The following is a 42794-nucleotide window of genomic DNA, read 5'->3' as shown; positions in this document are numbered from 1 at the left end:
CCCTGGCGCGCGGCGCGGCTTGGCGCATACTCCGCCGACCGAAGAAGGGACCGCTCCGCGCGTGGCACGTCGCATCCAGGCCTGTCTCAACGGCGCGCGGGCGGTGGGCTTCCACCCCGCCCTGCCCGCGCCCGCGGTGCAACTGCCGAGCAGCGATCCCGCCGATCTCGCGGCCGGCCTGGCGCGCGGCGAGATCACGGTGCGCTTCCAGCCCATGGTGCGCCTTGCCGACCGGCGTCCCGTTGCGGTGGAGGCATTGGCGCGGTGGGAGCGGCCGGAACTGGCGCTCGGTGCGGGCGCCTTCGTGCCGATGGCCGAACGGGCGGGGCTCGCCGGCGCGCTGACGCTCGAGGTCGCGCGGCGGGCCATCGCCGCCTTCGCGGCCGCGCGCGGCCCGCATCCGCTGCACCTGTCCTTCAACGTGCCGCTCGACGTGCTGCTCAGCCCGGACCTCGGGCCCCGGCTGCGCGCGATCCTGGACGAGGCGAAGCTGGCGCCCTCGCGCCTCCTGCTCGAACTGACCGAGAGCACCCATGTGCGCGACGCCGGTGCGCTGCGGCGCGCCCTGCTGCGCCTCGGACAGGACGGGTTCGGCGTGCTGCTCGACGATTTCAGCCTCGATGATGCGCGCCAGCCCCTCCTCGACCTGCCTTTCGTCGGGATCAAGCTCGACCGCAGCGTGATCGCGGCGCTGCCGCGCGAGCGCCGCGCGCGGGCGCTGGTCGAGCGGCTGGCGCGGCACGCGGAGCGCAACGGCCTCGCCATCGTGGCCGAGGGCATCAGCAGCCCATCGCTCTGGCGCTGCGTCGCGGCGCTGGGCTGCGACCTGGCGCAAGGCTTCGGCGTCGGGCGGCCGATGCAGCCCGAGGCGCTGCCGGCCTGGGTCGCGGCCTGGTCGAGCCTTCCGGCCGCGGATCAGGCCGCAGGGACCGCGGCGTCCGGCGATCAGCCGGCATAGACCTCCGCATACAGCGCCACGATCTCCTCGGCGCTCGGAACGCGCGGGTTGTTGCCCGGACTGCCGGAGGCAAGCGCCTGGCTTGCCATCGTCGCGACGAGCCCGTCCCAGGCGTCGCGCGCGATGCCGTATCGTGCCGGAGTGGGCACCTCGAGGTCGCGGTTCAGCGCGCGCAACTCCTCGACGAGCTTCGCGCAGGCGGACTGGTCGCCCTCCTCCTCGCGCGCGATGCCCATGACGCGCGCGGCCTCCGCATAGCGCGCGCGCCCGGCCTCGAGCCCGAAGGCGGTGACGGCGGGCAGCAGCATCGCGTTGGACATGCCGTGGGGGACGTGGAAATGCGCGCCGATCGGGCGCGACATGCCGTGCACCAGCGCGACGGAGCTGTTGGAGAAGGCGAGGCCCGCGAGCGTCGCGCCGCGCATCATCGCCTCGCGCGCTGCGGCGTCCTGCGGATCGGCCCAGACGCGCCGCAGGTTGGGCGCGATCAGGCGCATCGCACTGCGCGCATAGTCGTCGGAGACCGGGTTGGCGCGCTTCGAGACGAAAGCCTCCAGCGCATGGGTCAGGCTGTCGATGCCGGTATCCGCCGTGATGCGCTTCGGCAGGCCGAAGGTGAGTTCGTGATCCACCACGGCCGCGAGCGGCAGCGCGCCGAGGCCCGCGATTAGCATCTTCTCGTCGCGCTCCGTGTCGGTGATCACGGTGAATCGCGTCGCCTCGCTGCCGGTGCCGGCGGTGGTCGGCACGCAGATCACGGGCAGCGCGGCGGTATTGGCGGCGGCGGGGACCTTGAAGGCGCGGATATGTGTGCCGGCCGGTGCGGCGGCGAGGATCGTCATGGCCTTGGCGGTGTCCATCGGGCTGCCGCCGCCGAAGCCGATCAGGCAGTCGTAGCTGCCCTGGCGCATCGCGGCGACGCCGGCCTCGATCACCGTGTCGGTCGGGTCCGGCACGGTGTCACTGAACACCGCGGGTGCGAGGCCGGCCGCGCGCAGCGGCGCGAGCGCGCGCTCGACGAGGCCGGAGGAGACCATGAAGGGATCGGTGACGACGAGCGGCCGCGACAGGCCGAGCTGCGCCAGCACCTCGGCGAGCTTCCCGACCGAGCCGCCACCCATCAGCATCAGCCGCGGCGCCACGAGCTGCGCGATCATGCCGTGTCCTCCCTTGCCTCGCGCCGGAGGTTAGGCGAGGCCCGCGACCACGGCCAGACGGCGCCTTAGCGTTGCGCGGCCGCGCGGATCACGGTCGCGCCGGACGCGTCGGTGAGATGGAGCAGCCCGTTCTCCACGCGCCAGCCGCGCACCGCCTCCAGCGCGGCGAAGAAGCGCCTCTCCTGGTCAGAGAGGGCGGGCGCGCAGGCCATCATCGTCGCGGCGACCTGGCCGATGCGCAGCGTCGCCCCCTCGCGCGTGTAGCTGCCGGCGAAGCGGTTGCAGCCGCCGCTGCCCTGGACGCGGCCGTCGGGCGTGAAGGTGATCTCGCTACGCGCGCGATCCACCGCGCCGCGGCCGCCGATGTCCTCCGCCACCCAGGCCGGGCCGACGAGGTCCTGCGGCGCTGGCGCAGATTGGGCCGCGGCCTCGCGCGCGCGGACCAGTCGCAACTCGACACGGTCGCCGGCGCCACGGGTCAGCACGGGATGGATCGTGTCGGTGCGGAACAGGACCTGCCCATCGCGGCGGATCTCGCCGCGCACCGCATAGGTGAAGCGGTCCTGGATGCGCGCCGGATCGTAGGCGAGGGCGAAGGCGATCGGCACCTGCTTGGTGATCGGGACCGAGGCCGCGGCGATGCGCTCGGCCGGCGCCCCCTGGCGGGAGATGTCGAGCAGCTCGACCTCCAGCACCGCGCCGGGTGGCAGCGCGATGCGCTCGCGATAGGTGGCGGTGCCCTGGATCATGCCCGACTGCGCCGCGGCGAGGCCGGGCGCGAGCAGCAGCGGCAGCAGGGCGGCATGGCGGCGCGGGATGTGGTCGAGGGACATGCGGGCACTCCCGTCAGGCGCTGCGGCGCGCCTTGGCGGCCGCGTAGAGCGCGAGGCGCTGTGCGGCCAAGGGCGCGATGCCCTCCGCGGCGGCGGCGTCGAAAGCCGGCAGGTCCTCCGCGAAATGGCAGGCGCTGGCGTGGGCGGTGGCGATCTCGCGCAGCGGCGGCGCCTGCTCGCGGCATATCGGCTGCGCATGCGGGCAGCGCGTGTGGAAGCGGCAGCCCGGCGGCGGGTTGACCGGGCTCGGCACGTCGCCGCCGAGATGGGCGACGCGGCCGCGGCGGCGCGGATCGGGATGCGGGATCGCGGCGAGCAGCGCGCGCGTGTACGGGTGGCGGGGTGCGGCGAAGAGCGTGCGCTTCGGTGCCGTCTCGACAATCTGGCCGAGATACATCACCGCCACGCGGTCGGCCATGTGGCGCACGACCGCCAGGTCATGGGCGATGAACAGGTAGGACAGGCCAAAGCGCTGCTGCAGGTCCTTCAGCAGGTTCACCACCTGCGCCTGGATCGAGACGTCGAGCGCGCTGACCGGCTCGTCGCAGACGACGAGCTCGGGCTGCACGGCGAGCGCGCGGGCGATGCCGATGCGCTGGCGCTGGCCGCCGCTGAACTCATGCGGGTAGCGCTGCGCGTGGTAGGGCGCGAGGCCGACGAGCCCGAGCAGCTCCTGCACGCGCGCGGCGCGGGACGACGCATCGCCGACGCCGTGCACCTCCATCGGCTCGGCGATCGCCTCGCCGACGCGCAGCCGCGGGTTGAGCGAGGCGTAGGGATCCTGGAAGACCACCTGCACGCGACGGCGCAGCGCGCGCAGTTCTGCCTTGCCGGAGACCTCGATGCCGTCGAAGCGGACCGTGCCGGCGGTGGGCTCGATCAGGCGCAGCACCAGCCGCGCAGTGGTGGACTTGCCGCAGCCGGATTCACCGACGAGGGCCAGCGTCTCGCCGCGCGCGATCGAGAAGGATACGCCGTCCACCGCACGCACCACGCCGCCCGAGCGGCCAAGCAGTCCGGACTTGGTGGGGTAGTGCTTCTCCAGCCCCTCGACCTGCAGCAGCGGGGTCATGCGACGAGCTCGACCGCCTGCTCGACCGGCGCGCGGATGCAGGCGGCGAGGTGGTCTGGCGCGATCTGCTCGAGCGCGGGCTGGGCCGCTTTGCAGGCCTCGATCGCGAAGGGGCAGCGCGGGTGGAAGCGGCAGCCCTTGGGCAGGGCGAAGGGCGGCGGCACCGCGCCCTCGATGGCCAGCAGCCGCTCGCGATCCTCGTCGAGGCGCGGGATCGAGCCCAGCAGGCCGAGCGTGTAGGGATGCTGGGGGCTCGCGAAGATATCCGTCGCGGCGGCGCGCTCGATCACGCGGCCGGCGTACATCACCGCCACCTCGTCGGCCATCTCGGCCACCACGCCGAGGTCGTGGGTGATGAGGATGATGGACATCCCCGTCTCGGCCTGCAGCTCGCGCAGCAGGTCGAGGATCTGCGCCTGGACGGTCACGTCGAGCGCGGTGGTCGGCTCGTCGGCGATCAGCAGCGCGGGACGGCAGGCGAGCGCCATGGCGATCATCACGCGCTGGCGCATGCCGCCCGAGAGCTGGTGTGGGTAGTCGTCGAAGCGGCGCTCCGGCGCGGGGATGCGGACGCGCTTCAGCGCCTCGATCGCACGGTCGCGCAGCTCGGCCGCGGAGGCGGTCTTGTCATGCGCGCGCATGGCCTCGGTGATCTGGCGCCCGATGCTGTGCACCGGGTTCAGCGAGGTCATCGGCTCCTGGAAGATCATCGCGACGCGGCTGCCGCGCACCTCCCGCATCCCGGCCGGCGACAGCTCGAGCAGGTTGCGCCCCTCCAGCATCACGCGGCCCGCGGCGATGCGCCCGGGCGGCGGCACGAGGCGCATCACCGACAGGCTGAGCATCGACTTGCCGCAGCCACTTTCTCCCACGATCCCGAGGGTGCGGCCACGCGGGACGGCGAGGTCCACGCCGTCCACCGCGGCGATCTCGCCGACCGAGCTGCGGAAGACGGTCCGCAGCCCCTCGATCTGCAGGAGAGGCTGGCTCACTGCCACCGGAAGGTCGGGGGCGAGGAGACCTCGACCGGGCGGTGCGCCCAGTCCTGCGCCGGCGCCTTGGCGATGACGCGTTTCTGCGCCTCGTGCAGCGCCGTGGCGGCGGCGCGGTAGTCCATCGTCACGACCTCGCCGTCGGACACGACTTTGCGGCCATCCACGAAGACGTCCTTCACCGCGCGGTCGCCGGCCGCGTAGACAAGGCTGCGCACGGGATCGCGCGCGGGGCGCATCATGGGATGCGTCACGTCCACCAGCAGGAAATCGGCGCGGCAGCCGGCGGCGAGGCGGCCGATATCCTCGCGCCCCAGCGCCTTGGCGCCGCCGATCGTCGCCGCATCGAACAGTTCCGTCGTCGTCATGCTGCGCGGGTCGTTGGCCTGGGTGCGCGCCAAGTAGGCGACCAGGCGCATCTCGTCGAGCATGTTGTGCGGGTAGGTGTCGGTACCGAGGCCCATGTTCACGCCCGAGCGCTTGTAGCGGCCGAAATGCTTCAGCGTGATGCCACGGCGCGCGAAGACCGTCGGGCAATGCGCGACCGTCGTGCCGGTCTCCGCCAGGCGCTTGAGGTCGGTGTCCGTCCACCACTTCGTCGAAGGATGGTCGTCGAGGAAGATGCCGTGCCCGATGATCGAGCGGTCGGACAGCAGGCCCATGCTATCGAGCCAGCCGATCGGAGTCTGGCCGTGGCGGCGGGTGATCTCGTGGAACTCGACGACCGACTGGGCCGCATGGATCTGCCAGGACAGGCCGCGCTTGCCGGCTTCCTGGAAACTCTCCTTCAGCAGCGTGTCGGTGCAGGTGTCGATCTGCGCCGGCACGACCATGCCGAAGAGGCGGCCGCATTCGTGCTGCTCGGCGCGCTCGATCAGCGACAGCGCCTCGGCCATCGCCTTCTCGCCGGCCGCCTCGTCCCACTCGTACTGCACGACATGGCCGTTCTTCGTGTACCAGCGGGCGGAGCGGAACATCGGGGCCACGCAGACGCGCAGGCCCGATTCCGCGAGAAGGTCGAGCCAGCCGGGATGCGCCATCGACAGGTCGGCGACCGTGGTGACGCCCGACAGCAGGAGCTCCGAAAGCGCGACGCGGACGCAGTGGGGAACCGCCTCAGCGTCCGCGCGGAAGATCGGCATGAACTCGTAGAGCGAGGAGTTGTAGAGGCCGGGGCTGCCGATCTCGTCGATCAGCCCCTTGTTCATCGGCTCGCTCGACGGGTGCGAGTGGATATTGACCAGGCCGGGCATGACCATCAGCCCCCGCCCGGTGATCTCCTCCTCGGCCGGGCCCTTGTAGCCGCGGCCGACGAAGGTGAGCGCGCCGCCCTCGAACGCGACATCGGCGTCCGGCAGGTAGACATGCTGCTGCGAGCCGGAATCCCAGGCGACGACGAGCTCGGCGTTGCGGATGACGGTGGTCATGCCCCTGCCCTTCCTATCGGACCACGCGGATGTCGAGGCCCTTGTAGACCCCGATGCCGTAGAGGCCGTGCGCGCGCACGCCGCTCACGCGGTTGGAGCTCGCGACGAAAAGCTGCTCCCGCGCGATGGTCAGCCACGGCGCTTCCTCGGCCAGCTGGCGCTGCACGTTGGCGAGCGCACGGGCGCGCACCTGCGGATCGGTCGCACTGCGTGCTTCCTCCAGCCAGGCGTCCGTCTGCGGGTTGTTCCAGTTCATGCGGTTCGGCGTCGGGCGCGCCCGGGAATGCCAATAGAGGTTCAGCGCGTCGCCCGCCGAGAAGTAGGGATAGCTGAGGAAGAAGGCGTCGAATTCCTGCGTCGCGAGCCGCCCCCAGCCGACCGTCGCGTCGAAGAGCTGGACCCGCATCTCGATGCCGACGCGGCGCAGCATCTGCTGGATGATCTCCGCCTGGCGCTGGTTCTCGAGCGTCGTCAGGCCGTAGACGAGGAAGCTGGCGCGCTGGCCGTCCTTCACGCGGACGCCGTCGGGGCCCATGCGCCAGCCGGCCTCATCCAGCGTGCGTTGCGCGGCGGCCGGGTCGAAGGCCGGGACCAGCCGCTCGCTCTCCGCGTCGTAGTCGAGCGTGTTCGAATTGACGATGTTCCGCGCAGGCACGGCGGAGCCGAACCAGACGGCACGCACCAGCGCCTCCCGATCCACGGCCTGGTGGATGGCGCGGCGGACGGCACGGTCGCTGACGACCGGCTTGTCCACCTTGAAGCCCATGAAGAAGTCCCAGAAGTAGTTGGGCTGGGTCGAGAGCGTCACGGTGGGGATGCGGCGCAGGCTCTCAAGTGCCACGGGCGGGATGTACTGCGTGACGTCGCCCTGGCCGGTCTGCATCGCGGCGAGCCGCGCCGTCGGCTCCGGGATCACGCGCCAGACGATGCGCTCGACATGGGCCGGGCCGCGATTCTCGAAGATGGGCGGCCCCCAGCGGTAGTTGGGGTGGCGCTGCAGGACGAGCTCGCTGCGCGGCGTCCAGCTGACCCAGCAGAAGGGGCCGGTGCCGTTGAAGCCCTGCGCACCGAAATTCTCGCCGAGGCGCTCCACCGTGTTGCGGTCGATGACGCTGGCGAAGAACAGCGTGAGCTGGGACAGCAGTTCGGAGAAGGGGGCGTTCAGCTCGTATTCGACGGTGTGGGAGTCGCGGGCGCGGATCTCCTTCACACTGCCGGCACGCCAGGCGACGGGGCTGCGCGTCGCGGGGTCGATCCAGCGGCGGATCGAGAAGACGACGTCCTCCGCCGTCATCGGGCGGCCGTCGCAGAAGGTCACGTCGCGGCGGAGGTGGAAGGTGTAGAGGCGGCCATCGGGCGAGACCTCCCACCGCTCGGCGAGGCCCGGGCGGATGGTGCGGCCGTCGAAATCCATGGTGACCAGCGTGTCGGACATCATGGTGATGACCTCGCCCGTCGCGCGCGCGGTGGAGCGGTGCGGGTCGTAGCGGTCGGCATCGATCTCGCGCAGGAAGACGACGGTGTTGCGCGGCGTCTGCGCCTCGGCTGCGGTGACGGCGAGGCCGGCCAGCGCGGCGGCGCCGAGCAGCGAACGGCGGAGGAAGGTCCAGTTCATGAGGTTTCTCCCGGTTCTGTTCAGATGCGGAGCCGCGGGTCGAGCGCGTCGCGCAGCGCGTCCCCGAGCACGTTGAAGGCCAGCACGACCACGAAGATGACGAGGCAGGGCAGCACGGAGATGTGCGGCGCGAAGAAGAGGAAGGTGCGCCCCTGGGAGGCCATGGCGCCGAGTTCCGCGACCGGCGGCTGCGCGCCGAGGCCGAGGAAGGAGAGCGCGGATCCGAGCAGGATCACCTGGCCGAAGCGCAGCGTGGCGAAGACCAGGATCGGAGAGAGGCAGTTCGGTGCGAGGTGCTTCCAGATCAGCCGCGCATCGCCCATGCCCTGGGCCCGCGCCGCCTCGATGTAGTCGAGGCCGAGGACGGTGATCGCCGCACTGCGCGCAATGCGGGCCATTAGCGGGACGGTCGCGACGGCAAGCGCCAGGACGACGGAGGGGATGCCGGGGCCGAAGATCGCCGCGATGGCCAAGCCGAAGAGGATCGCAGGGAAGGACAGCAGAATGTCCATCAGGCGCATCAGCAGGTTGTCGACCCGGCGGTAGTAGGCGGCCGCGAAGCCGATCAGCACGCCGAGCACGCCGCCGAAGGCGAGCGACAGCGCCCCCATGCCGAGCGTCACGCGCAGCCCGTAGAGCATGCGCGAAAGCATGTCGCGGCCCTGCCCGTCCGTGCCCAGCAGATAGTCCCCACCGGGCGGCTGCATGATGGCGACGAGGTTGGTCTCGTAGGGGTCGTGCGGCGCGAGCCAAGGCGCAAAGACGGCGCAGAGGACCGCGAGGGCAACTATGGCGAGGGACGCCGCCGCGGCAGGCTCGCGCAGCAGGAGGCGCAGCGCCGAGGGGCGCGTGGGGACAGCGGTCTCGGCCGTCGTCGCGCTCATGCCGCCCGCACCCGCGGATCGAGCACGCCGTAGAGCAGGTCCACGACGAGGTTCACGATGATGAAGCCCAGCGAGAGGACGATGATCGTCCCCTGCGCCATCGGCAGGTCGCTCGACGTGATGGCGCCGACGGCCAGCCGGCCGATGCCGGGCCAGGAGAACACCGTCTCCGTCACCACGGCGCCGCCGAGCAGGAAGCCGATCTGCAGGCCGATCAGCGTCACCACCGGGATCAGCGCGTTGCGCAGCGCGTGGTGCAGCACGACCGCGCGCTCCGTCAGGCCCTTGGCGCGCGCGGTGCGGACATGCTCGGCGCCGAGCACGTCGAGGACGGCGGTGCGCGTCATGCGCGCGACCGGCCCGACGAAGACGCCGCCGAGCGTGATCGCCGGCAGCGCGATGGCCCGCAGTCCCTCGAGCGTCCAGAGCGGGCCGCCGCGTCCGGTGAAGGGCAGCAGCTGCCACTTGAAGCCGACGAACCAGATCAGCACGAGGCCGAGGAAGAAGACCGGCACCGAGACGCCGGCGACGCTGATCGCCATCACGACGCGATCCAGCAGCGAGCCGCGCCAATAGGCCGCAACGGTGCCCATCAGGATACCGAGCGGGATGGACCAGATCAGGCTGGCCGCCATCAACTCGAGCGTCGGCCCGATGGTGTTCGCCAGCTCCTGGCTAACGGGCACGTTGTTGATGATGGAGACGCCGAGATCGCCCTGCGCCAGGCGCCAGATGTAGAGACCGAATTGAACGTAGAGAGGCTGGTCGAGCCCGAGATCGCGGCGGATCGCCTCGATCACCTCGGCGCTCGCGGTCGGGCCGGCGCGGACGATGGCGGGGTCGGTCGGCACCACCTGCATCAGCAGGAAGCCGACCAGCAGCACGCCGAACATGACCGGCACCGCCATCAGCAGGCGTTCGGCGGCGTGGCGCAGCATCAGGCGAGCGTCCCGTGGCGGTCGAAGATCGGCTCGCCGCCGCGCAGCGTCAGATCGCAGCGCGTCTCGTGCAGGATCTGCTCCGGCTCGGCGGCGAAGATGTCGCGCGACAGCACGGCGATGTCGGCGAGCATGCCGGGCTCCAGCGTGCCGCGCCGATCCTCGGCGAACTGGGTGTAGGCGCCGCACCAGGTCTGGCAGTGCACGGCCTGCTCGGCCGTCAGCGTCTCCTCCGGACCCATGACCGTGCCGCGGTTGGTCTTGCGAGTGAGCATGGTGAAGAGGTTGACGAAGGGATCGACCGTCGAGACCGGGCAGTCGGAGCTGGCTGCGGGATGGTGCCCCTCCTCGAGCCAAGTGCGCATCGGATAGGCGTTCTCGGTGCGCGCGCGGCCGAGATTGCGGATGTAGAGGTCGCCGAACTCGTACATGAAGACCGGCTGCGGCACCGGCAGGATGCCGCGGGCCTTCATGCGGCGGCGCTGGCCGGGGGTCACGAAGCCGCAATGCTCGATCCGGTGGCGCCGCCCCGTGAAAGGATGCGCGCTGCTGTCGGCGGCTTCCATGCCGGACAGCACCTGCTCGATCGCCGCGTCGCCGATGGCGTGGATGTCGAGCTGCCAGCCCTGCTCGTGGTAGAGCTTCAGCAGCGCGTGGATCTTCTCATCGGGGAAGGTGAAGACGCCGGTGCCGCCGCCGGCGCTGGCCAGGTAGGGATCGAAGAAGGCGGCGGTGAGCCCGCCGGCGGAGCCGTCGGCGAAGACCTTCACCGCCCCCCAGCGCAGCATGTCGTCGCCATCCATGGGGCGCATACCGGCTTCCCAGGCCTGCTGCGCGATGCCTTCGGGGTTGCCGGCCAGCACCTGCCACATGCGCAGCGGCAGGCGGCCGCTGCGATGCGCGGCCTGATAGGCCTCGACCTCCGCCATGTCGGCGATCATGCCAACATTCATGTCGGTGGCACTGGCGAAGCCGTAGGTGGCAAGGTGCTTCCCTGCGCGCTCGATGGCGTCCACCAGTGTCGCCAGATCGGGCGCCGGGATGGCGTCCTTCACCAGCCGCATGGCGCGTTCCTGGAACAGGCCGGTCAGCACGCCGCCACGGCGCTCGATCACGCCGCCTTCGGGATCGGGCGTGTTGTGGCCGACGCCCGCGACCTTCAGCGCGGCGGTATTGGCGACGCCCATGTGGCCGCAGGTGCGCACGATGAAGACCGGGTTGTCGGGTGCCGCGGCATCCAGCTCCGCCGCGGTCGGATGGCGGCCGATGTCGAGCTCGGCATGGTCGTAGCCGCGGCCGAGCACCCAGGCGCCCTTCGGCGCGGAGCGCGCGGCCGTGCGGATGCGCGCGAGAAGCTCGTCGAGGCTCCGCACCTCCTCGGCGCGGAGGTTCACCTGCGCCAGGGCGAGGCCATAGGGCAGCAGGTGCATATGCGCTTCGTTGAAAGCCGGGATCGCGACCCGCCCATCCAGCGCAATCCGGCGCGCATCGGGTGCGGCGGCTGCGACTTCCTCCAGGCTGCCCACGGCCAGCACGCGGTCACCGCGGATCGCCACGGCCTCCGCGAAGCCGGCGTGCAGGCCGCGGAACACACGGCCGCCCTGGAGGATGAGGTCCTGCTGCATCGGATGGTCCCGGACAGCGCGACTGTCGGCGGCGTGCCGGATCGCGTCAACCCGGCGCGAACGGCGCGGCATCCCGTGCGCCCCGGGGCTGCCTCGCGCTTGGGCAGACCCTCAGATCGGGTCGCGCACCAGCGGGCAGGTCGAGCAATGGATGCCACCGCCACCCAGCCCGACCTTGTCATAGGGCACGATCCGCACCGAGACGCCGGCGCGGTCGAGCGCGTCGGCCGTGCGGGGGCTCACCTGGTCGCTCATCAGCACGCGGCCGGGCGCGACGGCGAGGCAGTTGATGGCCCAGGACGGGTCCTCGTGGTTCACCGGGATCAGCTTCACCCCTTCCCGCTTCAGCTCCTCCATGAAGACGAAGGGCAGCGTGGAGGGATTCACGATGGCGGTGTCGTGGTGGACCATGACGAAGGCGCCGTCGATGTGCAGGCGATACCCCGGTATCTGCACGCGGATCAGGCGTGCGCCCTGCACCTTCAGCACCTCCTCCACCTGCCTCGCCCCTTCCTCGTTCACCCGGGAGGAGACGCCGACGACGGCGAGATCAGGGCGGATCCAGGCGAAGCTGCCGCCTTCCATCAGCCCGGTGCCGTGGATGGTGCGGAGGATCGGCATGCCGAGCGCGGCGAGCGTCTCGGTCACCGGCGCTTCCTCGCCGCGGCGGATCTTCGGGCCCATCCGCGTCACGATGGCGCCGCCCTGCACGGCGAAGGAACTGTCGCGAGTGTAGATCGACTTGTGCCGGCCCGGCGCGCAGCGGTTGAGGTAGACCACCTCCACCCCCTCCTCGCGCAGCGCGGCGGCCAGCGCATCGTGCTGCGCCTGCTGCTCGGCGAGCGTCGGGCGCACGTCGCCGCGCCAATAGGCGCCGCTCTCGGGGTCGCCATAGGCGCCGAGCTCCGGGATCAATGGCAGCTTCCCGACGACGTCCATCTCCTCGCCCGGCCGGTGCATCAGCACGACGCGCAGCCGGCCGATGTCGGAGTTGCAGCCCCAGTTCCGGCCCCAGACCTGCGCCTGCTCGCTCGGCACCTCGAAGGCGGGCTCGGGGACGGAGGCGAAGCGCTCGATCAGCATGTTGTAACGGTGGTCGAATTCGCTCATCGCGCGGGACATGCGGAACCTCCCGATCCTGGTGAAACGGACGACACGGAACAGCGCCGGGCGGCGACATCGGGGTGAAACGAGCCGGGTCTACACAGATCGTCGTGGAACACCCGATGAAGCCCATGATCCGGCGCGCGAGCTGCGAGGACCTCGAGGAGCTCCTCGCCATGCAGCGCCGCAGCCTTCGCAGCTTCGGCGAGGCGCATTACTCGGCTGCCCTGCTGGAGGCGGCGGTCGCCGAGATGGGCACCATGGATGCCCGGCTGATCCTGCACGGGACCTACCTGGTGGCGGAGCTCGACGGGCGCATTGTCGGCAGCGCCGGCTGGACGATGCGCGCGCCGAGCTACACCAGGCTGCTCCGGGACCGGCTCGAGCCGCTCGACGGGACATGCGGCATGGTGCGCGGCATCTATGTCGATCCGGCGGCAGCACGGCAGGGCGTGGCGCGCCGCCTGCTCGGTGCCGTCGAGGCCGAGTTGCGCGATGTCGGCGCCGAGGTGGCCGACCTGCTTGCCGCACTCTCCTGCGCGCCTTTCTATGCCGCGGCGGGCTATGCGCGGCTGTCGGATCACGTCCTGCTGTTCGGCGGCTGCCTGGAGTTCCCGGTCCAGCGCATGTGCCGGCGCCTGCGCGCGGCGGCGCCGGGCTGAGGCGCTCCGCACGCTCGTCACGCCGCGTCGCGCCGCCGCCGCAGCGCCATGTCGAGCAGCAGCAGCAGCACGGTGAAGACGACGAGCAGGACCGCGACGGCCGCCATGGCGGGGTCCAGGTTCTCGTTGATGCCGTCCCAGATCCGGCGCGGCAGGGTGAAGACGTCGCGGCTCGCGATGAACAGCACGATCACCAGCTCGTCCCAGGAATGGATGAAGGCGAAGATCGCGCCGGAGGCGATGCCCGGCGCGATGCGCGGCAGGATCACCCAGCGCAGGGTCTGGCCGAGCGAGGCCCCCATTCCGCGCGCCGCCTGCTCGAGCCGTGGGTCGAAGGCGGCGAGCGCGGTGGCAACCGTGATCACGACATAGGGTATGCCGGTCACGCCGTGCGCGATCACGACGCCCAGGAAGCTGTCGAGCAGCCCGAGGCGCGCGAAGTAGCGATAGAGGCCGACGGCGTAGACGATCGAGGGGATGATGATCGGCAGCAGCATCAGCCCTCGGATGAGGTCGGTGGAGCGACGCGAGATGCGCCAGCAGCCGATGGCGCAGAGCGTGCCCGCGACGACGGCGAGCAGGGTGGAGGCAAGCGCGATCCAGAAGCTCTGCACGATGGAGCCGAGCCATTCGGCGGAGCCCAGCACCGTGGCGTAGTGGCGCAGCGACAGCGCCTCCTTCGGCAGCGAGAGGAAGCGCTGGTCGGTCATCGAGACCGGCAGGATGATGGTGATGGGCAGCACCAGGTAGATCGCGACGGTCCAGGCGGAGACCGTGGCGAAGCGGCCGGGCCGGTGCGCGCCGTCCATCTCAGGCGCCGCTGCCGAAGACGCGGCGGAGGTTCACCACCCGCGAGAAGATGGCGAGGGTGACGAGGATGGTGACCACCAGCATGGTCGCCATCATGGTGCCGAGCCCCCAGCGGATCAGGTCGAGGATCTGCAGCCCGATCCACTCCGCCACCATCAGCGTCTTGCCGCCGCCGAGGATCGCCGGGGTGATGTAGAAGCCGAGCGAGAAGATGAAGACCAGCACGCCGGCCGCGATCAGGCCGGGCAGCGAGAGCGGCAGGAAGACGCGGAAGAAGACCGTCCCGCGCGGGGCGCCGAGGCCGCGCGCGGCGGCCAGCAGCCGCGGGTCGATCTCGCGCATCGAGGCCAGCATCGGCAGCACGGCATAGGGCACCATGTAGTGGACCATGCCGACGATGATGCCGAACTCGTTCCAGACCAGCGCCAGCGGTTCCTGGATCAGGCCGGCGCCCATCAGCGTCTCGTTCACCAGGCCCTGCCGGCGCAGCAGCGTCACCCAGGCGAAGGCGCGCACCAGCACGCTGATCCAGAGCGGGACGAGCACGGCGAGGATCCACCAGCGCCGCGCCCGCTCATCCGCCAGCGCGATCTTGTAGGACAGGACATAGCCCAGCAGCAGCGCGAGCACCGTCGTGATGGTGCAGATGCGCAGCGTCGTGACGATGACGCGCTGGACGGATTCGCTGGTGAAGAGCCGTTCGTAGTTCTGCAGGCCGGGCTGCGGCTCGGTGAAGGAGATCGCCAGGACCTGCAGGATCGGCGTGACGTAGAAGGCGGTCATCAGCAGGAAGGCCGGGAGGATCAGCAGCCACCACCCGCCCTGCCGCTGCGCCGCCATCGCCATCAGGCGGCGTCCTCCTCGACCGGGACGCTGGCCGCGGCGCTCCAGCCGAGGCGGACGGGAAGCCTCTCCACCGGAGCGATCGGCGCGCCCCAGGCCGGCAGCGTGACGCGCAGCACGCCGAGGTCCGGCGTCGCGACCGACAGGGCGAAGCCGGCGCCGAGATAGGCCCAGGAGAGGATCCGCCCCTCCACCACATTGTCCGCCGCCTCGCCCTCGGCCAGCAGCGCGATCTTCTCGGGGCGCAGCGAGAGAAGCGCGGGCGTCCCGAGCGCCGGGCGGGGCGCGGCGGGGTCGAGCGCCTGCACCACGCGCGTCGCACCGACCGCGATGGCGAAGCCGCCCGGATGCGCTTCGCGGACCGTGCCGGTCAGGAAGTTCGACTTGCCGAGGAAGTCGGCGACGAAGCGGGTACGCGGGCGCTCGTACAACGCGGCGGGCGCGCCTTCCTGCACCAGCTTCCCGTGGTTCAGGATGGCGACGCGGTCCGACATGGACAGCGCCTCCTCCTGGTCATGCGTGACGTTGATGAAGGTACGGCCGACGCGGCGGTGCAGCGCGCGCAACTCCTCCTGCAGCTCGGCGCGCAGCTTCTTGTCGAGGGCGGAGAGCGGCTCGTCGAGCAGCAGCAGCGCCGGGTCGAAGACCAGCGCGCGGGCCAGCGCCACGCGTTGCTGCTGGCCGCCCGACAGCTGGGAGGGACGGCGGTCCGCGAAGCGCTCCAGCTGGACGAGGTCGAGCGCGGCGCGGACCTTCGCGTCGCGCTCGGCCGTCGGGAGCTTGCGGACGCGCAGCGGGAAGGCGACGTTCTCCGCCACCGTCATGTGCGGGAACAGCGCGTAGCCCTGGAAGACCATGCCGAAGTCGCGCCGTTCGGGCGGCAAGGCGGTGATGTCGCGGCCGTCGAGCAGGATGGCGCCGGAGGTGGGCGCGACGAATCCCGCGACGCACATTAGGATCGTCGTCTTGCCGCTGCCCGAGGGGCCGAGCAGCGTCAGGAACTGGCCGCGCTCCACCGAGAGCGAGACGTCGTCCACAGCGCGGAAGCTGCCGTAGTGCTTGGAGAGGCCCTGCAGCGACGGGGCGTGGCCGGCCGAGGACATCAGTCGCGATATCCCGGCTGCTCGCGGTCGAGCTTGCGACGCAAGGCCTGCCAGGGCAGCCAGCCCTTGGTCGGGCCCGTGCTGAACTGCGCCCGGGTCCGCAGCACGACCTCGTGCGAGGGGATCGCCAGTTTCGCGCCGGAGGATTGCGCCGCGAGCTGGATCCGGCAGGCCTGCTCCAGATACCACATCCAATAGAAGGCCTCGGCGACGGTCGCGCCCACCGTCAGCAGCCCGTGATGGCGCAGGATCAGGCAGGGCTTGTCGCCGAGGTCGCGGACGATCCGCTCGCGCTCCGAGAGGTTGTCGTCGGCCGCGACGCCTTCGTAGTCATGGATCGCGACGCGGCCTTCGAACTCCATCATCATCTGGTTGAGCGGCAGCAGCCCGCCTTCCTGCGCCGCGACCGCCATGCCGGCGAGGGTGTGCGTGTGCATCACGCACTGCGCATCCGCCCGGCCCATATGGACCGCGGAATGGATGACGAAGCCCGCCGGGTTCACGGGCCAGGAGGTCGCCTGCTTAGGCTCGCCTTCGGCATCCACCACGACCAGGCTGCTCGCGGTGATCTCCTCGAAGAGCAGGCCGTAGGGGTTGACCAGGAACCGATGCCCCTCGCCGGGGACGCGCACCGAGAGATGCGTGAAGACCAGGTCGGTCATGCCGTGCAGCGCGAGCAGGCGGTAGGCGGCGGCGAGATCCTCGCGCAGCTCGCGCTCGGTCGGAACGTGGGTCGGATCGGGCCGGACAGGCGGCGGCGGGAGCGGCATCAATAGCCCCGGCTATGGTCGTAGGTGTTGGGCAGCGCCTCGCCCCGCTCATGCGCGGCGATGAGACGCGCGACATGGGCGGCCCGCTCGCTGCGCGGCGGCAGGCTCGCGAGATGCGGGGTGACGAGCAGCTTCGGATGAGCCCAGGCCGGGTGGTCGGCCGGCAGGGGCTCCTGCTCGAACACGTCGAGCACCGCACCGGAGAGCCGGCCGCTGTCGAGCGCCGCCAGGATGTCCTCGACCCTCTGCTGGCTGCCGCGCCCGACATTGATCAGCCCCGCGCCCATCGGCAGGCGGCCGAGCAGCGGGGCGGCGAGGATGTGCCGCGTCTCCGGCGTCGCCGGCAGCAGGCAGACCAGGATGCGCGTCGCGGCCAGGAAGGCGTCGCGCTCCGCCTCGCCCACGAAGCTCCGCACGCCCGGAAGGTCCTTCCGCGTGCGCGACCAGCCGATGACGGGGAAGCCGATGCCCTGGAGCATGCGCGCGGCCGCCTCGCCCATGTGGCCAAGGCCCATGATGCCGATGGTGGTCTCGGGCGCGGTCAGTTCCGGCTCGAAATAGTCCCAGCGCCGCTCGGACTGCGCGATGCCGATGCGCCGCGCGCCCTTCAGCAGCGACAGAACCGCCCAGGTCACGAACTCGCCCATGCGTTGCGCCGCCCCGGGCGTCGCCATGCGCACCAGCGGCACGTGGCGCGGCAGGTCTGGGTCGGAGGCAATAAAATCGACACCTGCGCCGCTGCCGAAGATCACACGGAGATTGGGCAGCTTCGCGAGCCGCCCCGGCTCCGGATCCCACACCAGCACGTAGCGCACCGCGGCGGGATCCACCGCGGGGTCGTCCCACCAGCGCACCTCGACACCTGGGGCCATTTCGGCGAACAACCCCTGCCATTCCGGCATCGCGGCCTCGCCGCCGGATTTCACCAACAGGATGGGTCGGGCCACGTCGTCTCCGGCTCGGGTCTCTCGCGGGGGCTAATGCCCTCAGCCGGTGACGACGTCCAGGAAGTCCTGGTTGACCTGCTGGTAGTTCTCGCCCCACCAGACGCCGTTCAGCACGACCTGCTGGCGTTCGTTCTCCGGATCGGTCGGGTTCACCGCGCGGAACTCCGCCGGGACCTGGGCCGCGGCGCGCGGGTTGGTCGGGCCGTTGCCGAGGAACTGCAGCAGGCCGACCTGCGGCTCCGGCCGCGACAGCATGGAGGCCAGCAGCCGCTGCGCCAGCTCGCCACCCTGGTTGCCGCGCGGGATGACGAAGATGCCGGCCTGCAGCAGGCCCTGGTTCCAGATGAACTTGATGCGGCCGTTGGTCTCGCGCTGGAGGACGTTGGCACGGGTGTGCCAGATCTGGCCCATCACGGCCTCGCCGGTGCGCAGGAACTGCTCGGACTCGCTGCCGGAGTTCCAGAACACCGCGTTGCGGCGCACCTCGCGGATGCGGGCGAGGCAGGCGCGGACATCGAGCGGGTAGAGGTTCCGCGGGTCCTTGCCGAGCGCCATCTGCACGGCGTCGAGCGTCGCCAGCGCGTCGCGGCGCAGCAGGCGGGTGCCCGGGAAGCGGCGCAGGTCGAAGAAATCCGCCCAGTTCTGCGGCGCGCCGTTCGGGAAGCGCGCGCTGTCATAGGCGAGCACGGAGCTGAAGGAATAGGGCGCCGCACCGAATTCCAGCGCGAAGCCCGGGCCGATCACGTCGTTGCGGTTGACGATGTTGTAGTCGATCCGCGTCGCCAGGTTCTGCCGCCCGAGCAACTGGGAGGAGGAGGCGGAGCTGTCGCAGAGGTCCCAGGTGACGCGCCCGCTCTCGACCATCGAACGGATGCGCCCGGCGGACGGCCCGGTGCTGTCCTGCACGACGCGAACGCCCTGGTTCGCCGCCATGAAGGGCTCGCCGTAGAAGCGGCCGAAGCCTTCGTTGGCGATGCCGCCCCAGTTGACCATGACGAGCTGGCGCCCCTGTGCGGCAGCCTCTCCTGGCGACAGCCCGGCGCCGACGCCGAGCGCGGCGAGACCGGCCATGAGCCCGCGGCGGCTGACCTCGCCCCGGCGGAACTTCTCGAAGGCCAGCGCAACGCAGTCCTGCTGGAAGCTCTGCATCTCCGTCTCCCTCTGGTGAACCCCTTGGGGCGGCGTGTCTCCCGGGCGGGTCCCCTTGATCGCGGCAGCCGCCGGCGGGAACCTCTCCCGACAGTGAAACGCGGGACGCGCGCGGCGGCAATGACCTCTCTTCCGTTTCCCTTCGCCCCTGGCTTCCAGGAGCGTCCCTGGTGGTGGGAGGCAGCCGAGCCGCCGGACCGCGACACCCCCCTGCCCGACCGCGCCGCGGTCGCCATCGTCGGCGGCGGCTATGCCGGGTTGTCGGCCGCCCTGACGCTGCGGCGCCTCGGCCACCAGGCGGTCGTGCTGGATGCGGAGCGGATCGGCTGGGGCGCCTCCTCGCGCAACGGCGGCATGGTGTCGGGCGGGCTGAAGGTCGCGAACACCACGCTCGCCAAGTCGCATGGGCAGGAGGAGGCGAAGCGCATCGCGCTGGCCTGCGCGGCGAGCTTCCCCTTCATCGAGGAGACGATCGCGCGCGAGGGGATCGAGTGCGACTACCTCCGCTGCGGCCGCTATGTCGGCGCCTGGACGCCGGCGCATCACGACGCGATGGCGAAGAAAGCCGACTGGATCGCCGAGGTCACCGGCCTGCCGACCGAGATGATCCCCAAGACGCGGCAGCGGGAATTCCTCGGCAGCGACCACTACCATGGCGGCATGGCCGCCGCGGCGACGGGCAGCCTGCATCCGGGCAAGTATGCGCGCGGCCTGGCGGCGGCGGCGGAGCGCGCCGGCGCCGTGCTGGTCGATGGCGTGCGGGTGCGCGGCATTGCGCAGGTCGGGTCCGGCTTCCGCCTCCTCACCGACAAGGGCGAGATGGCGGCGGATGCCGTGCTGGTCGCGACCAACGGCTATTCGCTCGATCCGCGCGGCACGGCGAGTCCCTGGCTCGCGCGCCGGTTGGTACCGCTCAATTCGTACATCATCGCGACGGAGGAACTGCCGCAGGATCTGATGGACCGGCTGTTCCCGGGCCGGCGCATGATCAGCGACAGCAAGCGCGTGCTGAACTATTTCCGCCCCTCGCCGGACGGGAAGCGCGTGCTGTGGGGCGGGCGCGCCAGCTTCCGCAAGGCGACGGCAGAGCAATCCGCGCCGACGCTGCACGCGACGATGGTCGAGACCTTCCCGGAGTTGAAGGACGTGCGGATCACCCATGCCTGGACCGGCGCGGTGGCCTTCACCTTCGACGGGCTGCCGCATATCGGCGTGCAGGACGGCGTGCACTACGCCGCCGGCTGCCAGGGCAGCGGCGTCGCAATGGCAACCTGGCTCGGCCACAACGCCGCGCTGAAGATCGCCGGCGCGGCGAACGAACGCTTCGCGCTGGACGGCCTGCCCTTCCCCACGCGCCCGACCTACAGCGGAAACCCGTGGTTTCTGCCGATCGTCGGGACCTGGTACAGGCTGCGCGACCGGCTCGACAGGATGGCCGCATGAACGCCGATTTCGTCCTGCTCGGCGGCCGCATCGCGACGATGGACGCGGCCGGCACGGAGTGCAGCGCGCTCGCCGCGCTGAACGGGCGCATCGTGGCGCTCGGCACGGATGACGACGTCCGCCATCTGATCGGTCGCGGCACTATGGTGCTGCAGGCCGAAGGACGCCGCGTGCTGCCGGGCATCGTGGACAGCCACGCGCACCCGGATGCCTACGCAATCCGCTTGCGCGCCTGGACGCTCGTCTCGCCCGACCGGGTGCGGACTCGCGACGAGTTGCTGTCCATCATCTGGCGGCGCTGCGCGGAGCTGGCGCCCGGACGCTGGGGTGCCTTCTACCGGCTGAACGAACGCCAGTCGGGCGGCTATCCGACGCTCGACGAGCTGGACGCCGCGAGCGGCGGGCGGCCGATCTTCATCCTGCGCACCGACGGGCATTTGGGCCTCGCCAATCGCGCGGCCTTCGCGGCCTGCAGCATCGATGCGACGACACCCGACCCTGCCTTCGGCCGTTTCGACAAGCTCGACGGGTCGCTGACCGGCCTCGTGCGCGAAACGGCGGCGCATATCTTCCTCAATGCCATCCACGGGCAGGATTCCGAAGCGGACATCGCCGACGGCATGGAACTCGTGCAGGACCAGTGCCTGGCAGCCGGCATCACCTCCGTCGCCAATTCGCTGACGCCCACCAAGGCGATCCGCGCCTATCAGCGCATGAAGGACGACGGGCGCTGGCGGATGCGCATGGGCATCATCGCCTCGGGCCGCGACGAGCCTCTCATCCCGCATCTGATCGGCGCCGGCATCCGCTCCGGCTTCGGCGATGAATTTCTCCGGGTCATCGGCGTGGAATGGTGCCCGGACTGCTCCACCTCGGGCCGCACCGCCGCCTATTGGGATCCCTATGTCGGCACGCCGGTCCCGGGCGAGCCGGTGCCGAACACCGGCATGCTGCTCTACGACAAGGACGACCTGACGCAGCGGGCGACGGCGGCGCATGCGGCGGGGCTGCAGGTGATGATCGAGGGTGTCGGCGACCGCGGTATCGACTTCGCGCTCGACGTGATGGAGGCCGCACTCGCCGCGCATCCCGTCGCCGACCACCGGATGCGCGTCGAGCATTGCTGCTACGTGACGCCGCCGATCCTGGAGCGCCTGAAGCGCGGCGGCTTCGTGGACAGCTCCGCCACCGGCTTCATGGACGAGCTGGGTGAGGCCTATGTCGCCAACCGCGGGCAGGAGGCGATGCGCTGGATGTGGCCGCATCGCAGCCTGATCGATGCCGGCGTGCCCGCACCGGGCCATTCCGACTTCGCGGTCTGCCGCGTCTCGCCCTGGACGGCGATCGCCGCGATGGTGACGCGCCGGACCACGACCCGCGCCGACCTCGATGCGCGGGAGGCGGTGACGCCGCGCGAGGCGGTGCGCGCCTACACCTGGCTCGGCGCCTGGGCGCAGCGGGAGGAACGCGAGAAGGGCTCGCTGGAGATCGGCAAGCTCGCCGACCTGATCGTCCTGGACCGGGATGTGCTGGAAGGCGACCCGGCTGCGATCGCGGAGACGCAGGTGGCGGCGACTGTGGTGGGTGGCGTCGTGCGGCACCGTATGTGACAGTCGGCACCGCAACGCCCCGCCGGCCTGACGGGGCGACGGAGGAAACCGGTATGTCGCACCGCCTGCTCTCGTTGGCCGTTCTCGCCACCCTCGCCCTTCCCGCTGCCGGACAGACGCAGGGCGTGATCTCGGAGCGCAGCATCTCTTCCGCCCTCGCGGTCGAGATCGCCTCGGCCGCCGTTGCGGCCTGCGCCGAGCGCAATTTCCGCGTGACCGCGACCGTGGTGGATCGCCATGGGATCGTGAAGGCGATGGTGCGCGCAGACGGCGCCGGGCCGCACACGGTGGAGGCCAGCCGCGCCAAGGCCTACACCTCGGCCTCGGCCCGCAATCCCACCACGGGCATGCTCGCCGCCGCGCAGGGCAATCCCGCCGCCGCGACCCTCCCCAACATTCCGGGCTTCCTCGTGCTTGGCGGCGGCGTGCCGATCCGGGCGGGCGAGGAGGTGGTCGGCGCCATCGGCATCGGCGGCGCGCCGAGCGGCGTGATCGACGAGGAATGCGCGAATGCCGCCATCGGCCGGTTCCGCGACCGGCTGAACTGACGCCCCCAGACCGTCTTGCCTGCAAAGGTTCGCGGTGGGATCACCGCGGCCTGCGCGGGCGCCGAGGGCCCGCCCGGGAGGAGAAGAAACATGCTTCGTCGCCACCTGCTCGCCACTGCCGCTGCCGGCGCGGGCGCCGCCCTGCTGCCGGGCTTCGCGCACGCCCAGGGCTTCGCGCTGCAAAACCCAGAATGCATCGCGCCTGCGGCACCCGGCGGCGGCTTCGACCTCACCTGCCGCACGGCCGCGCGGGCGCTGAACGAGCTCGGTATCATCGGCCCGGCCATCCGCACGCAGAACATGCCGGGCGGGATCGGCGCGGTCGCCATCAACCACATCAACGCCCAGCGCCGCAGCGATCCGAACGTGATCGTCGCCGTCTCCACCGGCTCCTGGGTCAACATGGCGCAGGGCCGCTTCGGGCGGTGGGGCGAGAACGACGTGCGCTGGCTCGGCGCCATCGGCGCGGATTTCGGCGTGATCGCGGTGCGACGCGACAGCCGCTTCCAGACGCTGGCCGACCTCATCGCAGCGATCCGCCAGGATCCCGCCAGCGTGCCGATGGGCGCGGGCGGCGCGGTGGGCAGCCAGGACTGGACCAAGGCGGCCCTCATCGCGCGCGGCGCCGGGGTGGATCCGCGCCGGCTGCGCTACGTGCCCTTCGAGGGCGGCGGCCAGGCCATGGCGGCGCTGCTCGGCGGCCACATCCAGGTCTTCCCGGGCGACGCGACCGAGGTGCGCGGGCAGCTCGAGGCGAACGAGATCCGGCTGCTCGCCGTGCTGGCGCCGAACCGCCTGCCGGGGCCCTTCGCCAGCATCCCGACCGCGCGCGAGCAGGGCGTGGACGCCGACTGGACCATCGTGCGCGGCTTCTACATCCCGCCCGGCGCGCCCGATGCGGCCTACAACCACTGGGTCGATGCGCTCCGCCGGCTGCACGCGCATCCCGGCTGGCCGGCGATCCGCGACGGCGCCGGCCTGTTCGAGTTCAACATGGTGGGTCGCGAATTCGAGGAGCTCGCGAAGCGCCGCACCGCCGAGTACCGGGCGCTCGCGCGCGAGGTCGGCGTGATCCAGCAGCAGAACTGAGGTGCGCGACCAGGCGGACCGGCTGCTGGGCCTCGCGCTGGTCGCGCTGGCGGCGCTCGTCGTCTGGCACGCGCTTTCGCTGGAGGTGACCTTCGCGGCCGACCCGGTCGGCCCGAAGGCCTTCCCGATCGCGGTCGCGCTGGCCATGGGCGGCTGCGGGGTCTTGCTGCTGTTCCGCCAGGGGCTGATCTGGGAGAAGGCCGAGCGCATCTTGCCGGGGCTCGCCGCCGTGGCCGCGATGGCAGGCTATGCGCTGCTGCTCGGCCCGCTCGGCTTCATCCTGGCAACCGCCGCGCTCTGCCTCGTCATCGCGCTCGCCTTCTCCGCGTCGCCGCTGCAGGCTGCGGCGACAGCGGTGGTGACCGCGCCGGCGCTCTGGGCGCTGCTCGATCCGGTGCTGGACCTGCCGCTGCCGAAAGGCCCGCTGGGGTTCTGAGATGGACGCCATCGCGGCCCTGATGGGCGGCTTCGCCGTCGCCCTCACACCCACCAACCTGGCGCTGGCCTTCCTCGGCTGCCTGATCGGGACGGCGATCGGCGTGCTGCCCGGCATCGGGCCGATGAACGCCATCGCGCTGCTGCTGCCCTTCTGCTTCGCGTTGAAGCTGCCGGCCGAAAGCGCGCTAATTCTGCTCGCTGCCGTCTACTACGGCAGCGGCTATGGCGGTCGGATCACCGCGATCCTGCTCAACATGCCGGGCGAGCCGGCAGCGGCGATCACCACGCTCGATGGTCATCCGCTCGCGAAGCAGGGACGCGGCGCGGCGGCGCTCGCGGTCTCGGGCATCGGGAGCTTCGTCGGCGCGACGCTTTCCGTCGTGCTGATGACCTTCCTCTCGGTGCCGCTTGCGCGGATCGCGGTGGGCTTCTCCCCGGCCGACTACGTCGCGCTGATCGTCTTCGCGCTCTCGCTGCTCGGCGCCGTCGCACCCGGCAACGCCGCCAAGGCCTGGGCCGCGGGCTGCTTCGGCATCCTGCTCGCCCTGGTCGGCATCGATTCCGGCACCGGCGTGGAGCGGCTGACCTTCGGCTCGATCGAATTGCTGGGCGGCGTGGACTTCACCGTGCTCGCCATCGGCCTCTTCGCGATCGGCGAGGTACTGCTGCTGCTCGAGCGGCAGATGCGCGCGAGCGCCGCCAGCCTCGGCCACGGCGCCCACCTCTCCTTCCGCGAACTCGTCGCCTGCATCCCGGCGATGTTCCGCGCCACCGGCATCGGCTTCGTCGTGGGCGTTCTGCCCGGCGCGGGCGCCTCGGTCGCCGCGGCGCTGTCCTACACGACGGAAAAGCGCATCGCCGACAAGCAGGGCACCTTCGGCAAGGGCGACCTGCGCGGCGTCGCCTCGCCCGAGACGGCCGACAACGCGGCGCAGATCGGCAATCTGGTGCCGATGCTCTCGCTCGGCATCCCGGGCTCCGGCACCACCGCCGTGCTGCTCGGCGCGCTGCTGATGTATTCGATCACGCCGGGTCCGCTGCTCTTCACGCAGCGGCCGGAAGTCGCCTGGGGCCTGATCGCCAGCATGTATGTCGGCAACGTCATGCTGCTGGTGCTCAACCTGCCGCTGGTCGGGATCTTCGCGCGGCTGCTGACGGTGCCGCCCTGGGTACTCTATCCGGGGGTGATCGCGCTCTCCTTCGCCGGCGTCTATGCCGTGTCGAATTCGCCTTTCGACCTGCTGCTGGCGACTGGGTTCGGCGTGCTCGGCTATGTCCTTCGCAAGCTCGACGTGCCGCTGGTGCCGATCATCCTCGGCTTCGTGCTCGGCCGGCTGCTGGAGGACAACCTGCGGCGCGCCCTTTCGCTCTCCGACGGCGACGTGATGGCGCTGTTCGCCTCGGTCCCCTCGCTGCTGCTCTGGACCTGCACCCTCGCGGCGCTGGTCTTCCCCTTCCTGCGGCGCCGGGCGTGACGGGGGCGCTTCCTGCCTCCGCCGCCGCGCTGCTGATCCTGCTCTGCGCCACCTGGGGGCTCGGGCAGATCGCGGTGAAGCTCGGGCTCGAGGGGATCTCGCCGCTGGTGCAGGCGGGGCTCCGCTCGGTCATCGCCGTGCCGCTGCTGCTCGCCTGGTGCTGGTGGCGCGGGGTCGCGGTGTTTGTCCGCGACGGCAGCTTCTGGCCCGGGATGCTCGCGGGCGGTCTGTTCGCGGCCGAGTTCTGGGTGCTCTACGAGGCGCTGGCGCTGACCACCGCCGCGCGCAGCACGGTGCTGCTCTACACCGCGCCCTTCTGGGCGGTGCTCGGCGCGCATTGGCTGGTGCCGGGCGATGCGCTCGACCGGCGCAAGCTGGCCGGGCTGCTGTTGGCCTTCGCCGGGCTTCTCGTCGCCTTCGCCGACCGGCTCGGCGCGCCGCTGGATGCGACGCTGCGCGGCGACCTGCTCGCGCTCCTCGCCGGCGTCTTCTGGGGCGCGACCATCGTCGCGATCAAGGCGACGCGGCTGACCCGCATCGCCGCCGAGCGCACGCTGCTGTTCCAGATCGGCGCGGCGGGCCTGCTGCTGCCGATCGGCCTCGTCCTCGGCGAGCGCGGCGTCTTCGCGCCGACGCCGCTGGTCTGGGGCGCGCTGCTGTTCCAGGCGGTGATCGTCGCCTTCGCCTCCTACGCCGCTTGGTTCTGGCTGGTGGCGCGCCACAAGGCCTCGGCGCTCGCGCCCTTCCTGTTCCTGACGCCCGTCTTCGCGGTGGTGGCCGGTGCGCTTGTGCTCGGCGAGACGGTCACCTGGGCGCTGCTTGCCTCGCTCGCGCTGATCGGAGCGGGGATCTGGGTGGTGAACCGGCCAGCCGTCAGCCGCGCCTGAGCGAGATCCCTCTCAGCCGCGCTTGAACGAAATCCCTTTCAGCCGCGCTTGAGCGCGAGGCGCTTCGGCGCTTCCTCGACCCGCGCCGCGGCGAAGGCGGCCAGCACATCCTCCGGCCAGGGCGCCACACGGCGAGTTTCGAGATCGACGCAGAGGAACAGCACCTCGTTCTCGGCGCTCAGCCAGCCTTCCTCGGCATGGAACAGGCGGTGGCGCAGCAGCAGGCGCTTCGCGTCGAAGGCGAGCACGGCGCTTTCGGCGGACAGCGGCGCGTCAAGCACCACCTCGCGCACGTAGCCCTGCCAGGATTCGACGGCGAAGGTCCCCAGCCCGCGGGCGCGGAATCCGTCCCCGAGGTTGAGCGAGGGCCAGAGCGCGTCGGTCGCGAGGTCGAAGGCGACCAGGTAGTAGGCCAGGTTCATGTGGCCGTAGTGGTCGACCCACTCCGGCCGCACGCGACACAGGGCGGCAGCCCTCAATGGATCTCGTCCGCCCGCGCGATCGCCTCGCGCAGCTTCGCGACGCTGAAGGACGGATCCTTGCAGAGGTCGAGGATCACCTTCTCGCGCCGCGCGCCGAGCTCGATCGCGGCCGGGATCTTCCGCACCGCGTCGTGCGGAATGACGACGGCGCCATGGCGGTCCGCGTGGATCACGTCCTCATGCGCCACATGCATGCCGTGCACCGTCACCTCCTGCCCGTAGGCAACGACATGCACATAGGCGTGCGAGGGATTGACCGCGCCGGCGAGCAGCTGGAAGCCGGGGGCCAGCATGTCGAGGTCGCGGATCGCGCCGTTGGTGACGACGCCCTGCGCGCCGAGCGCCTTGTGGACGGCCGAATGCACCTCCCCCCAGAAGGCGCCGACGCCCGGCGTGTCGTCGAGATCCTGCAGCACGACGACGGTCGGCAGCGAGGCCGCAGCGACATAGTCGTACCAGCCGAGCCGCAGGGCGCGATCCTGTTCCTTCGCGCGGCCCGAGGGCGCGGCGGCGCGGATCGCTCCGGTGCGCGCGAGGCCGCAGATGGGCGGCAGGCCGGGATCGGCCGCCACCAGCGGCCGCACGGTGAAGCCATGGCCGCGACGCTGCGGGACCACCAGTTCGAGCGCATTGCAGATGGTCGGCGTGTCCCATTGCCGGAGCAGGTCCAGGTCTTCGGCCGTGAAGGGATGCTCAGCCATGGCGCGTCCTTGTCTCGTCCCTGGGCGTTCCGTCCGGGGAGAGCATCCGCCGCGCCCGAAGGCGCGTCAAACCGGGGCGACCCGCCGCGTAAGGCACCCCGCCCGGCCCTGGACGCGGCCCTGGGCTGCGGCTACCAACCCAGGCCGTATGCGCCGGCCGGCCGGGCCGACTCGCCGGCGCCCGACAGGAAGGATCCGCCCGTGGACTCGCGCCGTCTCCTCTCGCGTCGCCTTGCGCTCGGCGCCGGTGGCCTGCTGCTCCTCAGCGCCTGCCAGCAGCCCCGCGTCCTGACCGAGGACGGCACGATCGACCTCTTGACCCTCCTGCGCGACAAGCCGGAGCATAGCCGCTTCGCCAATGCCCTCGTGCTCAGCGGCCAGACCAGCCGCCTGAACCGGCAGGCCGGCGCGGTGACGCTCTTCGTGCCGACGAACGAGTCCCTGAACGCGCTGCCGGCCGATCTCCGCGCGTTGCTCGACAGCCCGCCCTCGAACCCAACGCCGGAACAGCGCGCCCGCGCCGCCGCGCTGGTCAACGCCAACGCCGCCTTCGGCCTGCTGCGCTTCGCCGACCTGCCGCCGCGGCAGGGCCGCGTGGTGACCTGGGACCGCGGCCGCATCCAGGTGACGCCCACCGGCGCACGCACGGCGACCGTGGTGCGCGAGGGCGCGCCCGCGGGCCGCAGCGTGACCATCACGCGCGGCGACGTGCTCGCCAGCGACGGCGTCTATCACGTCACCTCGGCGCCGATCCTGCCCGGCACCTGAGGCGTCCGGCGCCGGCCAGGGCCGGCGCCGACCTCACCCGGCGCGTTGCAGCACGCGCCAGATCCGCTCTGGCGTCAGCGGCATGTCGATGTGGCCGACGCCGAGCGCATCGCAGGCCGCGCTGACGATCGCCGGCGGCGCGCCGCAGGCCCCGCCCTCCCCCGCGCCCTTCACGCCGAGCTCGTTCACCGGCGTCGGCACGACGTTGAAGTCCACCGTCAGCTCCGGCAGGTCCGCCGCGCGCGGCATGGCGTAGTCCATGAAGGTGGCGCTGAGCAGCTGGCCGCTCTCCGGGTCGTAGCGCGCCTCCTCCAGCACCGCCTGGCCGAAGCCCTGCGCGATGCCGCCATGCGACTGGCCGTGGACGAGCATCGGGTTGATCACGTTGCCGACATCATCCACGGCCGTGTAGCGCACCACCTCCAGCGCGCCGGTGTCCGGGTCGATCTCGACCTCGGCGACATGGCAGCCATTGGGGAAGTTGCACTCGGTGTCGCGCTTGTAGAGGACCTTCTCGTCAAGACCCGGCGCCTCGCCCTCCGGCAGGCGGGCAGGGTCGTTCGCCGCGGCTATGACCTGCGGCCAGGCGACCGACAGGTCGGTGCCGGCGATGCGGAAGCGCCCGCCCTCGAGCTCGACATCGGCCACCGCCGCTTCCAGCAGATGCGCGGCGATGCGCTTCGCCTTCGCGACCACCGCGTCGGAGGCGCGCAGCGTCGCGACGCCGCCCATCTGGGAGGACCGCGACCCGCCGGTGCCGCCGCCGGTCTCGATCACGAGGCTGTCGCCCTGCACGAGTTCCACCGCGTCGAAGGGAATGCCGAGCCGGCTGTGCACGATCTGCGCGAAGGCGGTCTCGTGGCCCTGGCCATGGCTGAAGGTGCCGACCGAAAGCCGTGCGCGCCCATCCGCTTGCATGGCGAGCCGCGCCCATTCCTGCGGGGCGCCGCCCGACGCTTCCACGAAGTAGCCGAGGCCGATGCCGCGAAGCTTCCCGCGCGCGGCAGACTGCGCGCGCCGTGCCGCGAAGCCGTCCCAGTCGGCCAGCTTCAGCGCCATGGCCTGCGTGCCGCCGAAGTCGCCGCTGTCCAGAACATTGCCGACGCAGTTGGTGTAGGGGATCTGGTCGGGCCGGACGTAGTTGCGCCGCCGGATCTCGTCCTTGCCCACGCCGAAATGCGCCGCGCCGAGGTCGAGCAGGCGCTCGATCGTATAGGCGATCTCCGGCCGCCCCGCGCCGCGATAGGCATCGGTCGGCACGGTGTTGGTGAAGACGCAGCCGACCCGCATGTCCACGGCCTGCAGGTCATAGACGGTGCCGGCCACGCGCGCGCCGGCGACGGTCGGGATGCGCGGGCCGAAATCGGAGAGATAGGCGCCGACGGCGGCCAGCGTCCGCACCCGAAGACCGAGCGCCTTGCCGTTCGCGTCGAAGGCCATCTCCCCCCGCGTGACGTGATCGCGGCCATGCGGGTCGGCGACCATCGTCTCGCTGCGGCCCGAGCGCCACTTCACCGGGCGGCCGAGCCTGCGGGCGGCCCAGAGCACCATCCCGGATTCCACGAAGCACTTGCTGCGCAGCCCGAACCCGCCGCCAGTGTCGGGCGAGACCACGCGCAGCTTCTCGGGCGGCACCTTGAGGATGTCGCGCGCCATCGGATCGCGCACGCGGAACACGCCCTGCGTCGGGCTGGTCAGCTCGTAGCGCTGCTCCGCCGCGTTCCAGGCGCCGATCGCGACGCGCGGCTCCATCGGGTTGCCGACGACGCGGTTCTGCACGAGCTCGATGCGGGCGACATGGGCTGCCTTGGCGAAGGCGGCGTCCGTCATCTCCTCGCGCCCGTTCGACCATTCGACACAGAGATTCGAGCCACGCTCCGGCCAGATCACCGGCGTGGCGGGGTCGAGCGCGCTGCCGGTCGAGGTGGCGGCGGGCAGCATCTCATACTCGACCTCGACGAGCTCCAGCGCATCCTCGGCCTGGCTGCGCGTCTCGGCGACGATGGCGACGACGGGGTCGCCGACGTAGCGCACGGCATCCGTCTGCAGGATGCGCCGCGGCGGGCCGTAGAGCTTCGGCGTGCCGGCGCGCGCGGGCACCTCGATCTGCACGGGGAAGAGCCCGATGCCGTCGGCATCCGCGTCATGCCCGGTCAGCACCAGCAGCACGCCCGGCGCGGCGCGCGCCGGCTCCACGTTCAGCGCCACGATGCGGGCATGCGCGTGGGGCGAGCGGAGGATGGCGAGATGCGCCTGCCCCGGCATGTCGATGTCGTCGGTGTAGCGGCCGCTGCCGGTGAGGAAGCGCACGTCCTCCTTCCGCCGGACGGGCTGGCCGATGCCGAACTGGTCGCCGTGGTATCCCATGCCCCTACCCCGCCACCTTCGCCGCTTCCCGCCCCGCGATGCGCCCGAGCGCGACCGCCGTCAGCAGACCATTCCCGGAGAGATATCCCGACGCCTCCGGCCCGCTCACCCCGCAGGCCGCACCGCCGGCCGCGAAGAGATTCGGCACGACCCAGCCATCCGCAAGCCGCACCCGCGCCCGGCCGTCGATCGCGAGCCCGCCCTGGCTGTGGAACAGCGCGCCGGTCACGCGCACCGCGCAGAATGGCGCCGTCAGCGGGGCGCCGCGCGACCAGTCACGCCCGAAGGTGTCGCGCGTGCCCGCGCGCTTCTGGCGCTCGACGGCATCGAAGCTGGCGCGCAGGCGGTCGGCCGGCAGCTTCGTCCTGGCAGCCAGCTCCTCGATCGTCGGCGCGGTGATCACCGCCCCTTGCGCCTCGGCCTGCCGGAAATCCTCGAACTGTCGCGTGATCCCGGCGATGCGCGCGTCGAAGATGTCCCAGGCCACGCCCTCGCGCTGGCGCAGCACGGCGACGCCGGCTTCCGAATAGCCGCTGCTCTCGTTCCAGAAGCGGTCGCCGTCCAGGTTCACCTGGAAGCCGCCTTCCATGATCACGGCCCAGGAGACCAGGATGCCCTGCGGATGCGCGACGGAGCCGTGGCCCTGATGGCCCGTCATGTCGCGCAGCGTCGCGCCGAGCTGCTCGCCCCACAGCACGGCTTCGCCCTCGTTGCCGGGATGGCCGAAATAGAGCGCATCGGCGAGGTCGGGGATGTATTTCCGCACCAGCGCCTTGTTGCCGCCATAGCCGCAGCAGGCGAGCACCACGGCGCGCGCGCCGATGCGCTCCGCGCTGCCGTCCGGGCGTTCCGCGACGAGGCCGCGGATCGCGCCGGAGGGATCGCGGACCAGCGTCGTGACATGCGCTTCGGTCAGGATCGGGATCTCGGCCTGTTCCGCGGCCTGGCGCAGCCGGTCCACCAGCTCGGCGCCGCTGCGGCTCGGCAGGCCGTGCATGCGGCGGTTGCTGTGGCCCGGATAGTCGAAGTCGTGCACGACGCTGAAGGGCAGCGCATGGGCGTCGGCGAGCCATTCGATCGCCGGCGCGACGTTGCGCGAGACGAGCGCCACGAGCGCCGGATCGGCCTGGCCATGCGCCTTGCGCTGGATGTCGACGGCGAAGGTGGCGGCGTCGTCCGCGATGCCGCGCTCGCGCTGGAAGCGCGTGCCGGCGGCCGGGATCAGCCCGGCCGAGAGGCTGGTCGAGCCGCGCGGAACCGGGTCGCGCTCGATCACCAGCGGCTCGATGCCCTCCGCACGGCAGGACAGCGCGGCGATCAGGCCGGCGGCGCCGGCGCCGATGATCGCGACCGGGACCTCCGTCTCGAAGGCCGGATCGGCTTCGGTGACGACGCGCGCTTCGGTCATCCGAGCTTCGCGAGCTCCGCCGCGACGGTGCTGATCTCCGCCACCGGTCGCAGTGCGGCGATCGCCGTGTCGTGCAGCTCCTGCGTGAAGGCGCCGCAGCCATCCTCAAGCACCGTCACCTGGAACTCCCGCACATGCGCCCCGCGCACGGTTGAGGAGACGCCACCATTGGTGACGATGCCGGCGACGAGCAGCTTGCGGATTCCGACCTTGCGCAGGATCCATTCGAGGCGCGTGGCGTAGAAGGCGTCATAGCCGACCTTCTCGACCGGCAGGTCGGAGGGCGCCAGCTCCGCGACCACCTGGTGGCCCCAGCTGCCCATCACGAAGTCACCCTTCTTCAGGAAGGGGCGCAGCTTCCGAAGGTGCGGATCGATGAAGGGCTCGCCGTTGCGGCCGGTGAACAGCGTGAAGTGGGTAGAGGCGATCCAGCCCCCCTTCGCCCGCATCGCATCCGCCAGAGGCTCGAGACGCGCCGGCAGCGCGGCGATGGAAGCCGCGGTCTGCCCCGCGCGGCCATACGCCCCGTCAGGATGGATGAAGTCGTTCTGCAGGTCGCAGAGCAGCAGCGCTGTCTGGGAGATCGGGATCTCGTCGGCGGACATGGGCGTCACTCGCGCTCGATGATCAGGTTGCCGAAGCGGTCCACGCGGGCGGTGAGGTCGGGATCCACCACCACCGTCGCGTCCGGCTGCTCGAGGATGGCGGGGCCATGCACCAGCGCGCCGACCGGCAGGTCGAGCCGCGACCACACCGTCGCGGCATGCCACGCGCCGTCGAACCAGACCTGCCGCGCGCCGCGCGCCGCGCCGTCCAGCGTCGCATCCGCTGGCGGCGCGAGTGCAGCGAGATCGAAGTCCGGGCGGATGCCGATCGCCGCCGTGCGCAGCGTCACGATGCGCACCGGCAGGCCGGGCAGCAGCCGCGAGAAGGCCTGCTGGTAGGCGGCCTCGAAGGCGCCGCGGATGATCGCCTCCGACACGCCCGTCGTGTCGCCGATGACATGCACGGGCAGCGGCACGCCGACCGTGTGCGTCTGGCCGGCGTAATGCATGTCGAGCTCGAAGCGGATCTCGAGCCGCGCGACAGGCAGGCCGGCTGCCTCTACGACGGCGCGCGCGGCGGCGGCTTCCTCCACCATGCGGCGGTCGAGCGCGGCGGCGTCCAGCCCCTCAAGCGCGAGATTCAGCGTGCGCACCTGGTCGTGGCGCACATCGGCGATGACGCAGCCGAGCGCGGAGGTCACGCCCGGGAAGCGCGGCACCAGCGCAGCCTTGAGGCCCACTTCCTTGATCAGCGCGCCGACATGCAGCGCACCGCCGCCGCCGGGGGGAAGCGCGACGAAGCTCTGCGGATCATGGCCGCGCTCGATCGAAACCAGCCGGATCGCGCCGGCCATGCGCGCATTCGCAACGCGCACGATCGCCTCGGCAGCCGTCATGGCGTCGAGACCGAGCGGCGTACCGACATGTTCCGCAATCGCGGCCTTGGCGCCCTCGACGTCGAGGCGCGTGAGTGCGCCGCCGATCGGCCGGTCGGCGTTGATCCGGCCGAGTACGACATTGGCGTCGGTCAGCGTCGGGCGCGTGTTGCCCTGGCCATAGCAGACCGGTCCCGGCCGGCTGCCGGCGCTCTCGGGTCCCACCTGAAGCAGGCCACCGCGATCGACATGGGCGATCGATCCGCCGCCGGCGCCGATCGTCGTGATCTCGATCATCGGGCTGCGGATGACGAGGCCGAAGTCGATCGTTGCCTGCGCCGCGAGCTCCATCCGCCCGCCGGTGACGAGCGAGACGTCGAAGGAGGTGCCGCCGAGGTCGCAGGTGATCGCATTCTCGAATCCGGCCGCGCGGGCGATGGCGGCCGCCGCGATCACGCCTGCGGCGGGGCCGGACAGCGCCGTGCGCGCCGGGATGCCGCGCGCCGTCGCGGTGGACATGATGCCGCCATTCGACTGCACGATGTGGAAGCGGCCATCGAAGCCGGCGCCGTCCAGCGCGCCTTCGAGCTTGCCGAGATAGCTGGCGACGACGGGCTGCAGATAGGCGTTGAGCGCGGTGGTCGAGGCGCGCTCGAACTCGCGGATCTCCGGCAGGATCTCCGACGACACGCTGACATGCGGGTTGGGCCAGATCGCGCGGACCGCCGCAGCCGCCGCGCGCTCGTTCTCCGGATTGGCGTAGCTGTTGATGAAGACGATCGCACAGGCCTCGGCGCCCCGCGCCAGCAAAGCGCGCGCCGCATCCTGCACGGCGGCGAGGTCCACCTTCGTGTGGACCGTGCCGTTGGCCAGCGTGCGTTCCGGTACCTCGACCCGCATGTCGCGCTCGGCAACCGGGGAAAACTCGCCCCAGAGGCCCCAGGTCCGCGGACGGTCGCGCCGGCGCATCTCCAGCACGTCGCGGAAGCCTTGCGTGGTGATCACGCCGAGCCGCGCGCCCTTGCGCTCGAGCAGCGCGTTCGTGCCGACCGTTGTGCCGTGCACGATCGCCTCGAAGCCGGCGGGGCCGCCGAGGGCACGCAGGCCGTTCATGAAGCCCACCGCCTCGTCGCCGCGGTTGGACGGCACCTTGGCGGTGCGGAAGGCGTTGCTGCCGGGGTCGAACAGGAACAGGTCGGTGAAGGTGCCGCCGACATCGACGCCGACGATCGGCTTGCCGCTCATGCCCGGTATCCGTAGTCGCGCGCCGCGGCGTCGGGGGTGACGAAGCCGAGGCGGATGTCGCGCACCACCGCCTCGCGCGGGCGCTGCGCCGGATCGCCCCAGCCGCCGCCGCCGGGAGATTCGAGGCGCACGCGCTGCCCAGCCTGGATCTTCACGCCGACCACCTTGCTGGCCATGGGCGGCCTCTCCCAGCCCTCCGGCGTCTGCCAGGCGAAGCGTGTCAGCGCTCCGTCATGGCCGCCGGTGACGCCGAAGGGCGCATAGCGGCCGCGCTCGCCAAGCAGCGCGATCTCCGTCGTGCCGGGCGACAGCGCCTCGATCTCGTAGATCGCGCCGACGCCGCCGCGATGCAGGCCGGCGCCGCCGGAATCGGGCCGCAGCGCCCATTGGGTGAACATCACCGGATAGGCGGCCTCCAGGATCTCGGCCGGCGGGATCGTCGCGGTGGAGATCGGGTTGTTGGCGTGGTGCAGCCCATCCGTCTCCGGATTGCCGCCGAAGCCGCCGCCGAAGAAGGAGAACATCACCCAGCGCGTGCCGTCCGCGCGCTGGCCCGACAGCGAGAGCGCGTTGATGGTGCCGAAGGGTGCGGCCGTCGCACGTTCCGGCACCGCCTTGCCGAGCGCGCCGAAGATGACGCCGATCAGGCGCAGGATGGTCTCGGTGTAGCCGGCGACCGGCCGCGGCGGTCCGGCTCCGAGCAGCGTGCTGTCGGGGATCACGAACTCGATCGGCCGCAGCACGCCGGCATTGGCGGGAACGTCGGGAAAGGCATGCTTCAGCGCGACGTAGCAGGCGGCGACGCTGGTCGCGCGGCTGATGTTGATCGGGCCGAGGCAGGCCGGGCTGCTGCGCGAGAAGTCGAGCAGCATCCGCCCGTCGCGCAGCGTCATGTCGAGCGCGATGGTCAGCTTCTCGTCGGTGACGCCGTCATTGTCGAGGTAGTCCTCGAAGCTGTAGCTGCCCTCCGGCAGCGTGCGGATCTCGGCTTCCATCAACGCCGCCGCGCGATCCGCGAGGGCCGTGAAGGCGGCCTGCAGCTTCGCCTCTCCATGCTCCTCGATCAGCTGGATCAGCCGGCGCTCGCCAAGATCGAGGGCGTTAAGCTGGCCGTTCAGGTCGCCCCAGTTGGATTGCGGCACGCGGGTGTTGGCGGCGAGGATGTCCAGCACGTCCTGCTGCATCACACCTGCGCGGATCAGCTTCACGGGCGGGATGCGCACGCCTTCCTGGTGGCTCTCGGTCGCGCGCGGATTGTAGCCGCCCGGCACGTTGCCGCCGATGTCGAGCCAATGCCCGACGCTCGCCACCCAGCAGAACAGCTGGCCGTTGCGGAAGATCGGGCGTACCAGGCGGAAGTCGTTGAGATGCGTCCCGCCTTCATAGGGATCGTTGAAGATGAAGGTGTCGCCGGGGTCGAGCGGCGTGCCGTTCTGCACGCGCCGGATCACCGCCTGCACGGCGAAGGACATGGCGCCAACGAAGATCGGCAGGCCCTTCGTGCCCTGCACGAGCGTCGCACCGGTCTCCGCGTGGTAGAGACCGTGGCAGGCGTCGCGCGCCTCCGCGATGATCGGGTTGAAGGCGCTGCGGTAGAGCGTCGCGTCCATCTCGTCCGCGATCTGCTCCAGCCGGCCCTTGAGGACGGCCAGCGTGACGGGATCCAAACTCATCGCGCCATCAGCTCCGTCAGCGCGGCGGCTTCCTGGTGCGGGCCGAGCGCGAGCACCGCCTCCTCGATCGCCTGCGCGCGCGCCGCGCCATAGACCGGGTCGGCCAGTTCCCGGAACTTCGCGCGGACCTCGGCCTCGGTGTAGGGGTCCTCGGTGTCGCCGCGGTTCGTCGTGACCTCGGCCGCGTGGACAGTCCCGTCCTGCATGGTGATGCGCAGGCGCGCCGGACGCAGGCCAGGCAGCTGCGCCGTCAGCGCCGGGTCCTCGTTGACCATCACGCGCTGCGCCAGCGCCTGCACCGCCGGATTCTCGCGCGCCGGGCCACGGAAGGCCGGCACGGTCGCGGCGCCATGCACGATCGTGGTCGCCAGAGCGAAGGGGATGCTGAACTTGGCCGCCAGCATGTTCGGCGCGAGCGGGCTGTCGAGCTGCGCCGCCCAGACATAGGTATCCACCTCGATGGAGCGCACCTGGTCGGGCTGCAGCGCGCCGGTCCGCGCCAGGATCAGGCCGAGCGCATCGAGCGCGCCATGGGTGTATCGGCAGGCCGCGTGGCGCTTGAAGTAGTTGCGCGCGATCTCCCAGCGCGAGCCGAGCTCGCGCGTCATCTCTTCCGGCCGGAACTCGGTTGCGCTGACATGGCCGAAGACGGTGCCGACGCCGTCGCGTTCGCCCTCGAAGCCGGCGCGCACGAGGTCCCACACGGTCAGGCCGAGCATGTTGGACACGCCGGCATAGGTGTTCCGAACCGTGCCGCCCTCGAGCATCGTCTTGCGGGACGTCGCGAGGCCGAGCGAGGCCGCCATGTTCACGACGCCGCGGAACTCATCCGCCGTCGCGCCATGCAGCTTGGCGATCCCGATCGCCGCCCCCAGCGTGCCCCAGGTGCCATGCGGATGCATCGCGACATTCAGCTTGCTCGCGATGCCGACGCGGCTGCCGAACTCGTAGCCGAGGGCGAGCGCCGCCAGCAGCGCCGCGCCGTCGCCGCGCGGCGCGGCGAGCAGCGCCGGCACGACATGGATGGCGGGATGGCCACGTGCATATTGGTTGCCCTCGTCCAGCTCCAGCATGGTGCCCGCGGTGCCGTTCAGGAACGCAGCCGTCCCCGGCCGCGCCGCGAGCGGCAGGCCGATCACCGGCGCCTCCCCCGCGCCTTCCCGCGCCACCATTCGCGCCGCCAGCGCCTGCACCTCGGCTTCCTGCGCGCCGGCGGCGATGGCGCCGATGCTGTCGAGCAGCGCGAGTCGCGTCCGCTGCGCCACCTCGGCGGGCAGGTCGGCGAAGCGCAGCCGGGCGGCGAAGCCGCACCATTCCTCGAGCCAGGCCGGCGGTGGCGCCGCCATCAGCACCGAGGCCGGCTCCACGCCCTTGGTCACGATGGCCATGCAACGCTCCTCAAAGGCCGAGATAGGCGCGCTTCAACTCGGGATCCTCGCGCACCTGCGCGGCGGGGCCCGAGAGGGCGAAGCTGCCATGCTCCAGCACATAGGCGCGGTCGGCGATCTCGAGCGACTGCGCGACATTCTGCTCGACCAGCATGATCGCCAAGCCCTCGCCATGCAGGCGCCGGATCAGCGCGAACATCTCCTCCACCAGCAGCGGCGAGAGGCCTAGTGAGGGCTCGTCCAGGATCAGCAGCCGCGGCTCCGCCATCATGCCCCGTCCGATGGCGAGCATCTGCTGCTCGCCGCCCGAGAGCGTGCCGGCGGCCTGGCCGACGCGCTCGCGCAGCCGCGGGAAGGTCTCGAAGACGCGGTCCAGGTTGCGCGCGCGGTTCGCCTTGGCGCGGCGGTAGGAGCCGAGTTCCAGGTTCTCCCGCACCGACAGGTTCGGAAAGATCTTGCGCCCTTCGGGCACCTGGATCAGGCCCAGGCCCATGATCTCCGCCGGCGAACGGCCCGTGATGGGCGTCCCGTCGAACACGATCTCGCCCGCACGCGGCTTCACCAGGCCGCTGATCGCCATGTTGAGCGTCGTCTTGCCGGCGCCGTTGGAGCCGAGCACGGCGACGATCTCGCCCGCCTTCACCTCGAGCGAGACGCCCTCCAGCACCCGCGTCAGGCCGTAGCCGGCCTGGAGATCCCGCACCTCAAGCATGCTGGCCCGCCAGCCTGGTTGCCGCGCCATGGCCGAGATAGGCCTCGACCACGGCCGGGTCGCGCACGACCTGGGCGGGGGTGCCGCCGGCGATGATGCGGCCCTGCGCGAGCACATGCACCGCCTCGCAGAGGTTCATGACCGCCTGCATCACATGCTCAATCATGAAGACGGTGATGCCGCCGTCGCGGATCGCGCGGATCACCGGGACGATGTCGCGCACTTCGGACGGGTTGAGGCCGGCCAGCACCTCGTCGAGCAGCAGCAGCTTCGGGCCGGTCGCGAGCGCCTTGGCGAGTTCCACGCGCTTGCGTCCCGCCACCGTGAGCGCCGCGGCGGGCTTGTCGAGATCGCGCGAAAGGCCGACGCGTTCCGCCACCTGCTCCGCGACCGCGATCGCCTCCGCGCGCCGCCGGTGGCGGAGGAAGGCGCCGACCGCGATATTCTCGCGCACGCTGAGCCCCGCGAAAGGCTGCACGATCTGGAAGGTGCGTGCGATGCCGTCGCGGGCGAGCAGGTGCGGCGGGCGGCCGGTGATCTCCTCGCCGCGCCAGAGGACGTTGCCGCTCGTCGGCTTCTCGAAGCCGGAGACGATGGCGAAGAGCGTGGTCTTACCGGCGCCGTTCGGGCCGATCAGGCCGGTGATGCTGCCTTCCGCCACGGTGAAGCTGGCATCGGAGACGGCGAGAAGGCCACCGAAGCGCTTCGAGACCGAGTGGACGGAGAGGAAGGCGGGATCGGGCTTGATCATCGCCGCCCCCGCCACATCCGGATCAGCCCCGGGATCTCACGCGGCGGAAAGCGCACGACGACGATCAGCAGGATGCCGAAGATGACCAGGTCCACGCCGGGGATGCGGCCCACAAGCGACTTGGTGAACTCCGACAGGCCATGCAGGATGATGCCGCCGAGCACGGGTCCGAAGACCGTCCCCGCACCACCGATGATCGGCGCCAGCAGCGCCTCCACGCTGATCCAGGTGCCATAGGCGATGTTGGCGTCGAGGTAGAGGAAGTACTGCGCGTAGAGCGCACCGGCCGCGCCGGTGATGGCGGCGGACAGCGCGATGGCGGAGAGCTTCACCTGCAGCGCATCCACGCCGAGCGCCCGCGCCGCGCTCTCGTTCTCCCGTACGGCGACGAGTTGTGCGCCGAGGCGCGAGCGCTCCAGCGCGCGGGTCACGACCAGCGCCGCGACGACAAGCGCCAGGGCAATCCAGTAGAAGGTGGCGCGGGAGGCGAACTGGAAATTCTCCGGCCGCACGTCGAGGCGGATGAGGATGCCCGCGGCCCCGCCCGTCATCTCCGATGCGTTGGCCAGCACCCGGAAGACCTCGGCGAAGGCCAGGGTGACAAGCGCGAAGTAGCTGCCGCGCAGGCCGGAGCGGAAGGACAGAGCGCCGATGATCCAGCCGACGACAGCGGCCGCCGCGATCCCGAAGCCGAAGCCGAGATAGGGGTTCACCCCGTAACGGACCTGCAGGATGGCGGTGGCATAGGCGGCGGTGCCGAAGAAGGCGGCGTGGCCGAAGCTGTACTGCCCGCCATAGCCGCCGAGGATGTTCCAGCCCTGGGCGGCGAGGCAGATGATCAGGGTGAAGACGGCGAAGTTCAGCCAGGTGTTCGCGGTGACGAAGACCGGCAGCAGCGCCGCCACCGCCGCGAACACCAGGATGGGCACCAGGTCGCGCGTGCTCACGCCTTGGCCCCGAACAGGCCCGTCGGGCGGAACAGCAGGACCAGGATGAAGATCAGGAAGATGCCGATCTGGCCCAGGCTGTCACCGAAATAGAGACCCGACAGGCTCTCCACCACGCCGATGAACAGCCCGCCCAGCAGTGCGCCCGGCACGCTCCCCATGCCGCCCAGCACCACGATGGTAAAGGCAACAAGGACGAAAGCGTTGCCGACGCGCGGGCTGACATAGAAGAAGGGCAGCAGCAGGCAGGCCGCGACGGCGAGGCATGCGGCACCGATGCCGAAGGTGACGGCATAGACGTGGTTGACGTTGATGCCGACCAGGGCGGCCCCAGTACGTTCCTTCGCCACGGCCCGGATCGCGCGGCCGGTGTCGGTCATCGTCAGCAGCACGAACAGCACCAACGCAACGACGAACGCAACGCCGAAGCCGACGACCCGCGGGAAGCCCAGCAGCATCGGCCCGAGTTCCACCACCTCCATCGCGTAGGGCACCTGCACCGACAGCGTGTCGGAGCGGAAGATCGCCAGCATCATGTTCTCGATGACGATCGAGAGGCCGAGGGTGACGAGCAGGATGTTCGAATCCTCGCCCCGGCTCGCCGGCCCGATCACGTAGCGCTGCACGCCGTAGCCGAGCAGGTAGAAGAGCGGCACCAGCGGCAGGATGGCGACGTAGGGGTCGAGGCCGAAGACCTTCCAGGCGACGAAGGCGGCGTACATCGCCAGCGTCAGCAGCGCGCCATGGGCGAAGTTGATGATGTGGAGCACGCCGTAGACCAGCGTCAGCCCCAGCGCCACCAGGCCGTAGATGGCCCCGGTGAGGAGGCCGTTCAGCACGGCCTCCCCGATGATCTCAGGCGGATAGGATCGCAAAGACGGTCAGATCGAGGGCCAGGGGAAGACGGGGCGCGCGTCGGCGAAGTCGGTCGGGAAGATCACCTTGATGTCGTTGTCGATCACCTGGGTGTTCACCGCCTGCGCCGACTGGTTCTGGCCGTTGACGAAACGCGTCGGGCCATACGGCATGATGTGGCGCGTGAAGCGGCCGTCGGTGGCGGCCAGCGCCTCGATCACGGCGTTGCGGTCCGCACGGCCCGCGCGCTCCAGCGCGTCGGCCACGAGCATCACCGCCGAGTAGTTCAGCGGCGTGTTGTAGAGCCAGAAGCGGTTGGTCGCCTCCACCTGGCGGCGGAGTTCCGCGGTGCGCGGCTTACGCGGATCGGCCCAGTGGTTGACGTCCATCACCAGGTTGGCGGCCTGCGGGAATTCGCGGACGAAGCGGAAGTTCGACGCCGCGCCGTTCAGCACGCAGTAGATGCCCTTCGGGCGGATGCGGCGCTGCTGCAGCGTCTGCGACAGCAGCACGAACTCGGCGTAGTAGGAGCTCGGGATGATCAGGTCCGGGTTCAGGGCGCGGATGCGCAGCGCGATGTTCGACATGTCGCGCGCCGGCGTCGGATGGCTGATCGTCTCCAGGATCTCGAAGCCGCGCTGCGGCAGTTGCTGCTGCATCAGCCGCGCCATGCCGGAGCCGAACAGGCCGTCCTCGTGCACCACGACGACGGTGCGGGCCGGGCGGCCGGCGGCGTTGTTCAGCGTGACGAGGTTGTCGAGCGCGGCCCCCGTCACCGCGCCGAAGCCCGGCCCGAAGCGGAAGGTGTTGCGCAGCCCCCGCGTGACGATCGCGTCGGAGACGCCGACATCCACCACATAGGGCAGGTCGTAGCGCGACGCCGCCTGCGACGCTGCCAGCGCGATCGGGCTCGCGAAGCCGCCGACGATCGCGACCACGCCCTCGCTGTTCATGCGCTCGACCTCGGCCGTGCCGCCTTCCGGCGTGGAGCGCGCATCGCCGAACACCATCTGGATCTGCGCGCCACCCAGCGCCCGGATGCCGCCCGTCGCGTTGATCTCCTGGATCGCGAGCTCGGCGCCCAGGCGACCGTACTCGCCGTCCTGCGCCAGGGCGCCGGTGACCGGCTGGAGGATGCCGAGGCGGATGGCTGCCGGCTGCGCGCCGCCGATGCGCGGCGCGGCGAGCGTCGCGGCGGCGCCGAGCAGGACGGCCCGGCGCGAAGCGGTGAAGGCGGTCGGCATCCTCGTGTTCTCCCTGCTTGCCGGGCAGCGGCGTCTCCGCGGCGCGCCCCTGCGGTCTTCTGCGCCGGGCTGCGCCGGGAGGCAAGATGTTGTCCGGACGACTGCCGCGCGGCGGGCTCGACCGTCACGCCGACGTGCGCAACGGCCGAGGGCGGCGCGTTGACGGGCGCGCCGAGCCCCCCTAACCCGGGCAATCGAAGCCGAAGCCGGGGAGGGACAAGGCATGCGATCCTTCGAGGGACAGTTCTCCGACAATCGTCCGATCCGGCGCTCGCCGCAGGAGAAGAAGCGGCTGCTCGCCGAGCTGAAGGAGACGCTGGCGAACCTCAAGCCGCAGTCGTCGCCCTCGCTGCGGACGACGCTGGTGGCCCGCATCCGCGAGCTCGAGGCGGATATCGCCAGCAGCCCGCCGCCGCGCGAGCCGGCGCCGCCGCGCACGCCGCGCCGCTGAGCC

At 71.2% G+C, this 42794-nt stretch carries 40 protein-coding genes; 11 read left to right on the top strand and 29 right to left on the bottom strand.

Annotation, left to right across the window (positions count from 1 at the left end):
- The first annotated feature begins 61 nt into the window (after positions 1-61).
- Positions 62-958, top strand: coding sequence for an EAL domain-containing protein (locus L2I40_RS01765; RefSeq protein WP_237213137.1), 897 nt, complete (start codon positions 62-64; stop codon positions 956-958).
- Here the strand turns inward: L2I40_RS01765 and L2I40_RS01760 are convergent.
- The 10 genes from L2I40_RS01760 to L2I40_RS01715 form a co-directional block, all read right to left on the bottom strand.
- Positions 946-2115: an iron-containing alcohol dehydrogenase gene (locus L2I40_RS01760; protein WP_237213136.1), complete on the bottom strand. Its 1170-nt coding sequence runs from the start codon at positions 2113-2115 to the stop codon at positions 946-948. The two genes, L2I40_RS01765 and L2I40_RS01760, sit on opposite strands and share 13 nt — an antisense overlap.
- Positions 2116-2180: 65 nt before the next feature.
- Positions 2181-2948 carry a YbaY family lipoprotein gene (locus tag L2I40_RS01755; RefSeq protein ID WP_237213135.1) on the bottom strand — a complete coding sequence of 256 codons (768 nt, stop codon included), beginning with the start codon at positions 2946-2948 and terminating at the stop codon, positions 2181-2183.
- Between the two features lie 13 nt (positions 2949-2961).
- Positions 2962-4020 (bottom strand): ABC transporter ATP-binding protein, encoded by a 1059-nt coding sequence (locus tag L2I40_RS01750; RefSeq protein ID WP_237213134.1) that lies wholly within the window; start codon positions 4018-4020, stop codon positions 2962-2964.
- On the bottom strand, positions 4017-5012 hold the full coding sequence (locus L2I40_RS01745; RefSeq protein WP_237213133.1) for an ABC transporter ATP-binding protein: 996 nt from the start codon (positions 5010-5012) through the stop codon (positions 4017-4019). Before L2I40_RS01745 ends, L2I40_RS01750 begins: the two co-directional genes overlap by 4 nt.
- Positions 5009-6439, bottom strand: a complete 1431-nt coding sequence (locus tag L2I40_RS01740; protein ID WP_237213132.1) for an amidohydrolase family protein — start codon at positions 6437-6439, stop codon at positions 5009-5011. Before L2I40_RS01740 ends, L2I40_RS01745 begins: the two co-directional genes overlap by 4 nt.
- A 13-nt stretch (positions 6440-6452) precedes the next feature.
- Positions 6453-8054, bottom strand: a complete 1602-nt coding sequence (locus L2I40_RS01735; RefSeq protein WP_237213131.1) for an ABC transporter substrate-binding protein — start codon at positions 8052-8054, stop codon at positions 6453-6455.
- 20 nt (positions 8055-8074) lie between these two features.
- The gene (locus tag L2I40_RS01730) at positions 8075-8938 is read right to left on the bottom strand and encodes an ABC transporter permease (RefSeq protein ID WP_237213130.1); all 864 of its coding nucleotides are present in this window, start codon (positions 8936-8938) and stop codon (positions 8075-8077) included.
- A complete protein-coding gene (locus tag L2I40_RS01725) occupies positions 8935-9876 on the bottom strand; it encodes an ABC transporter permease (RefSeq protein ID WP_237213129.1) in 942 nt (313 codons plus the stop codon). Before L2I40_RS01725 ends, L2I40_RS01730 begins: the two co-directional genes overlap by 4 nt.
- A complete protein-coding gene (locus L2I40_RS01720) occupies positions 9876-11501 on the bottom strand; it encodes an amidohydrolase (protein ID WP_237213128.1) in 1626 nt (541 codons plus the stop codon). The genes L2I40_RS01725 and L2I40_RS01720 overlap by 1 nt, the downstream gene beginning before the upstream one ends.
- A gap of 111 nt (positions 11502-11612) precedes the next feature.
- The gene (locus L2I40_RS01715) at positions 11613-12623 is read right to left on the bottom strand and encodes a dimethylarginine dimethylaminohydrolase family protein (protein ID WP_237213127.1); all 1011 of its coding nucleotides are present in this window, start codon (positions 12621-12623) and stop codon (positions 11613-11615) included.
- 104 nt (positions 12624-12727) lie between these two features.
- Here L2I40_RS01715 and L2I40_RS01710 point away from each other — a divergent pair, with 104 nt between their 5' ends.
- Positions 12728-13267 (top strand): GNAT family N-acetyltransferase, encoded by a 540-nt coding sequence (locus L2I40_RS01710; RefSeq protein WP_237213126.1) that lies wholly within the window; start codon positions 12728-12730, stop codon positions 13265-13267.
- A 17-nt stretch (positions 13268-13284) separates the two neighbouring features.
- Here the strand turns inward: L2I40_RS01710 and L2I40_RS01705 are convergent, their stop codons facing one another.
- From L2I40_RS01705 to L2I40_RS01680, 6 genes are read right to left on the bottom strand one after another with little or no spacing between them, the layout of a single operon-like run.
- Positions 13285-14076 (bottom strand): ABC transporter permease, encoded by a 792-nt coding sequence (locus L2I40_RS01705; RefSeq protein WP_237213125.1) that lies wholly within the window; start codon positions 14074-14076, stop codon positions 13285-13287.
- A gap of 1 nt (position 14077) precedes the next feature.
- Positions 14078-14923, bottom strand: a complete 846-nt coding sequence (locus L2I40_RS01700) for an ABC transporter permease (protein ID WP_237213124.1) — start codon at positions 14921-14923, stop codon at positions 14078-14080.
- Positions 14923-16023: an ABC transporter ATP-binding protein gene (locus tag L2I40_RS01695; RefSeq protein ID WP_237213123.1), complete on the bottom strand. Its 1101-nt coding sequence runs from the start codon at positions 16021-16023 to the stop codon at positions 14923-14925. Before L2I40_RS01695 ends, L2I40_RS01700 begins: the two co-directional genes overlap by 1 nt.
- Entirely contained in the window at positions 16023-16793 is a 771-nt protein-coding gene (locus L2I40_RS01690; RefSeq protein ID WP_237213122.1) for a class II aldolase/adducin family protein, read from the bottom strand. The genes L2I40_RS01695 and L2I40_RS01690 overlap by 1 nt, the downstream gene beginning before the upstream one ends.
- Positions 16793-17740, bottom strand: a complete 948-nt coding sequence (locus L2I40_RS01685) for a 2-hydroxyacid dehydrogenase (RefSeq protein ID WP_237213121.1) — start codon at positions 17738-17740, stop codon at positions 16793-16795. Before L2I40_RS01685 ends, L2I40_RS01690 begins: the two co-directional genes overlap by 1 nt.
- A gap of 39 nt (positions 17741-17779) precedes the next feature.
- A complete protein-coding gene (locus L2I40_RS01680) occupies positions 17780-18889 on the bottom strand; it encodes an extracellular solute-binding protein (RefSeq protein WP_237213120.1) in 1110 nt (369 codons plus the stop codon).
- 120 nt (positions 18890-19009) lie between these two features.
- Between L2I40_RS01680 and L2I40_RS01675 the strand changes: the two genes are divergently transcribed.
- The 7 genes from L2I40_RS01675 to L2I40_RS01645 all read left to right on the top strand — a co-directional run bounded on the left by L2I40_RS01675 (position 19010) and on the right by L2I40_RS01645 (position 26379).
- Complete coding sequence (locus tag L2I40_RS01675) at positions 19010-20332, top strand: NAD(P)/FAD-dependent oxidoreductase (protein WP_237213119.1); 1323 nt, start codon at positions 19010-19012, stop codon at positions 20330-20332.
- Positions 20329-21942: an amidohydrolase gene (locus L2I40_RS01670; RefSeq protein WP_237213118.1), complete on the top strand. Its 1614-nt coding sequence runs from the start codon at positions 20329-20331 to the stop codon at positions 21940-21942. Before L2I40_RS01675 ends, L2I40_RS01670 begins: the two co-directional genes overlap by 4 nt.
- A 53-nt stretch (positions 21943-21995) precedes the next feature.
- Positions 21996-22490, top strand: a complete 495-nt coding sequence (locus L2I40_RS01665) for a GlcG/HbpS family heme-binding protein (RefSeq protein WP_237213117.1) — start codon at positions 21996-21998, stop codon at positions 22488-22490.
- Positions 22491-22580: 90 nt separating this feature from the next.
- A complete protein-coding gene (locus tag L2I40_RS01660; RefSeq protein WP_237213116.1) occupies positions 22581-23579 on the top strand; it encodes a Bug family tripartite tricarboxylate transporter substrate binding protein in 999 nt (332 codons plus the stop codon).
- 1 nt (position 23580) lies between these two features.
- Positions 23581-24015 carry a tripartite tricarboxylate transporter TctB family protein gene (locus L2I40_RS01655; RefSeq protein ID WP_237213115.1) on the top strand — a complete coding sequence of 145 codons (435 nt, stop codon included), beginning with the start codon at positions 23581-23583 and terminating at the stop codon, positions 24013-24015.
- A gap of 1 nt (position 24016) precedes the next feature.
- Entirely contained in the window at positions 24017-25492 is a 1476-nt protein-coding gene (locus L2I40_RS01650; protein WP_237213114.1) for a tripartite tricarboxylate transporter permease, read from the top strand.
- Positions 25489-26379: a DMT family transporter gene (locus L2I40_RS01645; RefSeq protein ID WP_237213113.1), complete on the top strand. Its 891-nt coding sequence runs from the start codon at positions 25489-25491 to the stop codon at positions 26377-26379. The genes L2I40_RS01650 and L2I40_RS01645 overlap by 4 nt, the downstream gene beginning before the upstream one ends.
- A 38-nt stretch (positions 26380-26417) precedes the next feature.
- Here L2I40_RS01645 and L2I40_RS01640 read toward each other — a convergent pair whose 3' ends face one another.
- The gene (locus tag L2I40_RS01640) at positions 26418-26858 is read right to left on the bottom strand and encodes an acyl-CoA thioesterase (protein WP_237213112.1); all 441 of its coding nucleotides are present in this window, start codon (positions 26856-26858) and stop codon (positions 26418-26420) included.
- Positions 26855-27562 carry an RraA family protein gene (locus tag L2I40_RS01635; protein ID WP_237213111.1) on the bottom strand — a complete coding sequence of 236 codons (708 nt, stop codon included), beginning with the start codon at positions 27560-27562 and terminating at the stop codon, positions 26855-26857. The genes L2I40_RS01640 and L2I40_RS01635 overlap by 4 nt, the downstream gene beginning before the upstream one ends.
- Before the next feature lie 201 nt (positions 27563-27763).
- Between L2I40_RS01635 and L2I40_RS01630 the strand changes: the two genes are divergently transcribed.
- Positions 27764-28330 (top strand): fasciclin domain-containing protein, encoded by a 567-nt coding sequence (locus L2I40_RS01630; protein ID WP_237213110.1) that lies wholly within the window; start codon positions 27764-27766, stop codon positions 28328-28330.
- Between the two features lie 33 nt (positions 28331-28363).
- Here the strand turns inward: L2I40_RS01630 and L2I40_RS01625 are convergent, their stop codons facing one another.
- The 11 genes from L2I40_RS01625 to L2I40_RS01575 are packed head-to-tail and all read right to left on the bottom strand — an operon-like array spanning position 28364 to position 42340.
- Entirely contained in the window at positions 28364-30697 is a 2334-nt protein-coding gene (locus tag L2I40_RS01625; protein ID WP_237213109.1) for a xanthine dehydrogenase family protein molybdopterin-binding subunit, read from the bottom strand.
- Positions 30698-30701: 4 nt separating this feature from the next.
- Complete coding sequence (locus tag L2I40_RS01620) at positions 30702-32105, bottom strand: FAD-dependent oxidoreductase (RefSeq protein WP_237213108.1); 1404 nt, start codon at positions 32103-32105, stop codon at positions 30702-30704.
- Positions 32102-32710: a cysteine hydrolase gene (locus tag L2I40_RS01615; RefSeq protein ID WP_237213107.1), complete on the bottom strand. Its 609-nt coding sequence runs from the start codon at positions 32708-32710 to the stop codon at positions 32102-32104. Before L2I40_RS01615 ends, L2I40_RS01620 begins: the two co-directional genes overlap by 4 nt.
- Positions 32711-32715: 5 nt before the next feature.
- Positions 32716-34770 (bottom strand): hydantoinase/oxoprolinase family protein, encoded by a 2055-nt coding sequence (locus L2I40_RS01610; RefSeq protein WP_237213106.1) that lies wholly within the window; start codon positions 34768-34770, stop codon positions 32716-32718.
- Entirely contained in the window at positions 34767-36443 is a 1677-nt protein-coding gene (locus L2I40_RS01605; protein WP_237213105.1) for a hydantoinase B/oxoprolinase family protein, read from the bottom strand. The genes L2I40_RS01610 and L2I40_RS01605 overlap by 4 nt, the downstream gene beginning before the upstream one ends.
- Positions 36440-37831, bottom strand: a complete 1392-nt coding sequence (locus L2I40_RS01600; protein ID WP_237213104.1) for an MmgE/PrpD family protein — start codon at positions 37829-37831, stop codon at positions 36440-36442. Before L2I40_RS01600 ends, L2I40_RS01605 begins: the two co-directional genes overlap by 4 nt.
- A gap of 10 nt (positions 37832-37841) precedes the next feature.
- On the bottom strand, positions 37842-38543 hold the full coding sequence (locus L2I40_RS01595; RefSeq protein ID WP_237213103.1) for an ABC transporter ATP-binding protein: 702 nt from the start codon (positions 38541-38543) through the stop codon (positions 37842-37844).
- Positions 38536-39294, bottom strand: coding sequence for an ABC transporter ATP-binding protein (locus L2I40_RS01590; RefSeq protein WP_237213102.1), 759 nt, complete (start codon positions 39292-39294; stop codon positions 38536-38538). Before L2I40_RS01590 ends, L2I40_RS01595 begins: the two co-directional genes overlap by 8 nt.
- Entirely contained in the window at positions 39291-40241 is a 951-nt protein-coding gene (locus L2I40_RS01585) for a branched-chain amino acid ABC transporter permease (RefSeq protein ID WP_237213101.1), read from the bottom strand. The genes L2I40_RS01590 and L2I40_RS01585 overlap by 4 nt, the downstream gene beginning before the upstream one ends.
- Positions 40238-41080 (bottom strand): branched-chain amino acid ABC transporter permease, encoded by an 843-nt coding sequence (locus tag L2I40_RS01580; RefSeq protein WP_237213100.1) that lies wholly within the window; start codon positions 41078-41080, stop codon positions 40238-40240. Before L2I40_RS01580 ends, L2I40_RS01585 begins: the two co-directional genes overlap by 4 nt.
- 42 nt (positions 41081-41122) lie before the next feature.
- The gene (locus L2I40_RS01575; RefSeq protein WP_237213099.1) at positions 41123-42340 is read right to left on the bottom strand and encodes an ABC transporter substrate-binding protein; all 1218 of its coding nucleotides are present in this window, start codon (positions 42338-42340) and stop codon (positions 41123-41125) included.
- Between the two features lie 223 nt (positions 42341-42563).
- On the opposite strand from L2I40_RS01575, the gene L2I40_RS01570 reads away from it, so the two are divergent.
- On the top strand, positions 42564-42791 hold the full coding sequence (locus L2I40_RS01570) for a hypothetical protein (protein WP_237213098.1): 228 nt from the start codon (positions 42564-42566) through the stop codon (positions 42789-42791).
- The last annotated feature ends 3 nt before the right edge of the window (positions 42792-42794 follow it).

Origin of the sequence: Falsiroseomonas oryziterrae (genome assembly GCF_021864505.1) — a bacterium.
Lineage (GTDB): Bacteria > Pseudomonadota > Alphaproteobacteria > Acetobacterales > Acetobacteraceae > Falsiroseomonas > Falsiroseomonas oryziterrae.
This window is presented reverse-complemented; position numbering and strand designations above follow the sequence as displayed.

Coding starts and splice junctions, on each gene's coding strand:
- L2I40_RS01600 (WP_237213104.1), bottom strand. CDS start 37,831: ATGGCCATCGTGACCAAGGGCGTGGAGCCGGCCTCGGTGCTGATGGCG.
- L2I40_RS01690 (WP_237213122.1), bottom strand. CDS start 16,793: ATGCCGCTCCCGCCGCCGCCTGTCCGGCCCGATCCGACCCACGTTCCG.
- L2I40_RS01760 (WP_237213136.1), bottom strand. CDS start 2,115: ATGATCGCGCAGCTCGTGGCGCCGCGGCTGATGCTGATGGGTGGCGGC.
- L2I40_RS01680 (WP_237213120.1), bottom strand. CDS start 18,889: ATGCAGAGCTTCCAGCAGGACTGCGTTGCGCTGGCCTTCGAGAAGTTC.
- L2I40_RS01750 (WP_237213134.1), bottom strand. CDS start 4,020: ATGACCCCGCTGCTGCAGGTCGAGGGGCTGGAGAAGCACTACCCCACC.
- L2I40_RS01730 (WP_237213130.1), bottom strand. CDS start 8,938: ATGAGCGCGACGACGGCCGAGACCGCTGTCCCCACGCGCCCCTCGGCG.
- L2I40_RS01650 (WP_237213114.1), top strand. CDS start 24,017: ATGGACGCCATCGCGGCCCTGATGGGCGGCTTCGCCGTCGCCCTCACA.
- L2I40_RS01710 (WP_237213126.1), top strand. CDS start 12,728: ATGAAGCCCATGATCCGGCGCGCGAGCTGCGAGGACCTCGAGGAGCTC.
- L2I40_RS01695 (WP_237213123.1), bottom strand. CDS start 16,023: ATGTCCTCGGCCGGCCACGCCCCGTCGCTGCAGGGCCTCTCCAAGCAC.
- L2I40_RS01625 (WP_237213109.1), bottom strand. CDS start 30,697: ATGGGATACCACGGCGACCAGTTCGGCATCGGCCAGCCCGTCCGGCGG.
- L2I40_RS01670 (WP_237213118.1), top strand. CDS start 20,329: ATGAACGCCGATTTCGTCCTGCTCGGCGGCCGCATCGCGACGATGGAC.
- L2I40_RS01570 (WP_237213098.1), top strand. CDS start 42,564: ATGCGATCCTTCGAGGGACAGTTCTCCGACAATCGTCCGATCCGGCGC.
- L2I40_RS01615 (WP_237213107.1), bottom strand. CDS start 32,710: ATGTCCGCCGACGAGATCCCGATCTCCCAGACAGCGCTGCTGCTCTGC.
- L2I40_RS01620 (WP_237213108.1), bottom strand. CDS start 32,105: ATGACCGAAGCGCGCGTCGTCACCGAAGCCGATCCGGCCTTCGAGACG.
- L2I40_RS01715 (WP_237213127.1), bottom strand. CDS start 12,623: ATGTCCCGCGCGATGAGCGAATTCGACCACCGTTACAACATGCTGATC.
- L2I40_RS01590 (WP_237213102.1), bottom strand. CDS start 39,294: ATGATCAAGCCCGATCCCGCCTTCCTCTCCGTCCACTCGGTCTCGAAG.
- L2I40_RS01755 (WP_237213135.1), bottom strand. CDS start 2,948: ATGTCCCTCGACCACATCCCGCGCCGCCATGCCGCCCTGCTGCCGCTG.
- L2I40_RS01605 (WP_237213105.1), bottom strand. CDS start 36,443: ATGAGTTTGGATCCCGTCACGCTGGCCGTCCTCAAGGGCCGGCTGGAG.
- L2I40_RS01700 (WP_237213124.1), bottom strand. CDS start 14,923: ATGGCGATGGCGGCGCAGCGGCAGGGCGGGTGGTGGCTGCTGATCCTC.
- L2I40_RS01735 (WP_237213131.1), bottom strand. CDS start 8,054: ATGAACTGGACCTTCCTCCGCCGTTCGCTGCTCGGCGCCGCCGCGCTG.
- L2I40_RS01720 (WP_237213128.1), bottom strand. CDS start 11,501: ATGCAGCAGGACCTCATCCTCCAGGGCGGCCGTGTGTTCCGCGGCCTG.
- L2I40_RS01665 (WP_237213117.1), top strand. CDS start 21,996: ATGTCGCACCGCCTGCTCTCGTTGGCCGTTCTCGCCACCCTCGCCCTT.
- L2I40_RS01575 (WP_237213099.1), bottom strand. CDS start 42,340: ATGCCGACCGCCTTCACCGCTTCGCGCCGGGCCGTCCTGCTCGGCGCC.
- L2I40_RS01740 (WP_237213132.1), bottom strand. CDS start 6,439: ATGACCACCGTCATCCGCAACGCCGAGCTCGTCGTCGCCTGGGATTCC.
- L2I40_RS01675 (WP_237213119.1), top strand. CDS start 19,010: ATGACCTCTCTTCCGTTTCCCTTCGCCCCTGGCTTCCAGGAGCGTCCC.
- L2I40_RS01660 (WP_237213116.1), top strand. CDS start 22,581: ATGCTTCGTCGCCACCTGCTCGCCACTGCCGCTGCCGGCGCGGGCGCC.
- L2I40_RS01595 (WP_237213103.1), bottom strand. CDS start 38,543: ATGCTTGAGGTGCGGGATCTCCAGGCCGGCTACGGCCTGACGCGGGTG.
- L2I40_RS01705 (WP_237213125.1), bottom strand. CDS start 14,076: ATGGACGGCGCGCACCGGCCCGGCCGCTTCGCCACGGTCTCCGCCTGG.
- L2I40_RS01610 (WP_237213106.1), bottom strand. CDS start 34,770: ATGAGCGGCAAGCCGATCGTCGGCGTCGATGTCGGCGGCACCTTCACC.
- L2I40_RS01635 (WP_237213111.1), bottom strand. CDS start 27,562: ATGGCTGAGCATCCCTTCACGGCCGAAGACCTGGACCTGCTCCGGCAA.
- L2I40_RS01725 (WP_237213129.1), bottom strand. CDS start 9,876: ATGCTGCGCCACGCCGCCGAACGCCTGCTGATGGCGGTGCCGGTCATG.